This window comes from Malonomonas rubra DSM 5091, from assembly GCF_900142125.1.
Taxonomy (GTDB): domain Bacteria; phylum Desulfobacterota; class Desulfuromonadia; order Desulfuromonadales; family Geopsychrobacteraceae; genus Malonomonas; species Malonomonas rubra.
In genome coordinates this window covers 1-57,671 of record NZ_FQZT01000012.1, presented here as the reverse complement: position 1 = coordinate 57,671, position 57,671 = coordinate 1, and the positions used below count along the sequence as shown (strand labels likewise).

At 51.4% G+C, this 57,671-nt stretch carries 50 protein-coding genes, 1 tRNA gene and 1 riboswitch (1 of these 52 running past the window's edge); of the genes, 32 read left to right on the top strand and 19 right to left on the bottom strand.

All coding sequences use genetic code 11. The annotated features are described in order from the left end of the window. The 6 genes from aroF to BUB13_RS14335 form a co-directional block, all read left to right on the top strand. Positions 1-365 carry the 3' portion of a 3-deoxy-7-phosphoheptulonate synthase gene (aroF, locus tag BUB13_RS14360; protein ID WP_072909467.1) on the top strand. Its footprint begins 661 nt before the window's first position, so the window shows 365 of its 1,026 coding nt (coding positions 662-1,026); its start codon lies off the left edge, out of view; it ends in the stop codon at positions 363-365. A gap of 26 nt (positions 366-391) precedes the next feature. Continuing rightward, positions 392-691, top strand: a complete 300-nt coding sequence (locus BUB13_RS14355) for a hypothetical protein (RefSeq protein ID WP_072909466.1) — start codon at positions 392-394, stop codon at positions 689-691. Positions 692-799: 108 nt separating this feature from the next. Beyond that, positions 800-1,969, top strand: coding sequence for a phosphoglycerate dehydrogenase (locus BUB13_RS14350; RefSeq protein ID WP_072909465.1), 1,170 nt, complete (start codon positions 800-802; stop codon positions 1,967-1,969). Positions 1,970-1,999: 30 nt separating this feature from the next. Then, a complete protein-coding gene (gene serC / locus BUB13_RS14345; protein ID WP_072909464.1) occupies positions 2,000-3,088 on the top strand; it encodes a 3-phosphoserine/phosphohydroxythreonine transaminase in 1,089 nt (362 codons plus the stop codon). A gap of 75 nt (positions 3,089-3,163) precedes the next feature. Beyond that, positions 3,164-3,616 carry a PaaI family thioesterase gene (locus BUB13_RS14340; protein ID WP_072909463.1) on the top strand — a complete coding sequence of 151 codons (453 nt, stop codon included), beginning with the start codon at positions 3,164-3,166 and terminating at the stop codon, positions 3,614-3,616. Positions 3,617-3,895: 279 nt separating this feature from the next. Further along, entirely contained in the window at positions 3,896-4,651 is a 756-nt protein-coding gene (locus BUB13_RS14335; protein WP_072909462.1) for a PEP-CTERM sorting domain-containing protein, read from the top strand. A gap of 58 nt (positions 4,652-4,709) precedes the next feature. On the opposite strand, the gene BUB13_RS14330 is transcribed toward BUB13_RS14335, so the two are convergent. The 3 genes from BUB13_RS14330 to BUB13_RS14320 form a co-directional block, all read right to left on the bottom strand. Next, positions 4,710-6,953 carry an ATP-binding protein gene (locus BUB13_RS14330; protein WP_072909461.1) on the bottom strand — a complete coding sequence of 748 codons (2,244 nt, stop codon included), beginning with the start codon at positions 6,951-6,953 and terminating at the stop codon, positions 4,710-4,712. Between the two features lie 29 nt (positions 6,954-6,982). Further along, on the bottom strand, positions 6,983-9,262 hold the full coding sequence (locus BUB13_RS14325) for a GspE/PulE family protein (protein ID WP_072909460.1): 2,280 nt from the start codon (positions 9,260-9,262) through the stop codon (positions 6,983-6,985). Positions 9,263-9,460: 198 nt separating this feature from the next. After that, positions 9,461-9,838: a PilZ domain-containing protein gene (locus BUB13_RS14320; protein ID WP_072909459.1), complete on the bottom strand. Its 378-nt coding sequence runs from the start codon at positions 9,836-9,838 to the stop codon at positions 9,461-9,463. Between the two features lie 364 nt (positions 9,839-10,202). On the opposite strand from BUB13_RS14320, the gene BUB13_RS14315 reads away from it, so the two are divergent. Together BUB13_RS14315 and serA are read left to right on the top strand one after the other, a co-directional pair. Next, the gene (locus BUB13_RS14315) at positions 10,203-11,102 is read left to right on the top strand and encodes a hypothetical protein (RefSeq protein WP_139249394.1); all 900 of its coding nucleotides are present in this window, start codon (positions 10,203-10,205) and stop codon (positions 11,100-11,102) included. A gap of 125 nt (positions 11,103-11,227) precedes the next feature. Continuing rightward, entirely contained in the window at positions 11,228-12,820 is a 1,593-nt protein-coding gene (gene serA, locus BUB13_RS14310) for a phosphoglycerate dehydrogenase (RefSeq protein ID WP_072909457.1), read from the top strand. A gap of 77 nt (positions 12,821-12,897) precedes the next feature. On the opposite strand, the gene BUB13_RS14305 is transcribed toward serA, so the two are convergent. From BUB13_RS14305 to BUB13_RS14295, 3 genes are read right to left on the bottom strand one after another with little or no spacing between them, the layout of a single operon-like run. Beyond that, complete coding sequence (locus BUB13_RS14305) at positions 12,898-13,731, bottom strand: menaquinone biosynthesis family protein (RefSeq protein WP_072909456.1); 834 nt, start codon at positions 13,729-13,731, stop codon at positions 12,898-12,900. Then, complete coding sequence (mqnB, locus tag BUB13_RS14300) at positions 13,719-14,450, bottom strand: futalosine hydrolase (RefSeq protein WP_072909455.1); 732 nt, start codon at positions 14,448-14,450, stop codon at positions 13,719-13,721. The genes BUB13_RS14305 and mqnB overlap by 13 nt, the downstream gene beginning before the upstream one ends. Positions 14,451-14,457: 7 nt before the next feature. Beyond that, positions 14,458-15,546 carry a hypothetical protein gene (locus BUB13_RS14295; protein WP_072909454.1) on the bottom strand — a complete coding sequence of 363 codons (1,089 nt, stop codon included), beginning with the start codon at positions 15,544-15,546 and terminating at the stop codon, positions 14,458-14,460. 217 nt (positions 15,547-15,763) lie between these two features. Here BUB13_RS14295 and BUB13_RS14290 point away from each other — a divergent pair, with 217 nt between their 5' ends. The 3 genes from BUB13_RS14290 (at position 15,764) to BUB13_RS14280 (ending at position 16,999) form a co-directional block, all read left to right on the top strand. After that, on the top strand, positions 15,764-16,267 hold the full coding sequence (locus BUB13_RS14290) for a roadblock/LC7 domain-containing protein (RefSeq protein WP_072909453.1): 504 nt from the start codon (positions 15,764-15,766) through the stop codon (positions 16,265-16,267). Positions 16,268-16,280: 13 nt separating this feature from the next. Further along, complete coding sequence (locus tag BUB13_RS14285; protein WP_072909452.1) at positions 16,281-16,868, top strand: GTP-binding protein; 588 nt, start codon at positions 16,281-16,283, stop codon at positions 16,866-16,868. Between the two features lie 55 nt (positions 16,869-16,923). Continuing rightward, positions 16,924-16,999 (top strand) — tRNA-Asn (locus BUB13_RS14280). On the opposite strand, the gene BUB13_RS19540 is transcribed toward BUB13_RS14280, so the two are convergent. The 4 genes from BUB13_RS19540 to BUB13_RS14255 all read right to left on the bottom strand — a co-directional run bounded on the left by BUB13_RS19540 (position 16,958) and on the right by BUB13_RS14255 (position 20,862). Next, on the bottom strand, positions 16,958-18,574 hold the full coding sequence (locus tag BUB13_RS19540; protein ID WP_072909503.1) for a recombinase family protein: 1,617 nt from the start codon (positions 18,572-18,574) through the stop codon (positions 16,958-16,960). The two genes, BUB13_RS14280 and BUB13_RS19540, sit on opposite strands and share 42 nt — an antisense overlap. Further along, a complete protein-coding gene (locus BUB13_RS14270) occupies positions 18,571-19,110 on the bottom strand; it encodes a recombinase family protein (RefSeq protein ID WP_084092165.1) in 540 nt (179 codons plus the stop codon). The genes BUB13_RS19540 and BUB13_RS14270 overlap by 4 nt, the downstream gene beginning before the upstream one ends. Positions 19,111-19,188: 78 nt before the next feature. Further along, on the bottom strand, positions 19,189-19,371 hold the full coding sequence (locus tag BUB13_RS14265; RefSeq protein ID WP_072909450.1) for a hypothetical protein: 183 nt from the start codon (positions 19,369-19,371) through the stop codon (positions 19,189-19,191). Positions 19,372-19,920: 549 nt separating this feature from the next. Next, positions 19,921-20,862 carry an integrase domain-containing protein gene (locus tag BUB13_RS14255; protein WP_072909448.1) on the bottom strand — a complete coding sequence of 314 codons (942 nt, stop codon included), beginning with the start codon at positions 20,860-20,862 and terminating at the stop codon, positions 19,921-19,923. Positions 20,863-22,212: 1,350 nt separating this feature from the next. On the opposite strand from BUB13_RS14255, the gene hsdR reads away from it, so the two are divergent. The 8 genes from hsdR (at position 22,213) to BUB13_RS14215 (ending at position 35,016) form a co-directional block, all read left to right on the top strand. Continuing rightward, positions 22,213-24,561, top strand: coding sequence for an EcoAI/FtnUII family type I restriction enzme subunit R (hsdR, locus tag BUB13_RS14250; protein WP_072909447.1), 2,349 nt, complete (start codon positions 22,213-22,215; stop codon positions 24,559-24,561). A 16-nt stretch (positions 24,562-24,577) separates the two neighbouring features. After that, positions 24,578-26,047, top strand: coding sequence for a type I restriction-modification system subunit M (locus BUB13_RS14245; protein WP_072909446.1), 1,470 nt, complete (start codon positions 24,578-24,580; stop codon positions 26,045-26,047). Then, complete coding sequence (locus BUB13_RS14240; RefSeq protein WP_072909445.1) at positions 26,044-27,759, top strand: restriction endonuclease subunit S; 1,716 nt, start codon at positions 26,044-26,046, stop codon at positions 27,757-27,759. Before BUB13_RS14245 ends, BUB13_RS14240 begins: the two co-directional genes overlap by 4 nt. Then, the gene (locus BUB13_RS14235; RefSeq protein ID WP_072909444.1) at positions 27,759-28,736 is read left to right on the top strand and encodes a hypothetical protein; all 978 of its coding nucleotides are present in this window, start codon (positions 27,759-27,761) and stop codon (positions 28,734-28,736) included. Before BUB13_RS14240 ends, BUB13_RS14235 begins: the two co-directional genes overlap by 1 nt. Before the next feature lie 68 nt (positions 28,737-28,804). Then, positions 28,805-30,010, top strand: coding sequence for an SIR2 family protein (locus tag BUB13_RS14230; protein ID WP_072909443.1), 1,206 nt, complete (start codon positions 28,805-28,807; stop codon positions 30,008-30,010). Next, positions 30,007-32,727 carry a hypothetical protein gene (locus BUB13_RS14225; protein WP_072909442.1) on the top strand — a complete coding sequence of 907 codons (2,721 nt, stop codon included), beginning with the start codon at positions 30,007-30,009 and terminating at the stop codon, positions 32,725-32,727. The genes BUB13_RS14230 and BUB13_RS14225 overlap by 4 nt, the downstream gene beginning before the upstream one ends. 62 nt (positions 32,728-32,789) lie before the next feature. Beyond that, positions 32,790-33,869 carry an endonuclease NucS domain-containing protein gene (locus BUB13_RS14220; protein ID WP_072909441.1) on the top strand — a complete coding sequence of 360 codons (1,080 nt, stop codon included), beginning with the start codon at positions 32,790-32,792 and terminating at the stop codon, positions 33,867-33,869. 227 nt (positions 33,870-34,096) lie between these two features. Then, positions 34,097-34,171, top strand: a riboswitch (cyclic di-GMP riboswitch). 317 nt (positions 34,172-34,488) lie between these two features. Beyond that, on the top strand, positions 34,489-35,016 hold the full coding sequence (locus tag BUB13_RS14215) for a hypothetical protein (RefSeq protein ID WP_072909440.1): 528 nt from the start codon (positions 34,489-34,491) through the stop codon (positions 35,014-35,016). A gap of 50 nt (positions 35,017-35,066) precedes the next feature. On the opposite strand, the gene BUB13_RS14210 is transcribed toward BUB13_RS14215, so the two are convergent. From BUB13_RS14210 to BUB13_RS19160, 3 genes are all read right to left on the bottom strand, one after another. Next, complete coding sequence (locus BUB13_RS14210) at positions 35,067-35,633, bottom strand: recombinase family protein (RefSeq protein WP_072909439.1); 567 nt, start codon at positions 35,631-35,633, stop codon at positions 35,067-35,069. 114 nt (positions 35,634-35,747) lie between these two features. Continuing rightward, a complete protein-coding gene (locus tag BUB13_RS14205) occupies positions 35,748-36,599 on the bottom strand; it encodes a DNA-binding protein (protein ID WP_072909438.1) in 852 nt (283 codons plus the stop codon). 184 nt (positions 36,600-36,783) lie between these two features. Continuing rightward, on the bottom strand, positions 36,784-38,397 hold the full coding sequence (locus BUB13_RS19160) for a hypothetical protein (protein ID WP_072909437.1): 1,614 nt from the start codon (positions 38,395-38,397) through the stop codon (positions 36,784-36,786). Between the two features lie 168 nt (positions 38,398-38,565). Between BUB13_RS19160 and BUB13_RS14195 the strand changes: the two genes are divergently transcribed. The 3 genes from BUB13_RS14195 (at position 38,566) to BUB13_RS14185 (ending at position 39,875) form a co-directional block, all read left to right on the top strand. Further along, positions 38,566-39,171, top strand: coding sequence for a helix-turn-helix domain-containing protein (locus tag BUB13_RS14195; RefSeq protein ID WP_072909436.1), 606 nt, complete (start codon positions 38,566-38,568; stop codon positions 39,169-39,171). A 102-nt stretch (positions 39,172-39,273) separates the two neighbouring features. After that, positions 39,274-39,552: a type II toxin-antitoxin system Phd/YefM family antitoxin gene (locus tag BUB13_RS14190; RefSeq protein WP_072909435.1), complete on the top strand. Its 279-nt coding sequence runs from the start codon at positions 39,274-39,276 to the stop codon at positions 39,550-39,552. Next, on the top strand, positions 39,549-39,875 hold the full coding sequence (locus BUB13_RS14185) for a type II toxin-antitoxin system RelE/ParE family toxin (RefSeq protein WP_072909434.1): 327 nt from the start codon (positions 39,549-39,551) through the stop codon (positions 39,873-39,875). Before BUB13_RS14190 ends, BUB13_RS14185 begins: the two co-directional genes overlap by 4 nt. A 389-nt stretch (positions 39,876-40,264) precedes the next feature. On the opposite strand, the gene BUB13_RS14180 is transcribed toward BUB13_RS14185, so the two are convergent. The 5 genes from BUB13_RS14180 to BUB13_RS14160 all read right to left on the bottom strand — a co-directional run bounded on the left by BUB13_RS14180 (position 40,265) and on the right by BUB13_RS14160 (position 45,070). Then, positions 40,265-41,581 (bottom strand): hypothetical protein, encoded by a 1,317-nt coding sequence (locus BUB13_RS14180; RefSeq protein ID WP_072909433.1) that lies wholly within the window; start codon positions 41,579-41,581, stop codon positions 40,265-40,267. A gap of 20 nt (positions 41,582-41,601) precedes the next feature. Then, positions 41,602-42,366 (bottom strand): outer membrane lipoprotein-sorting protein, encoded by a 765-nt coding sequence (locus BUB13_RS14175; protein ID WP_072909432.1) that lies wholly within the window; start codon positions 42,364-42,366, stop codon positions 41,602-41,604. A 16-nt stretch (positions 42,367-42,382) separates the two neighbouring features. Next, a complete protein-coding gene (locus BUB13_RS14170; RefSeq protein ID WP_072909431.1) occupies positions 42,383-43,627 on the bottom strand; it encodes an ABC transporter permease in 1,245 nt (414 codons plus the stop codon). Then, positions 43,620-44,324 (bottom strand): ABC transporter ATP-binding protein, encoded by a 705-nt coding sequence (locus tag BUB13_RS14165; protein ID WP_072909430.1) that lies wholly within the window; start codon positions 44,322-44,324, stop codon positions 43,620-43,622. Before BUB13_RS14165 ends, BUB13_RS14170 begins: the two co-directional genes overlap by 8 nt. A 227-nt stretch (positions 44,325-44,551) precedes the next feature. Beyond that, positions 44,552-45,070 (bottom strand): Spy/CpxP family protein refolding chaperone, encoded by a 519-nt coding sequence (locus tag BUB13_RS14160; RefSeq protein WP_072909429.1) that lies wholly within the window; start codon positions 45,068-45,070, stop codon positions 44,552-44,554. Positions 45,071-45,536: 466 nt separating this feature from the next. On the opposite strand from BUB13_RS14160, the gene BUB13_RS14155 reads away from it, so the two are divergent. The 3 genes from BUB13_RS14155 (at position 45,537) to BUB13_RS14145 (ending at position 46,974) form a co-directional block, all read left to right on the top strand. Next, positions 45,537-45,806 carry a type II toxin-antitoxin system Phd/YefM family antitoxin gene (locus BUB13_RS14155; protein WP_072909428.1) on the top strand — a complete coding sequence of 90 codons (270 nt, stop codon included), beginning with the start codon at positions 45,537-45,539 and terminating at the stop codon, positions 45,804-45,806. A gap of 3 nt (positions 45,807-45,809) precedes the next feature. Then, the gene (locus tag BUB13_RS14150) at positions 45,810-46,109 is read left to right on the top strand and encodes a type II toxin-antitoxin system RelE/ParE family toxin (protein WP_072909427.1); all 300 of its coding nucleotides are present in this window, start codon (positions 45,810-45,812) and stop codon (positions 46,107-46,109) included. Positions 46,110-46,563: 454 nt separating this feature from the next. Continuing rightward, positions 46,564-46,974, top strand: coding sequence for an META domain-containing protein (locus tag BUB13_RS14145; RefSeq protein WP_072909426.1), 411 nt, complete (start codon positions 46,564-46,566; stop codon positions 46,972-46,974). Between the two features lie 77 nt (positions 46,975-47,051). On the opposite strand, the gene BUB13_RS14140 is transcribed toward BUB13_RS14145, so the two are convergent. Continuing rightward, positions 47,052-48,863 carry a mechanosensitive ion channel family protein gene (locus BUB13_RS14140; protein WP_072909425.1) on the bottom strand — a complete coding sequence of 604 codons (1,812 nt, stop codon included), beginning with the start codon at positions 48,861-48,863 and terminating at the stop codon, positions 47,052-47,054. Between the two features lie 306 nt (positions 48,864-49,169). Here BUB13_RS14140 and BUB13_RS14135 point away from each other — a divergent pair, with 306 nt between their 5' ends. The 7 genes from BUB13_RS14135 to BUB13_RS14105 all read left to right on the top strand — a co-directional run. Next, a complete protein-coding gene (locus BUB13_RS14135) occupies positions 49,170-50,729 on the top strand; it encodes a phospholipase D family protein (protein WP_072909424.1) in 1,560 nt (519 codons plus the stop codon). A gap of 297 nt (positions 50,730-51,026) precedes the next feature. Then, entirely contained in the window at positions 51,027-51,710 is a 684-nt protein-coding gene (locus BUB13_RS14130) for a 4Fe-4S dicluster domain-containing protein (protein WP_072909423.1), read from the top strand. Positions 51,711-51,720: 10 nt separating this feature from the next. Beyond that, positions 51,721-53,865 (top strand): aldehyde ferredoxin oxidoreductase N-terminal domain-containing protein, encoded by a 2,145-nt coding sequence (locus tag BUB13_RS14125; protein WP_072909422.1) that lies wholly within the window; start codon positions 51,721-51,723, stop codon positions 53,863-53,865. Next, positions 53,862-54,227, top strand: a complete 366-nt coding sequence (locus tag BUB13_RS14120) for a hypothetical protein (RefSeq protein ID WP_072909421.1) — start codon at positions 53,862-53,864, stop codon at positions 54,225-54,227. The genes BUB13_RS14125 and BUB13_RS14120 overlap by 4 nt, the downstream gene beginning before the upstream one ends. After that, positions 54,224-55,225, top strand: coding sequence for a cytochrome c3 family protein (locus tag BUB13_RS14115; RefSeq protein WP_072909420.1), 1,002 nt, complete (start codon positions 54,224-54,226; stop codon positions 55,223-55,225). The genes BUB13_RS14120 and BUB13_RS14115 overlap by 4 nt, the downstream gene beginning before the upstream one ends. Before the next feature lie 69 nt (positions 55,226-55,294). Beyond that, entirely contained in the window at positions 55,295-57,085 is a 1,791-nt protein-coding gene (locus BUB13_RS14110; protein ID WP_084092159.1) for an alginate export family protein, read from the top strand. Between the two features lie 344 nt (positions 57,086-57,429). Then, on the top strand, positions 57,430-57,671 hold a 242-nt coding region (locus BUB13_RS14105; RefSeq protein ID WP_482796769.1), incomplete at its 3' end, for a transposase.

Genomic DNA, 57,671 nt, shown 5'->3' with positions numbered 1-57,671 from the left:
TGAGTGCCGAGTACATCCTCTCCGAAGGCAACCGCCGTGTTATCCTCTGTGAGCGTGGTATCCGTACTTTCGAAACGGCGACCCGCAACACTCTCGATATCTCTGCCGTGCCGGTGCTGAAGCAGCAGACTCATCTGCCGGTGATGATCGATCCTTCCCACGCCACTGGTCATTCGCATCTGGTTCCCTCGATGTGCTATGCTGCGGCAGCAGCGGGCGCTGATGGCTTGCTGGTCGAAGTTCATCCCTGCCCGGAAGAAGCATCGAGTGATGGCCCGCAGTCACTGCGACCGGCCGAGTTTGATGCGATGATGAAAAAATTGCGGGCCTTTGTAGAAGTGACTGGCCGCAAGATGGCCGGTTGAGGTCGGTTATTTACCCGAGGAGCCTTATGTATTTTGTCCCATTGTCGCAACTCGACAGTGTCGAACTGTTGGTGCACAGCCTCAAAGCCGCCGGTGGCGAGGCTGATTGCACCATGTGCCCGGCACATAAAGTCTGTATGAAACAATGTCTGACTATCGCCAAGGCGGTCGAGCAGATGCTGGTGGATGGCAGCCTGCCACAGATCGGCGGGGACCCGCCACCGGAACCGCTGAAAAGTGTGGAGCCGAAAACAGAGCCCGATCCGGATAAGCCGAACGGCGGAGGTTCCGGTGGTAAATCGAATCATCTGAAAATCGTGAAATAGTGTTGGTGTTGTAGCAACGTACGCGATGATTGACACTGAGAACGCGTCAGTGTAGAAATCCAGAAGCTTGTTTTTTCTTGCTTTTTGCCGTTTACAGGAGGAGTCCGAATGTACAAAATCCTGACGCACAACAAGATTTCAGTGAAAGGTCTGGACAAGTTTTCCCGCGACAAGTATGAAGTGGCCTCGGAGATCGGTCATCCCGATGCTATCATGCTGCGCAGCCACAAGTTGACTCCGGAAGCCATCGCCGATTCCGTGACTGCTATCGGTCGTGCCGGGGCCGGAGTCAACAATATTCCAGTGGATGACTGTACTGAGCGCGGAGTGGTGGTTTTCAACGCCCCGGGCGCTAACGCCAATGCAGTCAAGGAACTGGTTATTGCCGGGCTGCTGCTTTCTGGCCGCGATATTCTCGGTGGTATCAAGTATGTCAAAGAAGAAGGCCCGGGCTTGACCGAGGATGAACTGCATAAACTGGTCGAGAACGGTAAGAAGCAATATGGTGGAGCAGAGCTGGCTGGGAAGACTCTTGGCGTTGTGGGTCTTGGTGCTATCGGATCATTGGTTGCCGAGACCGGTTTGATGCTGGGGATGAAAGTTCTTGGGCTCGATCCTGCACTGTCGGTCGAGGCGGCTTGGCGACTGTCGCGCGATGTTGAACGGGTCGAGAACATGCAGACCCTGCTCTCAAAATCGGATTACGTTTCGCTGCATTTGCCGGTGCTGGAAGCGACCCGCAACCTGATCAACAAGGAACTGACCGAGAGCTTTAAGCCCGGTTCTGTCCTTCTGAATTTCTCGCGTGAGAAGCTGGTTGATACTCAAGCACTTGTCGCCGCGCTCGACAGCGGGAAGCTGCGCAGCTATATCAGCGACTTCCCGATGCCGGAATTTCTTGGACGCAAAGATGTCATCCAGATGCCACACCTAGGGGCCAGTACGGCGGAAGCGGAAGAAAACTGCGCCATCATGATCGCTGATCAGCTGATCGATTTTCTCGAAAACGGCAACATCAAAAATTCAGTGAATTTTCCCAATACTTCGCTTGAGCGGAGCGGCCTTTGCCGTTTAGCGATCATCAATAAAAACGTCCCCAAGATGTTGGGGCAGATTCTTTCCGTGCTGGCCGACCGTGATCAGAACGTCGCCGACATGATCAACAAAAGCCGTGGCGAGATTGCCTACAACCTGATCGATATTGAGCGTGAACCGACAAATGGACTGATCGATGAAATCAAGGCAATTGATGGCGTCATCAGTGCCCGGGTGGTGTAAATACAATCTGCAACTAAGGAGATAAAAGCAATGGCGAAGGTATTCAATTTTGGCGCTGGCCCGGCAATGCTGCCGGAGTCGGTAATGCAGCAGATTCGCGAAGAGTGGCTCGATTTCAGCGGCATGGGCGTGTCGATTATCGAAATCAGCCACCGCGCCAAGGAGTTTGAACAGGTTCTGCTCAAAGCGCAGGATGATTTCCGCAAGCTGACCAACCTGCCGGAAAATTACAAAATTCTCTTCATCCACGGTGGTGCGCGGATGCAGTTCTCGGCACTGCCGCTGAACCTTGCCAGACGTTCCGAAAGCAAGAAGTGTCTTTATGTTGAAACCGGTAACTTCGCCAAACTGGCCAACAAGGATGCTGCAGCTTTCTGCGATGTGAAAGTGATCGCCAGTAGCGCCGACACCAACTACGACCGGATTCCGGAAATCACCCCGGAGATGGTGGATCAGGATGCGGCTTACCTGCACATCACGACCAACAACACCATCTACGGTTCCCGTTATAACAGCTTCCCCGAGACCGGCGCTGTGCCGCTGATCGCCGACCAAACCTCGGAGATCCTGTCGCGCGTGGTCGACTACAGCAAGTTCGGCTGTATTTATGCCGGACTACAAAAAAATCTTGGCCCTTCCGGTACTGCGATTGTTGTCATCCGCGAAGATCTGCTTGGCCAGGCGGCTGAAAAAACACCGACCCTGCTGAATTACACCCAGGCTGACAAAGATAACTCGCTGACCAATACCGCTAACACCTTCGCTATCTACACGACCGGGCTGGTGCTGCAGTGGTTGCTTGATCAGGGCGGCGTTGCCGCGATCGAAAAACAGAATGAAGCCAAGGCCAAGGTTCTTTATGACCTGATCGACAGCAGTGATTACTTCCGTGGCGTTATTTTGCCTGAATTCCGCGGTACCATGAACGTCAGCTTCAACCTGCCGACGGCTGAACTTGAGGCCCAGTTCCTCAAAGAGGCAGGCGCTGCCAATCTCTACGCGCTCAAAGGGCATCGCAGTGTTGGCGGTATCCGCGCGTCGATCTACAACGCCATGCCGATGGCCGGGGTTGAGGCGCTGGCCAACTTCATGCAGGATTTTGCTAAAAAGAACAGCTAATTCATCGTTTCAAAAACATAGAATCAAACCTAAAAAGGCCGGGCTGCGATCCGGCCTTTTGCTGTGAGGAGTGTTATGTCTGAAGTTGATTTGAGTGGGGAAAAAGGGTGGCAGCCGTTTGATGCTCCGGCGCTGGTCGGCAGTTCACTGCGTTTTGTTTCCGGTGATCCGGAAGGGGACCGGTTTCGCGTCAGTTACTATCGCAAGCCGGATAGCGCACTGGTGGCTCGCATCTGGTTCGGTCCCGAGACCGAAGGGCCGCCCGAGCATGCCCATGGTGGTAGCATGGCTGCCGTGCTGGATGAAGTTCTCGGTCTCGCCGCCTGGAGCGCCGGTTACGCTATTGTTGTCGCCAACCTGAATATCAATTTTCGCTGCCTGCTGCCAATTATGCAGGTGGTACAGGTGGATACCGAAATCGTCTCGGTCGATGGCCGCAAGGTGCTGGTGCGCGGGAAGATCTGGGATGGACAGGAAAAGGTTTACACCGAGGCTGACTGCCTGTGTATCGAAATACAGGCCGTGTAGCCTCTGTGAATGCGTGTAAAGAAACTCGACAAAGGAAAACTCTAATTTATTATAGGTGGTTAGCTGTGTAACTAGTTTTCCCGTGAATAGATTTTTTCAGTCGCGTAGGTGGTCTAATGGTTGTGTCGCAACTCCCTGAAAAGACAATGCTAGTACTTTTGTATTAGAAGTGCCGATGAGTTTCTATTGAGAGTGTTAGCCTTGCTTGCCTGCAGCTTCAAAATTTAAGGCATAGGATTTGCTCTATATATCGTCAGACTTTAACGGAGGTTTGTCGATATGAGATCTTTTCTACTTGTTTTGATTTTTGTTTTAAGTTTTGCCACGGTCAGTTTTGCCGGCTCTCTGGGTGTTTTTGATTCCAGCTGGACGCTGATGACAGCTGAAGATACTGTTGGTTCCGACGGCTTTGTCGATCCCGGCTGGGGTGGGCAAGATTTTGATGCTGAATATCTGTATTACAAGTACAGCTATGAAGCTGATGGTACGTACCTGTGGTTAGGACTGCAAACTGGTTTTGACCTTGATGATGGGCGGGTTTATTCGAGCGGGAAGAATTATTTTTCCGGCGACCTTGCCATTTCGTTCGACGGTGACTCTGGTCAATATGAATACGCTTTTGATTTCGGCCTGAAGACCATGGATGCAAGTTTGAAACTGGTAGAGGCGGATGATAACGGTGATGGCTTTGATGTTGCCGGTCTTTATGGGAATGTTGCCTGGAATTCGAATATTGATTTCACGGCATCGAGTCCTTTTGCCATGGATGCTGGTGATCTCTTACTTTCTGTTGCTTCCGCTGAGGCAACAAACCAGCTATTCAGTGATAGTGATTCGTATGCGCGGATCGTAAGTTTTAACCTGGCAGATATTGCCGGGCTCAACTTTACCGGCCTTGATGTGCATTGGACCATGTCTTGTGGAAATGATGTGATTGAGGGTGATGCGCCAGTTCCCACTCCCGAGCCTTCAACGTTCATCCTCTTTGCTGCCGGCGGTGGCCTGGCTCTGTGGGCGCGGCGGAAGAAAAAATAATTTCCGGTTTTCGATCAATTAAAAACGGCCGCTGCGGTTCCCTGCAGCGGCCGTTTTTTTATGCGTTGTGGATTGGCAACACGAAATGAACCTGGGTTCCTTGTCCCAGTTCGCTGTCGATCCAGATCTGGCCGTCGTGACTTTCGATGATGTATTTGACGATGGTCAGGCCCAGTCCGGTGCCGCCGACCGATGTGTCGGTCTGGTTGCACCGGTAGAACTTTTCAAAAACCTTGACCGTCTGGTCTTTTGTCAGGCCGATCCCCTGGTCACTAACGGTGACACGGTAACTGTTCTCCATCGCCTGTCCGGTAATTTTTACGTCACCAGCGGAAGGGGAGTACTTGACCGCGTTGCTGCAGAGGTTTTCCATCACTTGCCAGATTTTTTCTTTATCGACCAATAGTTTTGTTTCTTCCGCGGCCAGTTCAATAATGAAGTTGTGATCGGTCGATAAAAGCTTCAGGTGCTGAATCGGCCGTTCGAACAGATCTTTTACTGAATAGACATCTTTCTGCAGACTGAGTGGTTTGCCCGATTCGATACGGCTGATGTCGAGCAGCTCGCCGACCAGTCCGGAGAGGAAATCTGCTTTTTCGTTTATGATCGTCAGGAATTCCTGCTTTTCTGCCTCGGTCACATCCGGGTTTTCCAGCAGGAACTCGGAGTAACCGAGCACTGCTGTCAACGGGGTGCTTAGCTCATGGACGGCAGTGGTGATGAACTCGCTCTTCATCCGCTCGATCTCACGTTCCTGGCTGATATCGTGGATCAGGTAGATCATACCGATTGTTTTTCCCTGCCTGTCGGTCAGAATCGAGGTACGAATCTGTAACGAAATCGGGTTGTGCAGATCTGAGCTGATTTGCATGACGTCGAAACGCAGGTCGTTCAACTGTTGCTGCAGAGCTTCTACCATCTTCTTCAGGATCGAAGGGTCGCGGATAATGCTGCTCAGCGGTTGGTTGGTGCAATCATCGAGAGAGCACTGAAACAGCTCCTCGGCGCGCTGGTTAACCAGCAGGATATTCTGATCGATGTCGACAACGATCAGCCCATCTGGGACTGATGTGACGATATCGGTGAGCTGCTTGCGAATCTGCTGGGTCTGTTCGAGTGAGAGCCAGAGCTGCTCGGTGCGTTCGTTGACTCGTTCTTCAAGCTCACTATGGATTTTGTTCAGTGCGGCTTCGGCCGCTTTGCGCTCCTCCACTTCTTTTTCCAGCAGCTGGTTGGTCCTGTTCACCTTGATCATGCCGTCGACCAGCTGCTGGTCGGAAGTCTGCTGCTGTTTTTCCACCTTGTTCAACACCCCGGTGGAGAACATCAGAAGGACACCGGCGGCGGCAACACAGACTGCACTGAATCCGAGAACAGTTTTCCAGAATTCAGTGATGGTGACGGTGACATCCTGCAGAATAAAAAAATCGCCGACTCGCTGACCGGATGCATCGAGCAGTGGCCTGGCTTTACCGAGATAGGTACTGGTTGCAGTTTTCAGTTTGATATTGCCGTCGATATCCTGATTGTAGAGAAGGGCAAGGATGACATCCGGCAGCAGCTCCGGTTTTGAGGTCTGGGTGACAACTTTTCCTGGCAGCAAGTCCCAAGTGACCGGGTCTTTGCCGAGCATGGTGACACCTTCTTCCCACAGTTTGCGGTCGAGGTGGCGCTTGTTGATGGTGATGGTGGTCAGGGAGCCTTCGTGCTGGAAGTAGTTGTTCAGCAGCAGCTCAACCTCTTCGCCCAATTCCAGGTACCCGAGCAGTTTTTCTCCCTGGTACCAGGGGAGGACGGTACGCAGCGTAAATGTGCCAAGCGGTCCGAGCTCGATACCGGAAAACGGTTTGCCTGTGGCCGCAGCACGCTGCAGGGTGTAACGGGTGATCAGGTCACCGTGGCGTTGCGGATTGTGGACGCGCAGAAAGACTTTCTGCTCAGGAGTGTGAAAATAGTAGTGAGAAATCCGCAACCGTTCGAGCAGTCGCTGAAATTCACGCTCAGTTGCGTTGAACAGTCCAGCACGGTCTTGTTGCTGCATCAGCTGCTGCAGCTCTTTTGATTCGGCAATCTGCTCCAGCTGTGCCAGCATGACGTCTGTTTGCTGATGCAGCAGCGTCTTCAGGTCGAACTCGATTTTGCTGACTTCCTGCTCAAGCCCGCGCTCTATTTCTCGGTCAAGATACCAAGAGGTGGATATGATATACAGCCCGAGGAAGATAAACAGGCCCAACGCCATCGGCAGCAGTATCTGCAGTTTCAGGCGTTTTCTGATTGGTGGCTGTAGTTTGTCTTCGGGCATCGCTGCTTCTCGTTTGTCTTTCCGTCGCTCTACATACAGACGCGTAGAATTTGCTCAAGGTCGGTGTGGCCACCGAGCACTTTCTTTATGCCGTCCATCATCAGGGTGTGCATGCCATCATCGATCGCCTGGGTACGGAGGTCTTCGAGCAGGACATTTTCTTTGATCGCCCGCCGCAGACTGTCCGATGTGGTCAGCAGCTCATGGATGGCGACGCGGCCGCGATAACCGGTCTTGTTGCAATCGTCGCAACCTTTGGCGCGATAGAGGGTCAGCTCTTGCGGGTCGGTCGGCAGACCATGCTGCAGGTAATATTCTTTGCCATAGTAGTGTTGTAACTTCTCCAGTTCGTCCGAACTCGGTTGGTAAGCCTCTCGGCACTGTTTGCACAGGTGACGAGCCAGTCGCTGCGCCAGTACACCGAGCAGGGCGTTGGCAAAGTTGTACGGGTCCATGCCCATCTCGATCAGGCGAACAACAGTTTCAGGTGCCGTGTTGGTGTGCAGGGTGCTGAACACCAGGTGGCCGGTGAGGGAGGCCTCGATCGCAGTTTTTGCAGTTTCCGGGTCGCGCATCTCGCCGATCATAATGATGTCGGGGTCAGCACGTAAAAAGGAGCGCAGTGCCTGGTCGAAGGTAAAGCCGATTTTGGCGTTGACCTGAACCTGCCGCAGTCCCGGCTGGGTGATTTCGATCGGGTCCTCGGCCGTCCAGATTTTACGCTCCGCGGTATTCAGCTCGCTCAACGCGGAGTGCAGGGTCGTGGTTTTGCCTGAGCCGGTTGGCCCCACGCAAAGAATGATGCCGTAAGGCTTGCTGAGGATTTCGGCAAAATTCCTGTAGTTGTTGTCGCTGAAGCCGAGTTGGCGAATGTTGAGCGGCTGCGATGAAGAGAGAATCCGCAGTACGGCATCTTCCTGGCCGCCTGCTGTCGGGGTGGTTTCGACGCGATACTCGATTTTGCGACGATCGGAACGGATGACGATTTTGCCACTCTGTGGTTTGCGGCGTTCAGCGATATCGAGTTTCGCGATAATTTTGATACGGGAAATCATCGCCCGCTTGTGGCTGCTGGCGATCTGGTGGGCCACATTGCAAATCCCGTCGATACGGTACCGGACCTGCAGTGGCAGGTTACCCAGCCCCGGCTCGAAATGGATGTCGGAGGCGCCTTTGCGGAAGCCGTCGAGCAGGATGTGGTTGACCAGGGTGATGATCTGCGAATCGGTTTCGCTGACCGAGGAATCGATCCCATCGTCTCCGTCCTCTTCGACATCGACTTGCTCGTTTGATAGCTCGCCCAGCAGGTCTGCGATCTGGCCGTCATTTTCTTCACCGGTTTCGCCATAATATTTTTCTGTGGCTTCTCGGATCTCTGTTGCTGGGGCAACGACAAACTCGATACTCAGGTTGGTGAAGAATCGCAGGTTGTCACCGATGGATGCGTCGGTTGGATCGGAGGTGGCGACCGTGAGGCAACGGTTTTCCAGGCTGATCGGAAAGACCTTCAGCTGGGTGACGATATTTTTACTCAGCTTGTCGAGAGCATTGGATGAGGGAGTGATGGTTCCCAGGTCGACAACCGGCATGCGGAATTTTGCTGACAGGGCGACCAGCAACTGCTCTTCCGAAATCAGCCCTTTTTCGATCAGCAGTTCGCCGACCCGTTTGCGTTTGCCGCTCGACTGCTTTTCAATCGCTTCTTCGACCTCATTACGTGAGATCAGCCCGGCTTGAATCAGCAAGTCGCCGATCCTGATATTGTGAGTTTCGCGGGCATCCGAGACCTGAACCGCAAGCTCTTCAATCTTGTCGGCTGGAAGATTGGCTTTTTCCGCGAGAATTTCCCCAACTTTTTGATGCCGCAGCTTTTCCTGTTCATCCAGAACTTCGTGAATCACGTTTTCCTGCAGCCAGCCCCGCTCTTCGAGAATATCGCTTAGAGGGCGCTCTTCACGGCGTTGACGGATCCCGCTGAAAGTGAAAAAAATGTTGCGATAGGAAGCATTCTGATCGACCGGAAAGGCGTAAAAGCCGCTTTTGTGGTTCTGTGCGGGGACTCGTAAATTAAAGCTGTCTCCGGTTGTGGTTTCGATGTGTTCGACCAGCTCCCCTTCTTTTGCCGGCAGCTGCCAACCGCTGTTGTCGAGAACCATGATGTAGCAGAGGTCTGCCAGGGCAATTTCAATTTCACCGGGACTGCGGATCAGCTCAACGTGGAGCAGGCTGTCACGTGGATGGAAGGGGCGGAGAAGGTTGACCTGTTCTTCGCGACCAGTCAGGAATTTGATGATCAGCGGGTGCTTCATTCTTTCTCTCGGCAAAACTCTTTGATAGGCAAGTGGGTCACATTACAGCGCTTTTAGATTCAATACCCATCTCTACACCAGCGCTAGCAGGCTGTCAAATATAAGCTGGTGATTTTTCATTTAATTTATATAAAAAACGGCCGCTCAGTAAAATAGATTGCCGGCGGCCGTGGGGATAGATTCGATCTTGGTTGGACTTCAGTTAACCGGAAGAGGTGCCTCGGTGTAGTTCCGGATAAATTGTTCCAGTTGTGAGCGTTGTTCATTGCTTAAGTCTTTGAATTGAACGCTGCTACGCCGAATCGGGACAAGGTTGTCCTGCAGGCGCTGGTCAGACACCGTCTGTACCGGAATTTTATCAACGATCAGTTCAAAATCATGATAAAGGCTGATTTCTTTGACTTCGGAGCGTTTCAGCTTTTGTCCAAGGTAGCGGAATGAGAGACCGCTTTCGCTGATGTCCATGATGTGGTAGGGCAATGAGTCCGGCCCTTTGTCGACCAGGACAAGGGCTCGGTGCACTGCTTTGAAGCGCTGATGTTCTCTTGCAGGTTGGTACATGATACGACTTTCCATTTTTTTACTCCTTTAGATCGGAATAAAATAGCTGTCCCCCCCTTTTTTTATCCTGTTAGGATAATATAATGTGACTATTTTATGCAAGAGTAATTACAATATTTACAGGTTTCAAATTTTATTAGCATAAAATGTACCATTTCAGGGTTGTAAAGAATTCTGGAGCTCCAGTTTCTGTCCTGCTATAGTCGCGAACTTCAGAGAAAAAAAGCATTTTTCCCTGAAAATGAAGGTTGTTGATCGGTCGTCAGAGAAACTGATGCCGGGTGGAAATTCCATGCCTGCTCGGTTGTTTGTCGTGAATGTCGGGATTCTTGACAGAGTCATGATGAAAATGCATTTTTTTACAGTCAAGAAAACGCTTTTGTCTGCGTTGTCTCTGCTCTGCCTGCTGTTGCTGTTTGTCGGCGGACCGGGGCCCTATTCATTACGCACGTTTACGTTCGCCTGGGGACTAGGCCATCTGCTTTCCTTTGCGCTTTGGGGCTACCTCTACCTGCTTTGGCGCGGAGCCGGAAGTTTCCGGCGACTGGCTGGCGAAGTTCTGCTGCTGTCATTGTTGCTGGGAGGGCTGACCGAATTACTGCAGGCCGGCTTCGGTCGTGAAGCGAGCTGGGTTGATCTGGGCAACGATCTGCTTGGCGCGGGGACCGCACTGGTGTTTTCCCGGCAACGGTTCGACTGGCAGCCTCTGTCGAGGCTGCTGCTGCAAACTGCGGTAGTGCTGCTGATCGGCTGGCAGTTGATCCCATTTGCTAAAGTTGTTGCTGATGACGTGCTGGCACAACAGCAGTTTCCCCTTCTCTCTGGCTTCGAGACCCGGTTGGAAGTCAGTCGCTGGGGCGGTGCCTGCCGCCGGCAGATAGACGTAAGTCAGGCTTACAGTGGCGCCCGTTCTTTGCGGGTTGATCTGGGCACGCAGCGCTATGCCGGCTTGGCGCTGAAGCATTTTCCTGCCGACTGGAGCGGCTACAGCAGGCTCCGCTTTCATCTCTATAACCCCGCGAACGAGCCGTTTCAGTTCTATTTCCGTATTCACGACCAGCAGCACAAGGCATCGGACAACCGCTACAGTGACCGTTTCAACACCGAATTTACTGTTCCGCAGGGCTGGAACAGCTTGGAAATTGATCTGCAGGAGGTTGCAGCGGCGCCGAAAGATCGTCAGCTTGACCTGGCCAAAGTGGCCGGCATGAATATTTTTGTCGGCAAGCTGGCGGAACCTTTCAGCTTTTATTTAGACGAAGTCATTCTTTTGCCCTGATACGGAGAATGCAGGTTGGCCGGGCTGTATACTCGATTGACATCGGCCGAAGATGGGCCTAAAATCGCCTCTTTTTTATGACAATCCAACGGCCAGAACGACGGCAATAGAAAGGTTGGTTGATAATGAAAGTTTTGGTAACGGACGAAATTTCCAAGAACGGTTTGCTGCCGATTCTCGACGACCCGCGAATCACTGTTGATTTCAAAGTCGGTCTGCCGAAAGAAGAACTGCACCAGGTGATCGGCGACTACCAGGCGATCATTACCCGCAGCATGACCCAGGTCGACGAAGCGTTGCTCGAGCATGCGACGAATCTTAAAATGATCGCCCGCGCCGGTGTCGGTATCGATAACGTCGATGTCGATGCTGCCAGCAGCCGCGGCATTATCGTTGTCAACGCGCCTTACGGTAACGTCAACTCGGCGGCCGAGCACACCATGGCGATCCTGCTCTCCTATTGCCGTAACGTTACCTTGGCCAATGCCAGCCTCAAAAGTGGCCAGTGGCAGCGCGCTCCTTTTACCGGCCACGAACTGAAAGAGAAGACCATCGGTGTTATCGGTCTCGGTAAGGTTGGTGGCCGGGTTGCTCTGCGTTGCCGCGCCTTCGAGGCCAACGTGATCACTTATGATCCGTACATTTCGGAAAAGCGTGCGGAAGATTTCGGCGTCAAGCTGGTGTCGCTGGAAGATGTTATTCGCTTCTCCGATATTATCACCGTGCATACCCCATTGAACGATGAAACCCGTGACCTGATTACTGCCGAGCACTTCGAAGGAATGCAGGACGGCGTTTTCATTGTCAACTGTGCCCGCGGCGGCATCATCAACGAAGAAGCGATGCTGGCAGCGCTGGAGAGTGGCAAGTGTGGTGGCGCGGCGTTTGATGTTTGGAGCCAGGAGCCGCCCAAAAGCGATACACTGAAAAAACTGATCGCTCATCCGAAAATGCTGGTCACCCCGCACTTGGGTGCCAACACCTACGAGGCGCAGAAGAACGTCGCTGTCGATGTCAGCAAAGAGATCGTCAACTATGTTGACGGGCGGCCGATTTCGAATGCGGTCAATGTCCCGCGTTTCGATCCAGACCTGATGGAGCAGATGAAGCCGTACATGAAGCTGGTTTCGATCATCGGCGATTTCATCTCCCAACTGGCACCGCCCAACCCGAACAAAATCACCTTTACCTACAACGGTAAGCTGGCCCGCTTCGACTGTGCTCCGCTTTCTGTCTGTGGCTTGGCGGCATTGCTCAACCATGTCACCGATCAGGAGATCAACATGGTCAACGCCGGGATGGTTGCCCGTGAAATGGGGGTTGCCGTGGAAGAGGTTCGTTCGACGGAGACCGATTCTTTCTCCAACCTGATCACCCTGACGCTGGAAGGTCCACAGGGCAAACGCACCATCGCCGGAACCCTGTTCGAAGGAATTCCGAAGATCGTCAAGATGCGCAACTTCGATATCGACTTCAAGCCGGAAGAGCACATGTTGGTGATGACCTACGCTGACGTGCCGGGCGCCCTCGGTAAAATCGGCACCATCCTCGGCAATGCCGAGGTCAATATCGGTAGCATGAGTCTTGGTCGGACCGAGAAAGCAGGTAAGGCGATTGTCGTTTTCTCCATCGACTCGCCGGTCGAAGAAGAGACGATTGAGCAACTTAAGGCTGCCATTGGTGCCGACTTTATCCGACCGGTGCATATCAAGCAGTAAGCGAAAAACAAAGATAAAAGAAAAGCGCAGCTGGTTTGATTTCAGCTGCGCTTTTTTATTTCTGGATTGTTGAATTTTTATTCAGCGAAAAGAGATTTTTCGCTTTTTGGAATGATACCGCGCTCTTCTGCCCGCTGGAAAAGGGTTTCGATGGCCTTGATACCTTCGGCTCCGAGGTCGATGGAAAAATCGTTGACGTAAAGTTCGATGTGGCTGCGGATGACATCGTCTGCCAGCTCCTGGGCATGTTGCTTTATGTAGGCCTCAGGCTCGTGTGGGGTGGCAAAGGCGTATTTGACGCTGGCTCGCAGGGCGGTGTCGATCTGTTTGATTTTTTCCGCTCCGAGGGAACGTTTTGCCAGAATTCCGCCGAGAGGAATCGGGCAGCCGCTGTCCTCTTCCCACCATTGTCCCAGGTCGAGCACCTGCTTCAGCCCATGCAGCTGGTAAGTGAAGCGCGATTCGTGGATGATCACCCCGGCATCGGCCTTTCCGGCCAGCAGCGCCGGCATGATTTCATGAAACGGCAGAACCAGCAGGTCCTCATAACCGGTACCGTAAAGCTGCAGCAGCAGGTTGGCGGTTGTCAGCGTACCAGGGATGGCTATCTTTTTACCGCGCAATTGCGCCATGTTGGTTTCCCGCGGCGCAATGACCAGTGGCCCGCAACCTCGCCCCAACGCTCCACCACTGCGCAGCAGGGAGTATTCATCGCGCAGGTGACCGAGGGCGTGATAGGAAATTTTCGTCAGATCGAGTTCACCCTGCAGCGCCAGTTTGTTGAGGGTTTCAACATCTTCCAGCCGCTCTTCAAAAGTGGTGTCCGGGCAGGCGACCTTGCCGTGAATCAAACCGTAAAAGATGAAAGTGTCGTTCGGGCAGGGGGAGTAGCCGAGGCTTAACTGTTGCATGATTCTTCCTGTTTTTCTGGCCAGTGCCGCAAGATTTCCAACAGGCCCTGCTGGGCCGCTTCGGCTCCCAGCGGGATGTTCCATTGCTGGGGATCGCGAGAGCCCGTCGGGTTGGAAATGCCGCGCAATTCAAGCAGGGGGAGGTTGTATTCGGCGCAGACCTGCGCCGCCGCTGCCCCCTCCATGTTTTCACAGATGCCGCCGGAGCGTTGCTGTAATTCGTTGCTCAGTGCCGCGCAGCCACTGCAGCTGTTGACAGTGACGAAGGTGCCGCAGAGAGCTTGCGGCAGGGTTTTTCTCGCATGCTCCACGAGCGGGGAGGGCAGCAGATAGCTTCTCTGTACGATCAGTTCCAGCTCCGGGTTTTGGGGGATCTCGAGTTCGCTCAGATGAATAAAATCCTCCTCGCAGGAGACGCCGAGATCACCGAAAAATTCGGCTGTTGCAATGGCGAGTTCGCCGTTCCGCAAGGTGCTGTCGGGATAGCTGCCGCCACAGCCACAAAGAAGGACAGCTTTTGCGGGGTAGCGTTCGAGGAGTCGGGTCAACTGCAGACTCATGGCCGTTTGACCGACACCGCTGTGGGCGATCAAGACGTCCTGGTCGTAGATTGTACCGATTTCAATGCAACAGGACCCGAGTTGCTCGGTGCGTGAATCTTTCAATTCCTGGCGCAACAGGTTGGTTTCCAGGGGGACGGCGGCGATGATGATCAGCATGACAGTATCAGCGCTGGAACCAGCCCTGGCGGATCAGGTCGCGGCGCAGGTCGATTCCCTGTTTCCGCACCATTCCCTGATACCAGAAGCGTTCCTGCTGCAGTTGTGGTTCGCTCGGCGGGTCGAGCCGTTTGCGAAGATCTGTCAAAGTGTTCAGGAACATCTGATCCGGTTCCTTGACGATCGAATTGATTTTATCCGCCAGTGTTGACGGTGCAACTTCAATCACCAGTTGGATGATATCGCGAATTTTCAGCCCCTGCCGATATTCCCAGAGGTCGCCTTCAAAGCCGGTTTCGCACTCATTGACGAAGTCGCTCCAGTCGAGCAGCAGGCTGCCGAAATCGATCTCGGCCAGGGCTTCGTCTTTGACCTCGGCCTCCATCAGTTCAGCGATCTGTTCCTGCTCTTTACGGGTCAGGAAAAAAGAGAGGCCCTCTTCAACCTGATACATATCCAGCTGGTCGATCAGCTCTTCGCAGAAGATGTTAGAATCAAGTTCACTGTCACTGAAACCGTGTAGTTCTGCCGGCAGGCTCTCACGCGGGAAACCGAGCAGCGAGAGATGGTCGTGGCCGAAATCGGCTGGCAAAGTCAGCTTCTGACAGTGTGGAACCTGGTGGCGCTGGAGAAAATCGGATAGTCGCAGGTGGTTGTCGGTAAAGAAGGTCATCACCTTCTCTTCTGAAAAGAAGAGCTCCAGCCCTTTGCGGTTATTGGCCAGGCCGAAACCGACAAAACCATCGTGGATCATCCGCTGCATGTAGGGTTCTATCGTTTGCAGGATTTCGTCGGTCGGCAGGTAAGGCGAGTAGTGCACAAGTGGAATTGGGCGCTCAAGGGTGCTGCTGGGGCGTGATGGTAAAGCCACTTCGGGGTAATGCTCGAGAATAAAGAAAGCTTCTTCATCGAAAAAACGGCTGAAGTTGCGGAAGATGGTCGCAACTTTATCGGCGTTAATCGTGGCAGTAAAGCGGTAGGCGTTGTCGCAGCCTTCCAGCAGGGAGATTTCAAATCCCTCTTTTTGCCGCGTGGCGGCGAATCGTTCGCTCGGCCAGCGCCTGAGGCCGACCGGGAGTTCCAGCATCTGTGACAAGAGCGTTCCTTTTCATGCTGCAAAACAGGTGAAAATTATACTTGGAAATTAGAGGATTTCTGCTGCCAAGTCAACCTGCAGATTGCCGTTATGAGCGGGCTGGAAGCGATCCTATTGTGATTAATATTTTTTTAAAAAACTGCGCAAACAGGTTGAAATGAGACTTTTTAAATGATATACAGGACAGTGCTAATCAACTACAGCAAGGAGCCTTTTCATGCTTGGACCTCAGTCCTCTCTGGTGATGTACGACGAGGAATACCAGCGAATTCTCGTGCTATTGGAAAAACTGCTGCGCGAATCCAATTCCAAGGTTATTTTCCTGGTCGATAAAAATGGGCAGATGATCGCAGCGACCGGCGAAACCGAAAACCTTGACACCACCAGTTTGGCGTCTCTGACGGCAGGCAATATTGCCGCGACCGGAGGCTTGGCCAAGCTGATCGGCGAAAAGGAATTTTCCATCCTGTTCCACGAGGGGGAAAAGGATAACATCCACATTTCAATAGTCGGTGGTCGTGTCATTCTTGTGGTGATTTTCGATCAGCGCAGTTCTCTTGGTTTGGTTCGCTTGCGGGTGAAGAAAGCCAGCAGCGATCTGGCGGTTGTCTTCGATGACCTGTCGAAGAGGGCGGAAGTGGAAACAGCGTCGGCCGGAGCTGGTGGTGATAGCCCATTCGCCGAAATTACCGACGACGATATCGACAATCTTTTTAACTGATTAAGGCTGCAGGATGTCATTTATCAATTACGCATCACGCGAAATCAACTGTAAGATTGTCTATTACGGTCCTGGCCTCTGCGGCAAGACTACCAATCTGCAGTATATCTATAACAAGACTGCCAACGACGCCAAAGGCAAGATGATCTCGCTGGCAACGGAAACCGAGCGAACCCTGTTCTTCGACTTCCTGCCCCTGGCCCTTGGCGAAATTCGTGGTTTCAAAACCCGTTTCCATCTCTACACGGTACCGGGACAGGTGTTTTACGATGCCTCCCGGAAATTGATCCTGAAAGGAGTCGACGGCGTCGTTTTCGTTGCCGATTCACAGGATGCCCGTCTCGACGCCAACATAGAAAGCCTGGAGAACCTCAAGGATAACCTTGAGGAGCAAGGCTTCGATATCGAGAAAATTCCTTTCGTCATTCAGTACAACAAGCGCGACCTGCCGGATGTGACATCGGTCGAAGAACTGAGTAACCTTCTCAATGAGCGCAAGGTTCCAGAACTGGAAGCCTGCGCGACCACCGGAGAGGGGGTTTTCGAGACCCTGAAAGCCGTCGCCAAGCTGGTTTTGAACGACCTGAAAAAAGGCGGTTAAAAAAACTTGACAGCGGAGAGTCAATCTCCTATATTCCATCTCCGCAACACGCTATTCCCTTTTAGCTCAGTTGGTAGAGCATCTGACTGTTAATCAGATTGTCGCTGGTTCGAGCCCAGCAAAGGGAGCCATACCACACCAAAGGTGGGCACTCGTGACGAGTCGCCCGCCTTTGTTTTTTCCAGTGCGCCCGCCAGAGCAGCATAGCTCCCTGTGATACGAACTTCTTTTCCGTCTACAGTGATATCTTCGATCAGCAATTTAAGATAATTTTTGCCGAAATTTGACGAGCTGTCATGTAGCTTCGCCTTCAGTGCATTGCAGAAGAGCAAAACATTTTCTGGTCCGAGTTGATCGAAATCTGATTCGCTTTCCTTTTTTACTCGGGCTATTTCGGTCAGAATCTCTTGACGTTTGTACTGGTTGTTCTGTGTACGTTGTTTTAGTGTCTCATCGAGAGCGACAAGGCCATTTTCGATCGCTTCGTAGAGTCGGCTGAGAGATTGCTCTACTTGGGCAAGTTCCTTTTTGAGGGAGAGTAGTTCGCCATCATGCTTTGAGCGCGAATTCTTGACCTGCTCTTGAAGCATTCTCAGCATTGCAGCGACCCTTTGAGGAGTGAAAACTTTATCAGAGATTGCATCAAGGATGAGCCTGTCCAAAGTCTCGACCGGTATGCTTGAGCTGTCGCAGGCTTGCTTGTTTCGATTGATCCGCGTTGTGCATTTGTAGTAGCGGTATTTGCCGCCTTTCCCAGTTGCCAGTGTCATTCTCGCACCACAAGAGCACTTGAGAAGACCGGTTAACAGGGTTGGCGAATTGGTGACGCGTGCAGGAGTTTTCTGTGGATCCCTTTCCTTGATAAGGTTTTGCACGCGTTCAAAATCTTCTTTATCGATAAGCAAGGGAACAGGAATCAAAATCCACTGCTCTTTCGGTTTGGGTTTTCTGTTTTTGGAGTCAAATTTATTGAAATAGTACTCGCCTATGTAGGCAGTGTTTTTAAGTATATAGAGGATGGTCGCACTACTCCATTCTTTGCTTCGATGGGTTTCTCCCAGCGTGTTCAGATGACAGGAGATTCCGTAGGCGCCCAGAGTTTTCCCTCTGTGGCCGTTCAAATAAAGGTCGAAGATTTTTTTGACAGTTGGCCCTTCTCTTTCGTCAATCTTCAGCTTTTTCTTTTTACCGTTTTTACCAGGAAGCTCAGTTTCGACTGCACGATAGCCATAAGGTGGTCTCGCTCCATTGAAAAAGCCTTGGCGAGCATTCTCTTGCATACCTCTCAGAGTGTGTTTTCCGTTCTCTTTGCTTTGATATTCGTCAAAGACATTAATAACCCTTCGGATCAGGTCTCCAGTGATGTCATCGTTGGTCGGTTGAGTGATTGAGACAATACTGATTCCTTGTTTGGCCAACTTCTTTTCATAGATACCGAATTCGATGGCTTCACGAAAAAAGCGTGACAGGCTATGGACAATAATTGCGCTAAAGGGTGCTGGATTTACACAAGCATCGGCTATCATCTGTTGAAATACTGGCCGACGGTCATCAGTTGCAGAAGCTCCGGGTTCATTGTACTCAGCAGCGATGGAATGGCCCTGCCACTTGCACCAATCCCTCATCTGGCCCAGTTGATCAGGGATCGAAAGATCCTTTTCGGCCTGCTTTGTAGTTGATACGCGAGCGTATAGTGCAACTATCATTTGTCTAGCACCCAATCTCTAAGAATGTGGTCGTTTTTAAGGGGGGCCTCATAAGAAGAAAGGACGAGACGCAATATCTTCACGGAAAAGGTTTCATCAAGGCTCCGCTGGTCTACATCGATAAGATCGACACCATGTTTGCCCAAATGATGCTTGTAGATGGCATATGTGACTTCATGCTGAAACGGTCCTGAACAGCTGCTTACTATTATGGCGTCATAAGGAACCGTTTCTTCAGTGGCCTCAGAAATCATTTTCTTAAACATTGGGGTGTGATGTTCTGTGTCAGTGTCTTCAGTCTCAATATATTCAGTAGCGACAGAAAAACCCTGTGCCTCGCAAAGGGCCCTCATTCGAGATATTTGGTTAGATGCAAAGGGTTCATTTTCCCTTTGCCTGTCGGGTGATGCATGAGCGTAAAGGGCTACAATCATTTTCTTCTCCATCAGTTTGATTCTTGAAACATATCTTCCAATATGTCTGCTAAGTGTGTCTGAATAAGTCGTATTTCTTCCGGTAGTGGTTTGTCTTGCCATTCGGAATATTCGTTTGCCAATTGGTCACTGTTGCGGCTTGCGCTATCCACTCATGGCGCACCTCCTTCTTCGCATAATCTATTCCTGCCCGTTCCGTCCCATTTTGTTTAAGTCTTTAGCCATTCCGTTGTCGCCGAATTCATCGAGTACTAACTTCCGAAATGCTCGGAATTGACTTTGTGGTAATGATGCTTCAGCGTATTGAAGTACCCGGTTGACTCTTTTATTTATGAGGGTCGCTATCTTGTCTCGATCAAACATGTCTGCTCCTTGGCCCACTTCGAAGTCTTGTCGGGAACCCGTAGTTTTAATTTTTAATTACAGTGTCAGTTTGACAGCTTGATTTTAAAAATGAGTTCCGAAAAAACGTCATTTAGCGCCTTTTTCGATTTTTGTGAGTGGCTGTTGGTGTAGTTTGCCTCCTACCTCGGAAGGATGGCGTGGCCTTTTTGCTCGGACGCCGTATTTCGATTGGCTTAGAGTAATCACCGTTCTTTCGAACCCAGGGGCCACTGGAAAGTCTTGGCTTCCAATCAGCCTCTTTGCCCAAGGCTTCGATAATTCTTAATACGGCGTACCAGTGGTTATTTCGCGTCTTGGGGCTATGGTCCTTGTCGTACACGGACAAATACCAGTGCAGATGGCTGCATTTCAGGTTATAGATGCCGACACCGAATTTCCCATTGATAACCGAGATCACACGCAGACACTCTTTGAGCTGTCGGCCAATGCCTTTCTTACTGCCTTGTAGCCGACTTTTGATAAAGTCTGTGGCTTCACGCTGTGCCCTAGTTGGGCCTATCTCCCACCTCATCGCGCACCTCGCCCGACATAAGGTGCCATGCGCCCACGGCTTCCATGCCCAATCTCCTTAACGATGACATCGCGAGCTTTTCGGTCTTGCTCTTTCGTCGCGGAGAGATTCCCGCGATGGCATGCCGGGGCATCATGGCCAGTCAGTTGTTTATATCGATCGCAGGCGAACGCTGAACGCAGATCGTGGATTTTGCTGAGACCAAATTCCTTCCTAACTTTTCGCCATACCCTTTTCGCCAGCCGCATAAACTCAACCGAACTCATATCAGACGGAATAAGGCTTCCTGTTTCTTTTGAGCTAAAGGCTTGAGCCTGAACCAGCACCTCAATTGCTTGTTCCGTGGCAGGCACCCACCTTTCGATTGTTCGGCCTCTACCGCCTTTTGTCCCTCGACGCACATCGATCTTCCCGTGCTTTTTAGCTTGTCGTAACGCGACACGGAGATCAATAAGGCAGCCCTCCTTGAGCCGCATTCCGAAATGTCTGATCAGCAGAATGAGGACGGCGATTCTCGGGTAGCCGTTCTCGGTGAGGCTCTCTGCTGCCCGATTGACATCATCAAGATTTAGCCCTGCTGGTGCATCCTTGCGGGCAGATTGTCGACGTGCCAGAACCTCCGATGGGTCGAGCCGGACCTTGCGATCGCCGCGGACAGACTCAACGATGATGTTCGCACTGCTAATCAGGTTCCTTGCATAGTTATTGCTGTGTTTTTCCTGCACGCATGTTGCGTAGGCAAGCAACACCTCCACAGACACCCGCATGATATCGTTGATGTTGTGGGCCTTCAGGTACTTCGCAAAATGAGTTAAATGAGCTTTGTGGGTCGCTAAAGTCGCGTAGCACCCTTTGCCGTATCTGTGTTTGAGGGCTTGGAGGCATGCCCATATCAGAGGCGTTCCCCAGCCGTTGTTTTTCTCGCTGCCGCATTTCATTTCCGTTCTCCTTTGTTCAAATTCGTTTTTTCGACGCCTGTTTCCTTTTCTTTCAAGGTCAACTTAATGTTGAGATGGCTACGGCCGATCACGTTGGAGACAGGAGTCTCCCAGGCAGGTCCCCTACGAAGCCTTAACGCCATTGCTCCTATCTAAATAAATAGATAGGCAAGGGAGGCGCGGGCGTCAGTTGTTACAACCAATGCCGAAGCTTCATAATGCGATGACGCATCGCATTGCCAAAGTGTCCGAACCTAACGGTTCCGGGACATAAAGGCAGGATTTTCAAGACGGTGACGCTGCGCCTAATGGGAACGGCAAATGCCGAGAATGTCGCAGCGTCGGATGGGAAGGCAGGAGGGTGGTGACCGAAGGCAACTTATCGCCACCAGTGCGGTCTGTTTATAGTGGCTTGATTCGGACTGTGTCATCTTCCCTGAATCGACCACGTAACTTTCTGTAGCGAGGGGCTCGCAGCAGAAATCTTTTCGGGCGAGAGCTCAGCGTTGATTACTGATGGGGATTCTCGCCGTAGTGCCCAGACGATATAGGTGGGCTATGTAAACCAGAAGTGCGTCGGCTTCTGGTTGTTGGATGCACTTGCATCCATGTTTTAGTGCTGCAGCCCGAACCCATGTGTAGGTCCGGACTGCAGCGTGTTTGGTCGAGTGGTCCTGCCACTCTGAGTTTGAGGCGGTCTAATTCGCCATGAGTTCAGGCTGTTTATTCGGCCAGCTACCTAATCGTTTACTGCGTGAGATGAAACCGTAGGGTCGATGCCCTTGGTCTATGCGGACGATACCGTATCCCCGGCAGCTATGATGGGGACATAATAGCATCCCACTTTTAAGCTCTGCAGATTGAAAAAGCGGCTTTAGGCGCCTTTTTTAAATTTGGTTCACGGGTCGATTTTTGCTAATTTCCATTCCGGGAAAGACGACTTAACCTTCTGAATTATAGTAATTATTTTCTTGCGTACCTATTTTTTTGAGCGGCAAGGGTACGGTTTGGGGGGCTCCCGTAGGCGCTGCCCCACGCCGGCGCGAAAATGGTCAACGCTGAGCTGTGGTTATTGCCGGAATCGATAGTTGTGGAATCGCAGAATGGAATCCATTTGGATTGCAATTGGATTCCACTTTGCCGAGCTGTACTGCGCACAATTGGAAAATGTCCGGAAGTGGAGTCCAGATGGATTCCATTTGAACTCCGGTAGATGCCATTGATGTTATTTGCGAGTTTCAAAGAGGGGCGCCGATGAAATCTGTAGAGAGGAACACAGCCAATATAGAGATGGTAAAACCAATGTGATTTCGCTATGATCGGTAGATTGCTTATCAGTGGGGGGTTGCAATGTCGAAGAAAGACCTGTCTGAGCGCGATATCTGCACCAAGTTCATTCTCCCGGCAGTCCTCTCTTCCGGCTGGGATACCCACACGCAGGTTCGCGAAGAGGTCACATTTACGGCTGGGCGCATCATTGTCCGCGGCAAGCTGCATTCCCGTGGCAAGGCCAAGCGCGCCGATTACGTCCTTTACCACAAACCGAACCAACCTATCGCCATTATCGAGGCGAAAGATAATACTCACAGTATCGGACACGGCATGCAGCAGGCACTCGACTATGCCGAGATCCTCGATGTGCCTTTCGCGTTCAGCTCCAACGGAGATGGATTTCTTTTTCATGATCGTACAGGGCTGTCTGACTCAGTAGAGCAGCAACTCTCTCTCGAACAGTTCCCGTCACCAGCAGACCTTTGGCAACGTTATAAGCAGTGGAAGAAAATAGGGCCTTCGGTTGAAGATGTCGTCGAGCAGCCCTATTATGCCGACGGCAGTGGAAAAGAACCACGTTACTACCAGCGGGTCGCCATTAATCGCACGGTTGAGGCCATAGCCAAGGGGCAAAACCGGCTGCTTTTGGTCATGGCTACCGGAACCGGAAAAACCTATACTGCATTCCAGATCATCTGGCGTCTGTGGAAGTCTCGCACCAAGAAACGCATCCTCTTCCTTGCTGACCGCAATATCCTTGTCGACCAGACCAAGACTAACGACTTCAAACCGTTTGGTCCGGCAATGACCAAGATCGAAAAGCGTCAGGCCGACAAGTCATACGAGATCTACCTGTCTCTCTATCAGGCGGTGACCGGCAACGAGGAAGAAAAAAATATCTACAAGCAGTTCTCCCCAGATTTCTTCGACTTGGTGGTGATCGACGAATGTCATCGTGGCAGCGCCGCCGAAGATTCTGCATGGCGGGAGATTCTCGATTATTTCTCCACTGCCACGCATGTCGGTTTGACTGCAACCCCGAAGGAAACAAAGGACGTTAGCAATATTCACTACTTCGGCGAACCGGTCTACACATATTCCCTTCGGCAGGGAATCGATGATGGCTTCCTCGCTCCCTACAAGGTGGTGCGGATCGATCTCGATAAAGACCTTCAGGGTTGGCGACCTGAATCTGGCCAGGTTGACAGGAGTGGCAACCTAATCCCTGACCGGATCTACAACCTCAAAGATATGGACAGGGAGCTGGTGATGGAGCTGCGCACCCGACTGGTGGCGCAGAAGATCACAGCATTCCTCAAGGCCAGTAACCGTTTCGATAAGACTATCGTCTTTTGTGAAGATATAGATCACGCCGAGCGGATGCGGCAGGAACTGGTCAACGCGAACAAGGATCTCGCCGCAGAAAACAGCAAGTACGTGATGAAAATCACCGGAGATGACAATCTCGGCAAGATGGAGCTCGACAATTTTATCGACCCAGAAAGTCGCTACCCGGTGATTGCAACGACTTCCCGACTGATGAACACGGGGGTTGATGCCCAGACCTGCAAACTGATTGTCCTCGACCAGACCATCAACTCGATGACAACCTTTAAACAGATCATCGGTCGTGGTACCCGTATCAACGAGGATTACGACAAGTATTACTTCACCATCATCGACTTCAAAAAGGCGACAGAGTTATTTGCCGATCCCGATTTTGATGGTGACCCGGTGCAAATCTACGAGCCTGGTCCAGATGACCCTCCTGTTCCACCAGAACCACCAGAAGATGGTGAGCCCCCTGATCATCCTGAACCTCCGCCTATTCCCCCTGGCGACGGGCCAGAGCCTGAGCCGCGCAAGAAATATGTCGTTGGCGATGTTCCTTTTTATGTGGTTGCTGAGCGGGTCCAATACTACGGCCCAGATGGCAAGTTGATTACCGAATCGCTCAAGGACTACACCAAAAAGACTGTAGCAAAGGAATTTAAGACTCTGCGTGACTTTATCCGTCACTGGAGTGAGGCAGATAAGAAACAGGCAGTTATTGATGAACTCGCAGAAGAGGGAATCCTCTGGGATGCCCTGGCAGATGAGGTCGGAAAGGACTTCGGACCTTTCGATTTGATTTGCCATGTTGCTTTCGACCAGCCGCCACTGACAAGGCGCGAACGTGCGGAGAATGTCCGCAAACGAAATTACTTTGCAAAGTACGGCGAGCAGGCCAAAGCGGTATTAGACGCGTTGCTCGATAAGTATGCCGATGAGGGCGTGGAAAGCATCGAAGATCTCAAGGTGCTACGTGTTCAGCCGCTCGACAGATTCGGTACGCCGATTGAGATCGTTCGGCAATTTGGCGGCCGTAAACAGTTTGAACTTGCTCTACGTGAGCTCGAACAACAACTCTATGGAACCGCAGGATAAGGAGTAACTTTCCAATATGTCAGTATCCACCACCATCAAATCCATCCAGGACATTATGCGCAAGGACGCCGGGGTTGACGGCGATGCGCAGCGGATTGGCCAGCTTGTCTGGATGTTCTTTCTGAAAATTTTCGATGATCAGGAGCAGGAGCTGGAACTCCTCTCCGACGAATACAGCTCTCCCATCCCCGAGCAACTGCGCTGGCGCAATTGGGCTGCCGATAGCGAAGGAATTACCGGCGACGAACTGCTCGACTTTATCAACAACGACCTGTTCAAGAGCCTCAAGGAGCTGGAGCTGAACGCCGGAACCAACGGGCGCGGCCTGGTGGTGCGCTCGGTATTCGAGGATGCCTACAACTACATGAAGAACGGCACCCTCATCCGTCAGGTGGTCAACAAGATCAACGAGATCGACTTCAACCGCTCCACCGACCGCCATACTTTCGGCGACATCTACGAGCAGATCCTCAAGGACTTGCAGAGCGCGGGCAACGCCGGGGAGTTCTACACTCCGCGTGCCGTCACCCAGTTCATGGTCGACATGGTCGATCCGAAACTCGGTGAGAAGCTCCTCGATCCGGCCTGCGGCACCGGCGGCTTCCTCTCCTGTTCCATCGAACATGTACGCGGCAATTACGTGAAGACCGCTGAGGATGAGCAGCTTTTGCAGAAATCGGTCTTCGGCGTTGAGAAAAAAGCTCTGCCGCATCTGCTCTGCACCACCAACATGCTGCTGCACGGTGTCGAAGTGCCGTCCAACATCCGTCACGACAACACCCTGTCGCGCCCCCTACGTGATTATGGCCCCAAGGATCGAGTTGATGTGGTGGTCACCAACCCTCCGTTCGGTGGCACCGAAGAGGACGGCATCGAGGCCAATTTCCCGGCCAGCTTCCGTACCCGTGAAACCGCCGACCTGTTCCTGGTGCTGATCATGCACCTGCTCAAAACTGGTGGTCGTGCCGCCATCGTTCTGCCCGACGGCACCCTGTTCGGTGAAGGCGTCAAGACCCGTATCAAAGAAAAGCTGCTCGAAGATTGCAACCTGCACACCGTGGTACGTCTGCCCAACGGTGTATTCAACCCCTACACCGGCATCAAGACCAACCTGCTGTTCTTCACCAAGGGGGAGCCGACCAAGGAGGTCTGGTACTACGAGCACCCCTATCCCGAAGGGTACAAGAGCTACTCCAAGACCAAGCCGATGCGCATCGAAGAGTTCGCGCCCGAGAAGGCATGGTGGCAGAACCGGGTGGAGAGCGAGCAGGCGTGGAAGGTTTCGGTCGAACAGATCAAGGTCAACGGCTACAACCTCGATATCAAGAACCCCAACACCGTCGAGGCTGACCACGGCGATCCCGAAGAGCTGCTGGCCGAGTATAAAACACTGCTCGCCAGTGTTTCCGAGACTCGTGAAAAGCTGAAGCAGGAGTTGATGGATGCGTTGGAGCGGGCTACCGATGCGGCGGGGGAGTCGGCATGACCGCCGAGACGTTCTTTGCCAATTTTGGACATCTGGTCGATGCGCCCAACGGGGTGCAAAAGCTGCGGGAGTTGATTCTTCAGCTTGCGGTGCAGGGGAAGCTAGTGCCGCAAGATCCGAGCGATGAGCCTGCTTCTGTTTTGCTGGAGAAAATTAAGATTGCAAAAGAAAGACTTGTAACTGAGGGAAGAATAAAGCCACCCAAGACTCTACCTCCTATCTCCGAGGATGGTATCCCTTTCGAGCTTCCAAGGGCATGGGAGTGGTGCAGATTTGGTGCGCTGGGGTTGATTGGCTCAAGCAGTCGAGTTCATAAAAAAGATTGGAAAAGCAAGGGGGTCCCTTTTCTTAGGGCGAGAGAGATAGTCAAACTCTCACAGTTCGGAACTGTGAATAATGAGCTTTTTATTTCTGAGGAATTGTTTCAGGAGTTGTCAAATGGTGGATTAGTGCCAGAAGAAAACGACCTGATGATCACTGGGGTTGGAACGATTGGCATCCCGTATATAGTCAAAAACTCAGACAGATTTTACTTCAAGGACGCGAGCGTTCTGATTTTTAAAAACCACTATGGTTTATATTCTCGGTTCCTAAGTTGTCTTCTGAGGACTCCATATTGGATTGATACGATTCATAAAGAAAGCATGGGGACCACGGTTCATACGCTGACAATTTCGAGGGCAAATGAAGTTCCGATCCCTCTCCCACCCCTCGAAGAACAAAAACGCATAGTCGCCAAGGTCGACCAACTCATGGCCCTGTGCGACGAACTCGAAGATCGCCAGCAAATGCAGCAGCAGGGGCGGGTGCGCCTCAACAACGCCGCCCTCGACGCACTGCTCACCGCCCGCGAACCCGACGAATTCGCCGACCACTGGCAGCGCATCAGCACCAACTTCGACCTGCTCTACGACCACCCCGAAACCATCGCCAAACTCCGCGCAGCCATCCTCCAGCTCGCAGTTCAGGGCAAGCTCGTCCCCCAAGATCCCAACGATGAGCCTGCTTCGGTTTTGCTGAAAAGGATTAAGGCTGAAAAGGAGAGGCTGGTTAAGGAGAAGGCTATTAAGAAGGACAAAACGCTTCCTGAGGTTGAGGGTCTTCTGCATCCAGTTCCAGATGGTTGGGTATGGTCACGTTTTCAGGATGTGACGTTGCTAGTTACAGATGGGGAGCATTCGACGCCTCCGAGAGTTGCTTCAGGAGTGCCTTTGGCAACAGCAAAAAATATAAGGGATGGGTATGTTGATCTGCGAGTCACGGATTTTGTATCCGAAGAAACAGCAGAAAAATGTTGGAGAAGGTGCTACCCGAGACATGATGATATTTTGATGGTGTGTGTCGGAGCGACCACTGGTCGTTTGACTGTAATCAAAGACCCTGAAGACTTCGTTTTAGTCAGGAGTGTTGCTTTAATCCGCCCGTTTACTCCAGGGATTTTGCCTGAGTACCTATCGGTTTTGCTTCGTAGCCCTGTTGGGCAAAATCAAATTTGGGGCAATGTTAAACAGTCTGCACAGCCATGCTTATATATTGGCAAAATTAAAGCGATAGAGGTGCCAGTCCCCTCTACCTCGGAGCAAAAACGCATCGTTGCCAAGGTTGATCAACTTATGTCCCTTTGCGACGAACTCGAAGTTAAGCTCAACCAAACCGAGCAGCACAGCGAAAAACTTTTGGAAGCTACCGTTCGGCAGCTTTTGGTGGCGTGATGCTTGAAACAATCGCTTCTTTATTTGCTGTGATTGGGGGCATATACGCTTTTTGGCGATGGGTAACTAGAAAATCAGCCGAATCATTAGTCGGGCAAAATCAACAAGAAGAACAGCCCAAAACTAGTGAAGTGTTTTCTCTGGTTGAACGATTTGTGCAGATATACAAGTCACATGGCATAGAGCGAACCCAGATTCCAAGGTTTCTCGGAGAGGAGGGCGGGCTTTCGCTTGTCGACGTTAGTACCGACGAAAAGTTGCTCCAAGCTCTCAACGAAAAATTGCTGCAAACAACTTGTGACAGTTTTGGTGTTCAGCGGGACTGGTTGGATGGTAAGGATGTGCCAATATACCCCTATCTCGGTCACAACGACGACTTGTCAAGCTATATAGATTTTTTGCTTGAGCTGAAAAAGTCAGGTGTTGCTATTCAAGGATTCGCGATTAAACGACCAGAAGACAAATTGCAGAAAAGTATCGAGTCACACGGCCCTTGTGATTGTTTTTTTATCGCTCTTTTGTTCAGGGTGGAACTCGATCATTGGGGCGACTGCTGCCAAGATTCTATCTGGCGCTACTACCCACTAGGAGACCAGATTTACTGGGGCTACGAACGCACGCGAATGCAGCTTAAGGCCAAAACGCTAATCGCGCACATGCTCGGCATCTACTTCAAAGGCTGTGTCATGGAGGCCGATGAGATTGAGGCAATTATGGAAGGGCAGATTTTTCCTGGGCCCCTGATGGAACATCGCTCTCATGTCGGCTGGTATCCAGAAGATTACATTTTTACTGCAGCAGAAAGCCGCTCGGTTGCTGATTCTGAAGAAGCATTGAAGGTGCGTAACTGGTATTCGCGCAAGGGGTGGCGTGAAAAGCTTGAAGCGATTATCGGCCCAATAGAGGACAACACACCGCTCAAAGACGGAAAGATAAATCCACATTGGCATGATTCAAGGGATGAGATGGTTTATTGACGCAACAGATGTAGGCATGGCGGATATCTGTCGTCTCTGTTGTCTGTATGTTAAGTCGGTGAAATGTAATGAATAAAAGCCTAGCAAGCGATCGAATTATTCCTTTAGGACCTGGCCTCCCAGCGATCCCAGAGAGGCTATTGCTGGCTCACGCTAGAGGTGAGGTCCTTTTTATTGCGGGTGCCGGTATCTCGCGGCCAACGTTACCTGATTTTAGAGATTTAGTGCTTCAGGTGTATAGTATTCTAGATCAAGCAGTTCACGCAGTTATCTCCATCATCCCTTCCAATGCTCCCGATTGTTATCAGCCAGATCTTTCGACTTTAAATGAAGGCCAATCAGCAGAGGTGAGGAGGTTTGTTCAAAAAGATTATGATGTCGTTTTGGGTTTACTTGAACGTCGGATTGATAATGACCCGCACGCAAAAAGCAAGGTCAGGCAAGCGGTAAGAACTCTACTCCTTACTAAAGGCTCGAAGCCAAGTCCGGTTCATCGATCGCTTATGCGCTTGTCTGATCGTGGTGGGGCTGTGGCAATCGCAACGACCAACTTCGATCTTCTGTTGGAAAAAGCCTCGCGTAATCAAGGTCAGAAAGTTGAAACATATACCCTCGGAGGAATCCCAAGGCCTGGGCGTAGAGAGGACTTCTCCGGAGTTTTACATATCCACGGTGCATTGGATTCTGATCCATCCCGAAATGTGGACTTGATACTTACTGATCAGGATTTTGGCGAGTTCTATTTGAGAAGACGGGTCGTGCCAGATTTTATTTATGATGTCGCACGCCTCTACCATATCGTTTTGGTCGGGTACAGTGCCAACGACCCTCCCATGCGCTATCTTCTCAATGCTGTAGCCGCTGACGGAAAGAGATTTGATGACTTGAAAGAGCGCTTCACTTTCATTGGGGGAAGTGTTCCACCCGATAGTGTTGAAATGGCTGACTGGAAAGGGAGAGGCATTACGCCTATTCCGTATGACGATTCTAACGGGCACAAGGCTCTGGCAGACGCCCTGGAAGTCTGGGCAAAATTCTCAGCAATCAATGGCAAACAAGTCAACATTGCAGCCGCAATCAAGAGAATAATCAGGAAAAAACCGAGTGCGGTGCCTGACAATGAGCGAGATTTGGTGGAGCATTTTATTCGTAGAGGAAGTCAGGCAGAGCGAGAGCGAATTACGAATTTAATTTCTGATCAAAAGCCTCATGTCGATTGGTTAACTGTCATAGAGGCTGTTTTGAAAGAAAAGCGTAAGGGTGCGAGAAAATGAGACATGAGTGGTGGTCATTAAGTGCTTCCGAGCGGGAGGTCTACCATGCTTCATTTCGTTTTCTTGGGGAACGCCTTGAGGAAGCGGAGACGATTCAGTGGGCGCTGAGTCTTGGGCCCAACGAAAAGGCAAAGAGACTCGCCATCATTGATCTGATTAGAAAAAGGCGAACGAATAAGCTGTCTAGGCCTTGGCTGGAAACATGGCATTTGATAATTGAAAATTGGAGCCGGCCGGCGGTTGAGAGAAATGGCCACACTGAAGTTTATCAAGTCAGTGAGAGATTAAAGTCTGAGGAGTATACAAAGGGGGTTGTGTCAGCAATCGTCGAGCTGGTTACACCGAGTTTGAGAATCAGGATGCTTACTGAGGTTCGCGGCGGGCGGCGTAAAGGACTAAGAAAGGTAAGAAGTATAGAAGACTTGATCTCCTGCACGTTGACGAGTGGGCGCCTCATTGAGGTTGATGAACTAAAGCTTGGAGAGATAGGTGACAAGGGGTTTTTGCTCTCATTGGCATCTGGGCTTGATGACCTAATCATTTCCAGTTTGGATCTTGCGCGACGCGTCGGCTGGGACGGTGAGCACAATTACTGGATTATTGGCCAGATGCACCGGGCCTATTATGTTTATGAGAAGAATGAGAATGGGCGAGAGCACGAGCCGGATGAGTTTGCTGACGGGATTGTGCCCGCAGTGAAACTGCTTTATGAAGTTTTGGCTCGACTTGCGGATGTCGATTTGGCTAGCGCAATTTGTTTTGTTGCCCGATGGAAGGCTGGGGGTTCACAGATTCATTTACGTCTACTGGCTGCGTTATATCGAGATAGCAGGCTGGCTTCCGAAGATAGGTTAAATACATTCTTGATGCAGTTGGACGATCTTCAATTTTGGAACCTAGAGAATTATCCAGAGGTGGCAGAACTTAGGGCAAAGCGTTTCAATGATCTCGGCGATGAAACGAAGGTCACTATTCTTAAGAGGATAAAAAAGGGGCCACCTAGATCAAACTACCATCGATCGATGGATAAAAATCAGTTTCAGAAAGCTCGTAAATACTGCGCTGCAAGAGAAATGAAGCGCATACAACTCGCGGGGGGGGGGCTTCCTGAGAAAGTAACAAGCTGGCTATCATCACGCCTAACCGAACACCCAGAGCTTAAGGAAATGAATACGATCGATGCAGATTTTCCTGAAGGTGTCAAAACACAATGGGTTGCCCCTCGGCCAGATCCACGTTTCGATTCAATCGCAGGCGAAGAGCGATTGAGCTTGCTAGAAGCTGGGATGAATAAAAGAAGAAGTTGGTTTGAGGATGAAGGAAATGCGAGCGACTGGATTCAAGCTCCTGAGAATAGTTTTAAACTCATTTCTGACTTTGAATCGCTAGATGATGCTGGGTCGAAATATCCAAAAATATGGGAAAAATTTGGGTGGGCTCACGCTCCGGCAGAAAGTAGTGGTAACAATGATGATCGAGACAACCTTTCTGAAGTATCGCGAGTCATTGGCCTCCTCAAAAAGTTAGAGAACGACGCTGTGGTTGAGGCAATAGGTGGTATCTCCAGTTGGCTGAATCGGTGGAGTAAGCTGCTCGGACCTGCTACAGACTGGATTGCAGTTTGGCGTAAAATTTGGCCTTATGCAGTTGCAGCAACAAATGCTGTAGAGGGAAAGGATGAAGTAGATCTAGAAACTACTGGTGGAGTGGTTGAAAACAAGGAACCTCTTAGATTGGACACGCTAAACACTCCCGCTGGTAAGCTGATCTGGGTTTTTCTTATGGCTCTAAATGAGGAGGAGGCACCCTTTGCCGCCGAACAACCATTGAGACAAATAAGAAATGACATTTTTTCATCCAGTGAACGATCTTTATTGATTGCTCAACACTGTTGCGTGGAATTCTTGGATTATTTTTTAACCTCTGATCGAGAATGGGCTGAGGAACACTTGGTCAAACCTATAAAAGCCCAAGACTCTAAATCGGTAGTGCTTTGGGGAGCAATCTCCCGCAGAATGCGCCGAAAAGAAGCTCTGTCAATCATTGGTGATGAAATGATTTCAAGAACACTGGATATGAGGTTGGGACGTGAGGTCCGCAGCAGGTTTCTTGATAACATGGTGGTAAGTTGCCTCCATGCTTATTGGCGAGAGGAAGAGGCTCCTGTTCATCGATCCAAGGTCCAACAGATGATCAGATCGGTTGAAGACGAAGTTAGAGTAAGTGGAGCAGAGATCTTGCAAAGATTTTTACGAGACTCAGCTAACCCTACCAAGAATACCGAAATGCCAACGCCCAGCCTAGAAGAACTTTATTCTAGAGCGGTAAGACCTTTTTTGATGGAAGTGTGGCCACAGGAAAGATCCTTGGCTACTCCTGGTGTCAGTCAAGCTTTTGCTGACTTGCCAATTTCAACGGGAAATCAGTTTGCTGATGCCGTAGGAGTGATCGAGAGATTTCTTGTTCCTTTTGATTGTTGGTCTCTTGGGGACTACGGTTTTTATCGCGCGGGTCGAGATGAGCTCGCCCTAGAGTTAATTGATTCAGCAGATAAGGCCGAGGCTTTCTTAAGGCTTCTCGATCGAACGATAGGTGCTCATGAGGGGGCAATCGTTCCCCATGAGCTAACGTATGCTATTGAGAAAATACGGCAAATAAGTCCTCGGCTTTCAGGGCAACAAGCTTTCAGGAGGCTGGAGGCCGCTACGAGAAGATAGCTTAGGTTTTTTAGGCCCGTTGTCACCTAGTTTTTTGGACTTTACTCGTCAGGAAGGGAATCATGCCAATCAATCACGCCGTCTGGAAAATCGGAGCAAGTCCCCAACCGTTAGCGGAGGTTTCTCTGGAGAGTGAAGCATTACTGGAGAAGATGATTGTCGCCGATCCCAGCATTCTCTCTCCTCATTGGCTGCTGATTGGTCGACAGGTCAGAACAGAATATGGTGGAATCGTCGACCTTCTCGCAGTCAACCAGGATGGCCAACTCATCGTCATCGAGTTGAAACGTAATCAGACCCCGCGTGAGGTGGTTGCGCAGGCCCTTGATTATGCGTCTTGGGTGAGGGATTTAACCTCGGATGAGATCGCTCATGTCTACGACCGCTTTTCCGGTGGCGGAGCGCTGGACGCAGCATTCCAGCAAATGTTCAACCAAGTACTCGATGAGGAGCAGCTGAACGGTTCTCACCAGATTGTCGTTGTTGCATCTTCTCTCGATCCCAGCACGGAACGGATCGTCAATTACCTCAACGAAATGGATGTCGCCATCAACGTTATTTTCTTCCAGGTCTTTCAAGATGAGGATAGACAGTATCTCAGTCGCGCCTGGTTGATTGATCCCTTTGAAACGGAAATCCGAGCTACCTCAGTGCAGGTTGGTAAGCGTGGAGAGTGGAACGGTGAATTCTATGTCTCCTTCGGACACAGTTCGGAGCGTGATTGGTCCGAAGCTATGAAGTACGGTTTCATCTGTGCCGGAGGTGGGCTCTGGTTCTCTCGAACATTGTCACAGTTGTCTCCGGGCGACCGAGTCTGGGTTAATGTTCCAGGGACGGGGTATGTTGGTGTCGGTAAGGTCACAGGTCAATCGGTCAGAGCTACTGAGTTTCAGGTCGAAATCAATGGAGAGAGAAAACCTTTTCTCGAAATTGCTCAGGCAGGTTACCACCGACAATTTGCAGATGATGAAGAGAAAAGCGAATATTTCGTGCCAGTAGAATGGTTGACAACTAGGCCACTCAACCAAGCGATCTCCGAAGTCGGTTTTTTCGGCAATCAGAACTCAGCCTGCAAGCCACGCACGACGAAATGGAACCACACTGTTGAGAGGCTAAAGAAAGTATTGTCGATTGATGTTTGATTGTGGGGAGTTCCAAGAATGAACATCCTTCATCCGTATAACCTTCTCGGAATAATCTATAGTCCGAGTACGACATTGAGTACTTTGTCTTACCCGGACCACAAACATTTACAGATCTTGTCGTCTCAGTACGACAAGGTTAACTGACTGAAATAAAAGACTTTTTCGTAGTTTTCTGCTTGACATTTCTTTTCGCTTTCGATATTATCCCGACCATGCAAAACAGATTTTGAAAAAGGCAAACCTAGGGCAACCTAGGGACGCAAAGCCACGGGTCCTTCATGGACAGCCGGGTTGCCAGGTGGTGAATACAAAAGCGCCCACTTCGGCATGGAGTGGGCGCTTTTGTATTTTCTAGATGCAGTGTCAGAAAAGGAATAAATAACAGATTTTTCGCGCATAAAAAGCAAGCGGCCCGAAACTGCGCCAACAGTAAACGAGCCGATTTGCCGATTGGAACGTACCAGAGCCTGCATCATAACGATAATGCTATCGTGCTGCAAGGAGTTTCCGATCAATGCGCCTCTCGAAAGGAGGCAGATCATGGTTAAGACTTAGAAAAATTCTTATTGGCTATGTTTTTTGTTCTGAAAACTCAATAAAAACAGGAAGTTAAGATATGAAAGCTTGCAAGGTTCTGGATGGGCCAGATGTAGATTTTGATGATTTACTAGACCGTTTACCTGAAATAAAGGAAAAAGCCGAAGAAATTATCGCAACAAGGCTGGTAAATCCCTCTTTCGCGAAAGAAATTCAGTTATATGCAGAAAAGTTTTATGATGCGATTTTTCTCGCTCCCGGAGAACTGATGAGCACCCTTGGTCATCAGGCAATTATGGATTTATTAAATGTCTTCGCAAAATTGAAGTGTGTGACTTTCCCCTTTTGCGCGTACGATTATCTGGATCAGCTTGAAGACGAATTGACCGTTTACCGTCCTCACTCTGATAGTGCAAATTCTGAGCAGGATAGCCTTTATTGGTATCTTCAGCCTGATTTTGCAGTGCAGAAATGTAGTCCAGACAACGGAAGCTTATTGTTGGTGGGAACCATTTGTAAGGATGACGTTTTAGCGGTTTCTCCAATGTTGCAGGAGGTCGTTCTGGCCCCCGGAGTGGTTTCAGGTATAAAGACGATTAACGGTTAAATGTATTTATGTGAGTTTCTGCTGTGGACTGAAGTGAAATACAGGTCAGTTCACAGCAGAATTTTTTTCTGCATTTCATCCAGAACTCGATAGACACTGCTCAAACCTATTCCAAGCTCTTTTGCTATTTGCGCTTTTTGCATTCCCTGGTTCAATAATCTAATGATATCTTGGCTTTTTTCCCGCGCAGTTGGCTTGCGTCCTTTGTACTTGCCGGCGGCTTTTGCTTTTTCAATCCCTTCGCGCTGCCTTTCTAGCATCAGTTCACGTTCAAATTCAGCAATAGCTCCGAGCATGGTCAGCATCAGCTTTCCGGTCGGCGTAGCCGTATCGAGGTTGATGTTCAGAACTTTGAACGCGATGTTCTGCTGTTTTAGCTCATCGACGATATCCAGCAAGTGTTTGGTGGAGCGGGCGATGCGGTCCATCTTTGTGCAAATGACTGTGTCTCCCTCACGGACATAGCCGAGCAGGGCGTTGAGCTGTGCCCGGTCCAACTTTGACCCAGAAACTTTTTCCGAAAATATCTTCTCGCACCCAGCCGCATTTAATTGTCCGACTTGGACATCGAGAGATTGGTCTGCGGTACTCACCCGCGCATATCCGACAATCGCCATTGTTGAACTTTCTCCTTGTGGTCTAGATTCTGTGGCAATTTCTTCTCAAAAACGAGATTCAAACTCTAGAGAGAAGAAGAGTAGGGGGATTATCATTTCTTGCTAGCCCTCGGCCTATTGGAAACCCCCGTCACCATTGTCTTCCTCATGCTTGAGCTTTTGCACGAGAGTACTTATTTGATCGGCACCCATGGCCTCAAACCGCGTGAGTTTGTTTTCGGCCGTAATCCGGCGTTCTCTTTCGTCATCAAGTCTTTGTTTGATCATATCCAGTTCGCTTGTTAATTCCTGTTGTCGAGCTTGTGCGTACTCCCAGCGTGCCTTGGCTGTTTCATGCTGTTTTTCAAGTTCGTGGAGCAACGCCTGTGTTGTTTCTGCTTTCTCCTGGAGAGATCTGTTCTGTTCGTTGAGGGACTGCACGGTTTGATCACTTTGCCCGGCTAAAAGATGCGCTTTAGCGAGCTCCGACTGACAGGCCGATAACTTGTTCTGCAGATCCTGTTTTTCCTGATTTGCACAGTTCAGTTGACCAGAGATAACCTCAATCTTCTGTTCTGCAGCGACCAGATTTTTTTCCATGACCCGCGACAGCTCTTCGGCCTTAAGTTCCGCATTCGCAATATCACGCTCAAGAACATCTATTTTGTCTTCTGCAACGGTCAAGTCTTCAAAGATCTCCAGATTGTCCGACTGCGAATTTCTTAACGCTCTTTCCAGATCGCCTGTCGCCCCAGTAACAACCCGGTGCAATTCATCAATCAAGGTGTTACGCAGTTCGTCACTAATCGTGTAATTAAGCGTTCTTTCTTTGAGCTGGTGTTCCATAAATTGTCGGATTAACGGCCCGACAGTCGATGAGCTTCCACCGACCCGAGCCACAACTTTTCTTGTCGTTATCTCTTCACCGTCTTTTGCCAGTTCACGACAAGCTGTCCAGACTGACTCTTTTGTTGCAACCTGCTTCATGTTTTTCCTCCAAGAGACTGTAACGCGCTGTAGCGTTACAGTGCGTTACAGTCCCCGCTATTGATTTCTGCCATGGAGGATATCAGAGGAAATCCTTGAAACGAGATGCGAAAAAACGTCATTTTCCCCACTTTTCGCCATTTAGAGTCAATTGCCCCCGACCAGAAGGCCGGGGGCTCGCAATTTAGGCTGGACTTTCTTCTGCCGCTTTTGCATGACACGCATGGTAGGGAGGCATGGCCCGATGACAGCAAGGAGTCAGAGAGCGATTTTTCCATTGCTCTACCGGCAAACTAGTCTCCATGCCGCACTGTTTGCAGTACCCCTTCACGTCCTGTCCCTCGCCAACATAAGTGCCCATGTCGATATCGACGTCAATGTTCCGTGCCTTCATCTTTTCTACAAACGCCACGGCCCGGGCTTCGCGGGCACACTGCTGGCAACTTGGTTCACCAGATGCTGCCTGCTGTTGCCATTTGTTCCAGGAGCGCACAACAGGATGATCATTCGGGCAGCGCAGAGAGAGGGGCTGGCTGGCATTTTTATACGTTTTATTGCCCGCATCCAAACACCAATTTTTTTCTTTGAGCTGCTTGTCGATTGAATCCAGATCGAGAGAACGATTCCCTGCGCAATCAGGGCACCAGTGACCAGCGGTGACCAGATACGGTAGGGCATTCCAGCTGTGCCCTTCGTCACAGGTGACGGTTAACGGGATAGTCCTGCCAAAATAATCGGCTGTCTTGAAATGCCCACCATTCTTTCTGACGAAGCCTTCAAACTTCAAATAATCGGGATCTGATTTTACGTTGTAGATCTTTTCAGAATCGACTTCGACAGCGTGGATATCCCTTACTGATTTAAGACCACGCCCGATCAATGTCTTGGTCAGGTGGTTCTTGATACTCAAAACTCCTTCGTTGATAACCCAATAGGGGACAGTGATGAGATTGACACCGTTTTCTTCGCAGAGCTCGGCCTTAATTGCATCGCGCTGTTTCTGTAAGCGCACATCCTCCTCGCTTTCATGAAACCGTGGCGTGAACTGGTAGTGCTGGATACCGTTGACTTCGAAGGCCACTGCAAGGTCAGCATTGTAACCGTCCAGATGGAGCTTCGATTCTTTCAAAAAAGCAGGCCGGCTTTGCGGAAAGGGCACCTTAAATGATCCCTCAAACAATGCGCGGACGATGAGTTCGCCACGACTGGTCGAGCAATTCGGGCACCAGCAACCCGCGGCAACGGAAGTCAACTGCGCTTGCCAACGATGCCCCAGACTGCATTCCCAGTGCAGTTTGTCATCGGCCCGTACATGTTGCTCCGTAGACAAACACTTGCCTCCACGCTCTTCTGCAATACGCTGGGCACGAGAGAGGTTGTCGTTTTTCTCCAAAGTGGTTTGGGCTCCAATTTCACGACGGCAGTGATGGCAGCTCATTGGTCGGCGCCGAATATCATGTGCACGTTTTTCAACTTCGCGCTGACAGCCAGGACAGTTCAACCGAACAACTGATTCCTTGTTGGTGACCTCACCACCCAGATAAATGCCACCTTTCTCGTGAATCAACAGGCGAGTGCTCTCAGTCGTGTAGTCTTCACGACCGTTGCAGGCAACGCAGGCTTGTTTGCGGCGAATGAAGTTGCTGCCACGGATATCCACTTCAGTTTCCCCACATTTGTTGCAGCGAAGAGAGAGCCTTGTAGAGTTCATGCCTTTACCGGGAGTAAAGTCCAACAACTGTGCATCATCCTTTGCCAGACGCTCTTGCCATTCATGTTCTGTTTTTGGGTGTTCCATAATAGTCCTTTCGTTTTTAGAGTGATTGTTAACAATTTTGAAAATAAATTACTTAATCGTTAATGTCAAGCGTAAAAATATGCCTTTTGTTAATCCCGTTAACGTGTTAGAAATTATTTCGTTGTCCTGATCGGACAGTGTCCTCTTACGACAAGCAAGGAAATGAAAATGCAACGGACCATTGGACAAAAATTGAGAAAAATTAGAGAAGAGGCTGGCCTGACGCAGAAGGCGTTTGCAGAAAAGCTTGGCACCAATCCTGTCCAGATGAATCGCCTGGAGAATCAGGATGGTTCGCATAAAACCATGCGGTTGCCGGATGCGAAAATCCTGGTGAGGTTGAGGGAGCTTTTTGGTGTTGATCTGAACTGGTTGATCTGTGACGACGAATCGGTCCCGTTAAGAGACGTTGGGACTCTGCCTTTGCTGGATGAAGCTCAGCTGATCCTTCCCAGTGAAGATCGAAAAACAACTGTGCAGTTAAACTTGCCTGGCGGAGAAGGGGGAGATTTTTTTTACCGTGTGCGTGATGAGGGCATGGTCCCCTTGGTGCGCACTGGCGATCATGTTGTTGTCCAGTGTGTTGAGCCAAAAAGTGGTGACTTGGCCCTTATTCTGACCCAGCGGGGAATTGTCCAGGTACGACGGTTGTCCCAGACGGACAACGGGATGATGCTTTGTCCTGAAAACTCAGATTACGGTCAGGCCTTTTCTGCAAGCGAGGCCAAATTACTGGGGCGGGTTATCCGCGTGCTGCGGAGCTTTTCTGTGTGAAGATTTTTAGGGTATTTGGAATATCGCGTAGAAAGAACCCCTCTTGGCCTTGACGGTTGACCTGTTTGTGGACTATATTTAGTCTCATAGGGGAGGGTAGATATGAAGCTATCGAGTCAAATTAAACCAATCAGTTATCTGAAGGCGCATGCCTCAGAAATTTTACGTACCCTGTCTGAGCAAGATGAACCCTTGGTCATCACTCAGAATGGCGAAGCCAAGGTCGTGATGCAGAGCATCGAAAGCTATGAGCAAACCCAGGAGACCATGGCCCTTTTAAAGATTCTCGCGCTCGGTTCGCGTCAGATTGAGGAAGGTAAAGTCCAGCCCGCCGGCAATGTCATTCAGCGGATTCGAGGTAGGAACAAGAGTCACGTATGATTTTCCAGATATTTCTGACCGACGATGCTTCAGGGGATTTGGAGGAGTTGTACGACTACATTGCATCACACGACGCACCGGGAAAAGCGGATTACGTTCTCGATCAAATAGAGAAGACCTTTTCGAGCCTCTGCGAGAACCCCGAACGAGGAGTTTATCCAAAAGAACTACTTGCCATCGGGCTTCGCGAGTACCGTGAGATATTTTTCAAGCCCTACCGTATCATCTATCGAATCATCGCTGAAAATGTTTATGTCATGGTGATTGCCGACGGCCGCCGCGACATGCAGACGTTATTGCAACGACGTTTATTACAGGCATAATCTGGCGAAGTGAAAGACTACAGAAACAACCGCAGCTGTGTCTCATATATCTTCTGAGTTAACCACAAAGGAAAGGACTATTTCCTTTTCTACGCGATATTCCAAATACCCGATTTTTAAAAGCGCGACAGTATGCCCGGTCAGGGAGCCAAAAAATTTAAGATTGTCATCCTAATAAAAGTTCTAAGGATTTATGCAAACCAGTTTCGGTAGGAATTTTGGCGACAGTGGTGAACAAGCCGGGTTTAGTGACTGAATATATTTTCAGATTTGCTAAGTTTTGCAAAAAGAAAATGCCTATGGGATTTCTAGAGATATTCTAAACTGACCCCACAGATTTGGCCCAGCCCTATGTTAAGTTTAAGATTCTGGGCTGAAAAGGGAGAAAGTCAGAAATAATACCTGATACGTAGCTCCAGCTTATCTTCATTCACTTTCTCACCATACTCCGTGAAGCGTCCACCATCGAGCCGTGAATAGCGCAAGCGCATCTCCCAATTGGTGAAACCGGTGTAGACCGCTTCGGGGCTGAGTGAATAACTGGAGTCGTCCAGGTTGAGGATTGCAGTGACGCCTGGGGTGAAATAAAGCAGATCGAAAGGTTCTTTCTGTGTCACCCGCAGATAGAGGTAGTTGCGCCCCGCCTGCGGTCGTGCGTAGCCACTTTTACTGACTCTCGCCGCTTGGCGCAGCAGGCTGTCGTCGCCAGTGCCACTGAAGCTGCTGTGGGCATCGCTGACCAGTTGGTAAAACTGATCCATCTGGTTTTCGCTGTACCCGGCATCGTTATGGTAGTACTCAAGGATCGTTGTGATGTCGTTTTCTGTCAGGTAACGCAACCCGAGCAGGTAGCTGGTGACCGATTCTTCATAGGTTGACAGGCTCCCAAGATTGTTCAAACGCTTGATCTTCTGCCCCGGGATATGGGCCAACTCGGCGTGGATTTCGAAATTGGTCGCCAGGTTCTTGGAAATGTCGACCCCGAAACGTGTCGAGCGGCTGTCGCCAGTAAAGAAGATAAAGTCGATATCGGTGTCCCGGTAAAGCAGGTAGAGCTTTGCCGCAAAATTGATATTGTTTTTCTCGCCGAAGTCGTCGTTGACATCTTCCCAGACCGGCAGCAGCACCCCGGTAAATGCCAGGGTCTGCAAGGTTCCGGGATAACTTTTGATCAGGTCGACCCCCGCCCCGATATAGCCTTCCAGCGCCTCTTCCGGGTTGTTCGGATCTTTTGGCCGGTCGATGAAACCGACCGGGCTCCAGGCATAACCCTTGCCCCACTTGAAGGTTTTCTTGCCCACCTCAATGGTAACGGAAGGGGACGGCTTGATACTGGCGTAGGCGGAAAAAACGTTGAGCTCTTTATCCGATTCGAGTTGATCCTGCTGCGTAAATGCTTGCAGCTGCCAGTTGAAATCAACCATCGCCTTGTTGAGGTTGCCATTGAGCTGAATAGTGGAGGTAAGGCGATCGAGATCGGAGCGTGGGGTGTCATAAAGACCGAGCAACCCGAACGCCCCATGCCGATTAAGCCCGTTGTGCTCTCCCTTAAGTTCGGCGTAGCCGCCCCAGGTGAAGCTCTTCTTTTCGAATTCGTCGAGGTCGAAGCTGTAATCTTCCGCTAGGCCGGGGGCCGACTGAAGCAGACTGCAACACACAAGCAGCAAACCAGCGAAAAACCGGGCAGATTCCCTTTTTAAGAACATGCGTTTACCCACAGCAGTAACTAGCGTAACTCATCGATCCGCGACAAGTAGTTGAGTGAAAAGACCTCGTCGGCCAGTTCCTTTTTGTTGATTTTGGCGTAGACCATCGCCGACCTGTAGCCCTTGTAGAGCGGACTGTCGGTTTCCAGCACCGACGGCCGCACAATACCGTCACCGAAATCTTTCGGCTGCTTGTAGTAGAGGGTCTTGATCAGCATGCCGCTGGAGGCATAACACTCGATGGTGGTTGGCACCAGCGCCTTTTTAGCGACCCACATCTTCAAGCTGTCGTAGGCGATGCTGTTCGTTTTGGCCTTCAGTTCGAGCAGGTAGAGATCATCTTCTTCTGTGATATTGGCGACATCATATTCGGCCCCGTAGTCGAGGCGCAGGATATCAGAGTTGTTAAACACCCCACCGACTACCGATTGCAGACTGGTGATGCGGATCGGCTTGCCGACATTCGGGATGTAAAGCCACATGTTGTCGTTCAGACGCAGCGTTGAGCGCCCCTTTTCGCTGGCCGGGGAGAGGAACAGCGCGACCATCTTGTCCTGCCCCTTTTTCACCGAGTAGAGGACAAACTCCTTCTTGCTGCCATCCGGCTCGATGTTGATCAGCTTGCGGTACATCTCATAAGTTTCCGGATTGAGGTTCTTATCCACCTGCTGCAGAATTTGCGTCCCGTCAAGCTCCGCGGCCCGTACCGGGATCGCCAGACAGGCGATGCTGAACAGCAGGAGGGTCAGCACTGTTTTTACCGGGTAACTGTATGTTTTCACCATGAGGGTGTTCCTTTCGCTAAACATGCTTAAGGGCGGTAATCGGGTCCATTTTTGACGCCTTCCAGGCCGGCTGCAAGCTGGCAATCACAGCGATGGCGATAACGATCACAACGACCAGAATCACATCGTTTGCGCCAATCGTTGGCGAAAGCAGCAGGCCAGTTTGACGACCGAAATCAAAACTGATCTGGGTGGCGTTCATGACCGCGATACTAACCAGACTGATGATCGTACCGACCGCGGTTCCCAGAACCCCCATCAGAAAACCTTCGACGACAAACAGGCCGAGAATTTTGCTCGGCAGAGTGCCGATCGCCGAGATCGTGCCGATCTCGTTGATCCGTTCGTAAACCGCCATGATCATCACGTTCATGATGCTGACCAGAACGATGGCGACCAGCATGATTTTGATGAAGAAGGTCATCAGGTCGATCATCTTGGCGATGTTGAAAAATGGCGAAATGGCCTCCCAGGTGTGCACTTCAAACACCGGCTGACCCTGCTGGTTTTGCATTCCGCCCAGATTTTGCTGCAGACTTGCGTACACTCCCTGCAGCTGGTCGATGTCCTTCAAGCGGATGGCGATCTCGCTCACCTCGGCCGCGCCGATCCGCAGCAAGGCCTTGGCATCGTCGATATGCACCATGCCGTCGCGGCCGCCCGGCCCGGAAATCCCTTCCAGAATGCCGCGGACCATGAAGTTCTGACCGTTGACCGAGCCGTCCTTGTTGTTGGCGACCAGCACGATGCCGTCACCAACCTTGACCTTCATCCCTTTAGCGATCAGCTCCGGGATCAGCAGTTCTCCCGGTTTCAACAGGCCATCCTGCTCCCCTTCGAGAATCCGTTCGGTCAGCAAAGGCGCGGTTTTCATTTCGTCAGTCGGGGTGACGGCGTTCAGCCGTATATTGGTGGTTTCGGTGAAGTTACTGAACATCGCCCCAAGACGGATCCGCATCGAATAGGCTTCAACTGCATTCTCTTCGCCGAGCACCTGAACGACCTTGTCGATCTGTTTACCGGTCAGGTTGCGATTGAGCGGCAGGCTGTCGACCGAAGCCAGATAGCCTTTCTTGTGGATCTGAATATGACCGAGCATCGAGTCGGTGATCTGACCGATCATCAGCGACTTGAAAGAGCCGGAGATGGAGATGAACAACAGCACCGCCACAACGCCCAGGGTGATCAGCATCGAGGTGAGCATGGTCCGGCGCTTGTAGCGGAACAGGTTTCTGGCTGCGAGTTTGAATATGTTACCCATGGCCACCTCCCGCCGACGTTTCGTGCCGGTGCAATGTGCCGTCCTCAAGTTCAAAAGTGATTTCAACATTGTCGACAATGCGCGGATCGTGGGTGGAAAAGACAAAGGTTGTCTGGTACTCGTCACGCATCTTCTTCATCAGGTCGATCACCATGGTTGCAGTTTCGCGGTCGAGGTTGGCGGTCGGCTCATCGGCTAGCACCAGTTTTGCATTGGTCACCAGCGCCCGGGCGACTGCCACCCGCTGCTTCTGCCCGCCGGAGATCTGGCTGGGGTATTTGTTGCCCTGATCGCCCATGCCGACCGCTTCGAGCATTTCCTGCACCCGCTCCCGGCGCTTCTCCTTCGGCCAGCTTTGCACCATCTGCAGCGGGTATTCGACATTTTCAAAGACGGTCAGTACCGGAATCAGGTTGAAATCCTGAAAAACAAAGCCGATATGCTCGCCCCGGAAACGGGCGGCATCCTGCCGGTTTAGATTGGTGATTTCCTGCCCAACCACTTCCAGTAGCCCGGCGGTTGGCGGATCAAGGCAGCCGATCATATTCAGCAGCGTCGACTTGCCGCTGCCGGAGGGGCCGATGAAAGAAACGAAAGAAGCCGGCTCAATAGAAAAGTCGACTCCGCGGATCGCCTCGACCTTGATGTCGCCGGTGACATAGGTTTTGGTGAGTTGCTTAGCTACAATAACGGACATGTTTTGCCCTCACTTTCTCATCATTCTCTAAAACTCGGTTCAGACAATTAATCGTAAATATCTGGAGATGAGTTTAAAATCTACTGAGGAAGAACTATACCACATCTCCTTTCTATGATTAGCTATATATTCATATTTTCATATTTATTATAGGGATTGGTAAATACACACAGGCAGGTTCCATTTCTAGAACCTGCCTGTGCCGCGAATATATCCCCCTAGAAGGCTTAAATGCCGAACCTTTTCGCGTACCGCCCGTTTTGACCTTTGCCGCGTGTCTCCCAGATTGTCTCGGCTTTTTCCTGTTGCTCGGGAGAAAGGATTGCATAAACTTCTTTTTTCAATTGTTCCCGCTCAACGATCCGGTCAGCCTTAAATTCAGCACGTTCGGCCAGATTACTGCGGAGGGTGGTTTCGTCGAGATCGCCGCTGCGCATTGCGGGACGACGACCTTCACGCCCTACGCGCATCTCATCACGAACAGCCTGTCTGTCCTGCCAATGCTTATTAAACAAAGCTTCAATCTGCTCTTCCTGGTTGTCGCTCAGATCGAGAATGACAGACATCCGCTCCAGGCGATTTTGCATCTGCTGCTGGTGCTTTCCCTTGGTCATCATTTCCTGGTTATTGCTATAGCCATTGCCGTTACCATTGCCAGGCCAAGAACCATAAGATTTCGCCATAGCGATACCGCCGGTCATCAAGGCACCAATCAAAACTGTCGAAATAATAATCCGCTTTTTCATATCTTTTCTCCTTTGCATGGAAGTCGAGTGCTTCCGTTTGTTTTGAATTTCGATAGCTGGACTATAGTGAAAAGATTCTAAAGAGGGGGTTAAGAGCTGTCAGGCTTGTGTAAAGTTATGTAATGAAATATCAGACTCAGCTGTCGCTATAAAAACGCTGAGGCAAAACAACAATACTGTGCACCTTTAAATCAATCATCGTCCGGAGTCTTAAATGTTGCCCCTTTCGATTAGTTGCTTCAAAAAGGTTCTCACTACACAAAGGACAATCATGACTGCCGCAAAGATGGTGATTCCAAAATCGGCAAATCACTTTTGTAAGAGAATCTGTAGCTAGGTCAGCCGTTTTGCACAAATAGGAAATTTCGTTTTGAAAAATTCCTAATAGGCCAACTTCTTAGACCATTAAGGTGCCCTTGACTGGTCTTTTTAAGGGTGCTATTAATAGGGCTAAAGGAGGCGCATCATGAATGTTAAATTTTCAGAAGACATTGTCCCCCTATCAGATATTAAGATCAATCCAGGAAAAATAGTACGACGCACCAGCGAATCTCACCGCCCGATTCTCCTGACTAACCGTGGCCGCGGTGTTGCTGTTGTGCAATCTATAGAAGATTACGAACAGGCTGAAGAAGAAAAAGCTTTTATGCGTGCCGTGGTAGAGGGTTTGTCCGACCTTGACAATCAGCGCGAACTGAATCTTGATGATGTTAAAAATCGCCTTGGACTTAAATAGCAAATGTCGAAAAAGCTAGTTGTTACATTTGCTGAGTCTGCTGTTTTGGATCTTGAGGATATTCGAGACTATTATCAGGAACAGCACGTCCCAGAGATTGGCGAGCGCTTCTTGCGGGAAATAGTTGCGCTGGTAGAGGAGTTGCCCACCCATCCAGATCGAGGGCGGATGGTTCCAGAATTCAACCAACCATCACTCAGGGAGTTAATCCATCCACCCTTTCGTATAGTTTATCGTCGTGGAGAACAGCGGATTGCTATCGTTCGTGTCTGGAGAAGTGAAAGGTTGATGAAACTGCCTTAGTGCCCCATCAGCGGATTGCGTTTTCAAAAATCGCCGACTTTTGACTAGAAATTTCCTCCACCGCTAAGTGGCTGAAAAGAGCGAAACCAGCAAGCTCCGGTCATTACGGTAGGACCTTTGGGGAAATACTGGCTACATCCGCTGTAATTCCAGGCAGTTGTTTGGGTCGACTGCCTATTGCAAATGTCCTGTCACTGAAATCGACCCTCAAAACGGGCTATTTCGACCTACCGACAAAGCTAAGATATGCGAAAAAGTCTTTTCAATTAAAGCCATTCACGATTCGCAAATGACGAAGGACTGCAACCCCCTTGTTCTTCAAAGTGTAAGAGCGTATGGGTAACCTGCGAGTTTATTGCTCACTAATACCCGGCAGTTCTATTCTTATAGGTGGTTTTAGGTGAGCTGCTGTATATTTGACTGTAAATAATCGCTGGACGGAGTGGATGAATAAATGAAAAATTTTCTTTGGATAGTTTGTATTCTGCTTCTTGCAGGTTGCACATCGCTTCCCGCGAATGAGCCTCTAAATATTCTCGGTGAATGGCGTATCGAATACATTGGCGAGCGACCGGTCATCGATCACAGTCCGACGACCATTACTTTTGAGGAAGGTGGCAAGTTCGGGGGGAATGCTGGTTGTAACCGCTACTTCGGCAGTTTCACCCTCGCTGGCGCAGAGTTGCAGATCGACAAAGGTATTGGCTCTACGAGAATGATGTGCTCAGTAGAGTCACTGATGGAACAGGAAAACCGTTTGTTCCAAGCTCTGCCAATGGCGGCGACAGTTTCCCTTGATAATGGCTTGCTGCTGATTACCGACAAAGCCGGGCAACAGTTATTGAAAGCAGTTCCTATCAAATAGGCCCATAACTCCGACCTGTCTGAAGCGCGGATGGCTGAGGTCGGTATTTTTTGCGCTGCCTTTCCTCCAAGTGAACTTCAGCCCGTTGTTTCCTCATCTTCAGAGTCGGAGACCTCGGACGCCTGCGCGCCACGCCAGCCAAAAGCGTCCTGTTCTATGCTGCCCGGCGGCCTGGTGGTGGGCGGGAGCGTGGTGAGAGGTTCCTGTTCACCACTGTAGACGTGGATGTCCCGTTGCGGGAAGGGGATCGAAATGTCTTCCTCGTCGAACCGTATCTTAACCGCCCGGGTGACGTCCCAGTACACATCCCAGTAATCTTCTTTTTTGACCCAGGGTCGCACAACGAAGTCCACAGACGACTCATTCAAGGTGTGAAGTCGAACGACCGGCGCGGGGTCTGCGAGCACCTTATCGTGGCTTGTCAAAATCTCGGTGAGGACCTTCTCGGCCTTGGGGATGTCGTCGCCATAGCCGATGCCGAATGTCATGTCGACCCGACGCTTCTCTTGGGCGGTCACGTTTTTGATGACATCGCCCCAGATCTTACTGTTGGGCATGACCAGCGTCTGGTTATCGAAGGTGAGAATCGTCGTGTTCACCAGGCTCATATGACTCACCTTGCCAAAGATACCACCCGCCTCGACAATATCACCAACGTCGTAGGGTCGATACAAGAGTATCATCATACCAGCAGCGAAGTTGCCGAGCGTGTCCTGCAATGCGAAGCCGACGATGAAGCCGGCGATCCCCAAGCCAGCGAGCAGCGGTCCGACCGAGATACCCAACTGGGCGAGACCGAAAAGGAGCCCGAGAAGCAGCACAAGGCTACCAGCTGTCGAGACAATCATGTTCTTCAGTAACTGTGAAATATTCAGGTTCGACGATTTGAGGCCCTCGGCGACCAGCCTGCGAACCAGCCGCGAAACCGCTTGGGCAATCCAGAGCACCAGCAGGAAGAGGAGAACTTTGAAGATCAACTGGGGCAGGTTATCAACCAACCAGTTGCCGAAATTCTCAAGCCACCTGGACACCAGCCCTTTAAAAACTTCCCAGTCGAAGATGTCCGTCGTGACCTTGCCTGTGACCTCGATGAGCTGTTGCCTGTAGCGAGCATCGTCAAGACCCATTCTGTCCAGCATGGCGCTCGCGAGGGAGAGGTTGCTAGCGAGACGCCTGACCTTTAGGTCCGCGAGTCGCTGCTTTGCCATGACCTCAGCATCATCGGGCAACACAGCGAGCTGCTTTTCAATGCGATCTTTCTGCTCCAGAGTTCCTTCCAGAGAGAGGGACAGGAACTGTACCGCGTCGGTCAGCGACTTCTGGATGAAGGTTTGCTGCGCACCGACATCAAGCCCGAAGTCCCGTGCCAGGCTCATCGTCGTGATTGACGTTTCGAGAAGCCTCAGGATGCGTCCCCAAAGTTCTGTCTGTCGATCCTCGTACGCCGCCAGTGCTGCCGGAACGGGCTCATCCGGTGTTGCGTCCTGTCCCTTCCGGGAAAGGACTTTTTTCAAATAGTCCTGTATACCGGTCTGCATTCCTACGAGCAGCTCGGCTGCGCGCCCTCGCCAGGAACCCGGATCCTGCCCTTCTTTTTCACGGGCGATAACCAGCCGGGTGAGGTCGTGCACCTTCTCGATGGCGTCTAGCCCGGCCTCCTCCGCTCGCCGGTTGAGGATGCGGGCGAAGTTGTCCTCGGCACCCTCTGCGCGGTCTCTGAATTCCTGAGCATCTTCGATCAAAGCCCGGATTTCGGTATCGAGAACCGCAGCCTGCTCTTCGAAGCGGGGCCCCTCTTTGCTTTGCTGCGCCACGACCTGCGTCGCGGAGATGGCACAAACGCCCAACAGGAACCAGACCAGGAGGGTGAACTTCGCTCGTATTCGCATCAATATTCCCTATGTTGGCGGCGCCCACGGCACCGAATATTTAACTGAGCAAGCCGCAGTCAATTAAAAGCGCTAACAAAAAGAAATATACCTCACTCTGATGACAGGGAACTGCTCAAAGTTCATTTATCGGCTATTCTTTGGCTTTAAGTGCGGTGTTTTCGTCTTGTTCCTATTATAGTCGCATCGGCCAAATTTTGCCGGATTTGATCCTGTTACGGAGACTTCTGGACGATACCGGGCACATCGCAGCACCAAAAGGAACCAAGCAAAATTCAATTGGGATGACGGAAAGGAAACAATATCATGATCAAGGCCATCAGATATCTCCCGCTGTGCCTGATGCTGCTTTTGCTGTTCGGCTGTGCCACCTTACCTGAGAATATTGATCGCCCGCCATCCAAAGCCTTCATCAATACAGAGGATACAGCAATCGGTACCGCCATAGCCAAGCAGACCGTAAAACATCCCGAAAAATCCGGCTTTTTACTCTTAGAAGATGGCCTGGACGCCTTTGTCGGCCGGGCAGTCCTGGCCCGTTTTGCACAACGCAGCATCGATGTGCAGTACTACCTGTACCATGACGATCTGGTCGGCCGGTTGTTCACCAACCTGTTGGTCAAAGCGGCCGATCGGGGAGTTCGCGTGCGGCTGCTGGTAGACGATATGGATTTGGACGGCCGCGATCTGAGCTTAGCTGTGCTGGATGCCCATGCCAATATCGAAGTGCGCATTTTCAACCCTTTCAGCCGGAACCTGAATCGCGTCACCCAGTTCATCACCCGCTTCGGCTCGGTGACCCGCCGCATGCACAACAAGAGTTTTACCGTGGACAACCAGGCAACAATTTTGGGTGGGCGTAACATCGGCAATGAATATTTCGAGGCTGATCCGGATCTGGCCTTCGGCGACCTGGACGTCATGGGAATCGGCCCTGTGCCGCAAAAGGTATCAGACTCTTTCGATCTTTATTGGAATAACGAGTTAACCTATCCGGCCGGCGTTCTGCGGGGGGAAGCACCAAAACCCGAGGAAATTGAACAGCATCACATCCAACTGCAGAATTTCATCGCCGAACAGGCGGATTCGATATACGTCAAAGCTCTGGAAAAATCGACCCTGGCACAAAAGATTAAAAACAATCAGACCGTCTTTCGCTGGGGACAAGCCCACGTCGTCTACGACTTACCAGAAAAAGTCCAGGAAGATTTCGACCAGACGCAGTTACACCTCTCTTCTCAGCTGAATACTTATCTGAATAACCTCGAACGGGAACTGACCATCTTTTCTCCCTATTTCGTGCCCGGCAAGGCAGGCACGCAACTCCTGACCGGCCTGGCCCAAAAAGGTGCGCGGGTGCGCATATTGACAAATTCCCTGTCCTCCAATGACGTCGGCATCGTACATGCCGGATACGCCAAGTACCGGAAAGCTTTACTGCGTGGCGGAGTCGAGCTTTATGAAATGAACAAACAGCTGTCCTCCCAACAGCGGAAAGATAAACGGGGCGTCGGGGGCTCATCCAAGGCCAGCCTGCATGCCAAATCGTTCGTGCTCGATCGCCAGCAGCTGTTCATCGGCTCACTCAACCTCGATCCGCGCTCGCTGCTCCAGAATACCGAAATCGGTGTGATTATTGATCAACCCGAGATTGCGGGAAAAATGGCGGACTGGTTCGATCAGGGCATCGAAAGCGTCGCTTTCCGCCTGGAGTTGATCGAAAACAGCAACGGATCGGAATCGATTCGCTGGCATGGGATGGTCGACGAAACCCCGACGACCTTTGACGTCGATCCGTATACCGGTTTCTGGCAGCGTTTGGGAATCGGCTGTATGAGTCTCTTGCCGATCGAATCGCAGCTTTAATCAGCCATAAAGGACACGTTGCGCTGTCGGAATGACTCCGAGATCGGCAAACTCATTTGTTTTAAATGGCAGCAACTTACAGTGGTTTAATTTGTATCTCGACCATCATCTGGTATAACTGAGGACAAAGAATTTATCTCGCGCTTTTTCCGTTCGCAGCCTGCTTAGGGTTCATCATGAGCCGGTCGCGTACCCGTCGCCAATGATGTCGATATTTAAATTTGTGGCCATGCTACTGGAAACAAGCCAGCAGCTTCGGAATCTTCTCACCCCTGAACAGAACTCAGGATTTGGCATATGAATGAAGACAAAACAGAACCGGCGAGCAGCATCAACCGGCGCCAGTTCATTATCGCTTCGGGGGCGCTCGGTGCTGCTGTTTTATTGCCGGGTGGCCTGCTTGCGATCCCCAATTCGATCCCGGATTCAAAGGGTTTTCTGCTCATCGACCTGAAGAAATGCCAGGGTTGCGGAACCTGCATGATGTCCTGCGCGCTGGCCCATTCCGGTGAGGCCTCCTACAGCCTGGCGCGGATTCAGATCCAGCAGGATTCCTTCACCAACTGGCCGGACGACGTGTCGATGGCGGTCTGCCATCAGTGTCAGGATGCGCCCTGCGTCGCCGTTTGCCCGGTCAGACCGGTCAAAGCGAACAAACCGAATCCGAGTGAAGGCAATGTGCGCATGATCGACCCGGCGCTTTGCATCGGCTGTAAACTGTGTCTGGTTCGTTGCCCCTTCACTCCAGGCCGGATCCAGTGGAATGTTGAAGAACAGCACTCGCAGAAATGTGACCTTTGTATCGATACGCCCTACCTGGCAGAGAAAGGCGGTCCCGGCGGCATGCAGACCTGCGTCAGGGTCTGTCCGGTCGAAGCGATCAGCTTCACCACGGAAATGCCTGATCAGAGCGATGAGGACTCCTATACTGTCAACCTCCGAGGCCGTGCCTGGGCGAAACTCGGAATGACCACCAAGTGAGGACGATGTTATGACGCTCTACGGCTACGCCGGAAAAATACTCCGGCTGGATATGACCAACCGAAAAGCCATTGCCATCGATACCGAACCCTACCGTCGCTGGGGTGGCGGCCATGGTATGGGTTCGGCGCTGTTCTGGGATTTTTGCAAAAACAAAACCATCACCGACGGCCGGGATCCGGCCAATGTCTGCTGCGTTGTGACTTCTCCACTGAACGGGACAATCGTCCCCTCCGCCGGTGGCCGCTGCGAGGTGGTTGGTGTCGGCGTTGGTCAGTATCCGATCTCCTGGTACACGCGAACAAACTTTGGCGGGCGCTTTTCAACCATGCTCAAGTATGCCGGCTGGGACGCGATTGTCATTGAAGGCAAGGCGGACCGCCCGGTCTGGGTCGATATCCGCAATGACCAGGTCTATTTCCATAACGCTCAGGATATCTGGGGCAAAGACACCTGGACGGCCCAGCACGATATCAGGAAACTGACCGGGACCAAAAAGGGCACAAAAACCAAATGGCAGGATCTGGACGCATTGCCGCAACCGGAAAATGTGCAGCGGTCAGAAGAGGAGCTTGGCCGAACCACTCAGAAGCCGGCGATCCTTTGCATCGGCACCGCCGGGGAAACCCAGGCCTGTCATGCCTGCCTGATCCACGACGCCGGCAACGGTGCTGGCCAGGGCGGATTCGGCGCAGTCTGGGGTTCGAAAAACCTTAAGGCGATCTCAGTGCTCGGTACCGGCGCTATCGAAGTGCATGACCCTAAAACTCTGATTCAGGCCCGCGTGGTGACCAAGGAAAAATACGTCAGCAGCTGGCAGGAACCTGATTTCCAAGCCTGGACCCGCATCGGTCGCCTGCCGAATCCGATCATCCAGGTCGCCCCGCCAACCAGCGAACGCCGCCCCCAGTCCTGCCAGGGGTGTATCAACGGCTGTCGATCCCGCTACAAGGTCGGTTACGGCAATGAGTCGGCCTGTCAGGAAACCTCCTGGTACGGTCCTTATGTCCGCCGGGTGGCCAAAAGTCGTCAGGAGGACACCGAAATCAACCTCAAGGCGGCCGATCTGGTCCAGCAATACGGGCTCAATTCTTTCGTCTTTCAGACCGGCCTGCATTGGCTCGAACATCTGCACGAAGAAGGCGTTCTCGGGCCGGGCCGCAAGATCCCCTCCGATCTGCCATGGGAAAAACTTGGCACGCTCGATTTTGCCGAAAAGATCATCCACGCCCTGTCCACCCGCACCGACATCGGTGCCGATCTGGCCGATGGTTGGATACAGGCGGCCTTGAAGTGGGGCCGGGAAGAAGATCTGCACACCGGCGCGCTGCAATTCTCCTACTGGGGTGTCCCGGAGCACGGCTACGATCCGCGGGCCGAACTTGAGTGGGGCTACGGCAGCATCATGGGGGATCGGGATATGAACCTCCACTGCTTCAACTACATCTTCACCAACGTCAGTGCGGCCTTCGCCTTCGGCAAACCACTGCGGATCAGTGCTGAAGAACTGGTCAACCTGCACGCCAGGAAGATGGCCCCCTATGCCAAGGATCGCCCCGAAGTGCTCGACTTCAGTGATGCCAACATGTACTCGGAGGCGGTTGCGCAGCTGGTGCGCTGGCAACAACACTACTGCCGATTCTACAAGAATTCGGCCTTGTTCTGCGATTTGAAGTGGCCTGATTTTTTCAATACCAACGTACCCGACCTGGACGGGGCGACCGCCTCGGCGGACGCCGGGGAACAGGTGTTCTGGAATGCGGTCACCGGGGACAATCTCAGCTTTGAGGACGGAATTGAAATCGGCCGGCAGATCTGGAACCTGGATAACGCCATCTGGACCCTCCAGGGCAGACACCGTGACATCGTGCATTTTTCCCCCTACATCTATAAAACCAAATTCAATAAAGGTGAACTCTTCCCCTTCTATATGTGGACCACCCGCGATGAACAGGGGGAGTGGCATTACACCGACCTGATGGGCCGTTCTCTGGAAAAAGACAAGTTTGATGAATGGAAGACCATCTTCTATCAGCTGGAGGGCTGGGATACCAAGACCGGTTGGCCGACGCGCAGCACCCTGGAAAAGATGGACATGGCGTTCGTCGCAGATGAGCTACAGGGCGCCGGTCGGTTGGGGGAGGAAAAATCATGAAGCATTCCTTGTCGCAACCCAGCGCAGCCCTCTCCGCCCGCCTTGTGAGCCAGGTGTCCTTCAAAGAACGGTTTCCCGCCGGCCGGCTCAAACCACCGGTCGGACTGATGCCGGGCAATGTGCGCAGCTTGTCAGACCTGCACCTGCTGCTGGCGCCGGACGATGCCTCTCTGCCCGGCATCAACCTGACCGCGCTGCCCGCGTGGATCGAGTCCAGTTTTGGTGATAACGAGCTGGCCGAAGCGATCCGGGCGGCGGCTGATGCGGCCCCCAATTATGCCGAGAGCTGCCTGGCTGTCTATGACGTCGTCGGCTGGCGACTGGAGCAGGCCCGCATGTTTCAAAAGGAGGCCGAGGTATGAAGATCTTACTCGCGGCTCTTTTTGCGACTCTTGTCCTGTTCAGCCCCTTGCATGCGGCTCAGTCTTCTGGAATCAGCGGCGCCGTGGCCTATACCGAGCCGATTCAGTTTGATTACATGAAGAACGGGACTCGGGCTCCGGTCCAGTTCTGGCTTGAATTCAAGGGAACCCCGGCTTCGGGTACAGCTGGTGACGAAGATTACACGCCTGAATCGGGCGCCATTTATTACTATCTGGTCGACATGGAAAAGAAACAAAAGGTCGATAACTGGCTGATGGGCTTCAGCATGATGGAAGGGCCCCCGCCCAGCGGTCCCTATCCGATGACAAACATCAGGATCATCGGTGGCAAGGCGACCTTTACCGCGTTCGACATGAGCTGGACGGTGATTGACGGTGGTGAGGAGTTTGCCAAGGATACGGTGACAGTGAATGACGGCTTCAGCACCAGAGAGACCAGACTCTATGCTGGCAACCTGACGATTGTCGATGCCGACCTGGATGCCGATGCCGATGCCGATGCCGGCGCCCGGGAGTGTCTAGGGTGTCATGAAGGAGCGATCCTTGCCCTGCGGGCCACAGGGGGCATGCACAGATCTGTCGCCTGTGGCGATTGCCATGCCGGTCATCCTCCCGAGGTTGCACGTCCTTACGCGGCCTGCACCGACTGCCATGAACCACATGCGGACAGCATGGATGAAGCAGCCTGCGCTCAGTGCCATCGTGCCCACGCGGCCACGGAAGTCAGCTACATGTATAATGTGCCGTCGCAGTACTGCGCTATCTGCCATGAGGATGCCGCTGACGAGCTGGTCGCAAGTCAAAGCAAACACAGCGACATCGCCTGTGCGCTCTGCCATCAGGAAGAACATAAGGCTTCATCGAGCTGCGTGTACTGTCATGGCGCACCCCACCCGGAAAAGATGATGAAAAAAACCAGAACCTGCGTGCCGTGTCACAAAACGGCCCATAATCTGAAAAAAGCCTGGCGGAAATAACAAAAAGAGTGTTGACGGCCTATGACGGAACCCTCAAGCAGCCGCAACCGATGAAACAGTGTGACTCTTATGATTAAAATTGTTCTTGCCCAGGGCCTTCGCTATGCCAAGCAGATCCTCCCGGTCCTGTTTTTGATGCTGGCCCTCGCCGGACTCCAGAGCGGGAGGATCTGCTTGGCCAGCGCCATCGACGCAAAACAGGGGATTGAGATTCCGGCTGAACAGGCAGAGGGGCTGCCGATCGGTCTCGTCTATATTCATCTGGAAAAATCTACGGGCGCTTCGGACCAGGATGCAGAATTAACTGAGCAGGTTGCCAGCACCTTTTCCGTCAGTAAAGGAGAGCCCTTTCGGCAGCTTGTCGCTGGTTTCGCACTGAAAAAAGTCCGGCAGCTCGCAGCCGTCCAGTCGGCGGAATTGCGCCTCTATAGTTCGGTTCCCGCGGGCCAGTTGGTCGTCGCCATCCTGGTTTCACCTCAAGAGGAAACGGCCACTGTTCCCCAGCCGCCCAAAGGCATGGTCGCGACCGGAACCGTCCATGATTTTCCAACGATCTACGAGGATGACCGTTCCAAATTCGTCTTTATTCTGAACGGTGGCGTAGGGATTTTCAGCGATTCAGATCCCTGGTTCGGCGGCTACGGCCAGGCTTTCAACGGCAGAAACCCGACGGCTGAAGACCCGTCCGGGGAGGGAACCACAACATGGTTGGAGGGCTACATCGAGCCAGGCATAGGCGGGATCTCTCAACTTTTCGACTCGCCGCTCTATGCATACGGCGCAGTGTCCTACCTGCTGTCCGGTTCCAACGGACAGGACATCTATAACTCCGGAACCAGGGGATACGGCGATTTCGAAAAATTGTATGCGGGGCTGCTCTGGGATCTTCCGGGTAAAAATTCTTTGCTAGATGCCTCCTTCGGCAAGCAGACCTATCAAGTGCGGGACGGCTTTCTCCTGTCAAAAATTCCGCTTTCCACCTCAATCGGCGAGCGGGCCGCGCTTTATCTGGGACCACGCCTGACATCCGAGTACACAGCCCTGTTACGCGCCAAGGTTTCTAGTTTTGGTCTGGATGCGTTCCTGATCGAACCGAGCGAGATCGATAAAATTGCCTCAGACACCCAACTCGCGGGGGTTAATCTGCAATATAATCTCGCTAATACGAATATCGCTTTTAGCTATTTCTACATACCGGAATCGAAGTCCAGCTATGTCGCGCCGGGCAGTCTTCGCTTACCCCGGGAAGGCTTGAGAACCTTCAATCCGAGCCTATCGATAAAGAAGTTGCTTGGCCGTGATGGCGCATGGCTCAAGGCTGAGTATGCCTATCAGAATCACGAGGGCTTTGACATGTCGGCTCAGGCGGGATACGCGTGGATCGGCTACCAAGCCGGGCAACTGCCGTGGAAACCACAACTTAGTTACCGCTGGTCACTTTTTTCCGGAGACGATCCGAACACCCGGAAATTTGAACGCTTTGATCCGCTGTTCTCCGGAGGGCTGGGCAACTTCCTGCCGGGGATTGTGTTCAGCAAGGTCTACAAAAATGCCAACCTGGTCACCAACCGGGCCACCTTTAGCGTCAAGCCCACAGATCAGTTGGAGTTGATCCTCGATTACCTCCATCATCGAGCCGACGATCGGAACAATCTCGGCGGGATCGGACCGCTGCAGACGCTCGCCTCCAAGGATGTCGGGCAGGAAGTCACCCTGACCGCCTACAACTACATCGGCAGGCACCTTTTCCTGCAGGGAATCGCTTCGGTCGGGATTCCGGGAGAAGCGATCAATCAGGCGCTGGGGGGCGATGCTGAAAACTGGTACACGCTTCAGGCGGCGCTGTACTTCTTCTTCTGAGCATATACCTTTTCACTTACTTAAAGTAAAAGGCAACAGTTGAGAGAGTTGCTATTAAAAGAGTAATGTTTTCAATCATAAACAAATTTTCTTTTCAAAAATCCGGATATCACTTTTGTGAAGGACATTTCAGTCTGACAGTGGGATTTGCAGATGTAGGCATTTTCGTTTTGACAGGCTCGACACCACCAAAGTAGACGATTGTCAAAAGTAGTCGGCTTTGAAATTATCATCATTTTGATAATCGTCGATTTTCACACCAGCAGCCCTAAACCCCCCGTGTCAGGATAGTTGTCGCCTCTAACTGAACTCCAAAACAAATCATTGGGGCAGTTCGGAGGAACATGTATTCTAAAGCGTATCGGGCCATGATCATTCAGAAGGCGATTGGCCCCAATGCTCTTCCCATTGCAGAATTGGCAGAAGAGTTCGACGCCTCTCTTACTTCTATCTACAGATGGATGAAAGCCGCTGCTGCAGAAGAAAACGAGTGTGTCGAACCGGAGAACGAACCTATTTGCTTGCCAGTGCCGACCACGATGAAACGACCACAAGACTGGAGTCCCGAAGAGAAACTAGCTGCTGT

What these genes read in the sequence shown, in the direction of transcription:
- BUB13_RS14355 (WP_072909466.1), top strand. Translation starts at nt 392, where the DNA reads ATGTATTTTGTCCCATTGTCGCAACTCGACAGTGTCGAACTGTTGGTG.
- BUB13_RS14350 (WP_072909465.1), top strand. Translation starts at nt 800, where the DNA reads ATGTACAAAATCCTGACGCACAACAAGATTTCAGTGAAAGGTCTGGAC.
- serC (WP_072909464.1), top strand. Translation starts at nt 2,000, where the DNA reads ATGGCGAAGGTATTCAATTTTGGCGCTGGCCCGGCAATGCTGCCGGAG.
- BUB13_RS14340 (WP_072909463.1), top strand. Translation starts at nt 3,164, where the DNA reads ATGTCTGAAGTTGATTTGAGTGGGGAAAAAGGGTGGCAGCCGTTTGAT.
- BUB13_RS14335 (WP_072909462.1), top strand. Translation starts at nt 3,896, where the DNA reads ATGAGATCTTTTCTACTTGTTTTGATTTTTGTTTTAAGTTTTGCCACG.
- BUB13_RS14330 (WP_072909461.1), bottom strand. Translation starts at nt 6,953, where the DNA reads ATGCCCGAAGACAAACTACAGCCACCAATCAGAAAACGCCTGAAACTG.
- BUB13_RS14325 (WP_072909460.1), bottom strand. Translation starts at nt 9,262, where the DNA reads ATGAAGCACCCGCTGATCATCAAATTCCTGACTGGTCGCGAAGAACAG.
- BUB13_RS14320 (WP_072909459.1), bottom strand. Translation starts at nt 9,838, where the DNA reads ATGGAAAGTCGTATCATGTACCAACCTGCAAGAGAACATCAGCGCTTC.
- serA (WP_072909457.1), top strand. Translation starts at nt 11,228, where the DNA reads ATGAAAGTTTTGGTAACGGACGAAATTTCCAAGAACGGTTTGCTGCCG.
- BUB13_RS14305 (WP_072909456.1), bottom strand. Translation starts at nt 13,731, where the DNA reads ATGCAACAGTTAAGCCTCGGCTACTCCCCCTGCCCGAACGACACTTTC.
- mqnB (WP_072909455.1), bottom strand. Translation starts at nt 14,450, where the DNA reads ATGCTGATCATCATCGCCGCCGTCCCCCTGGAAACCAACCTGTTGCGC.
- BUB13_RS14290 (WP_072909453.1), top strand. Translation starts at nt 15,764, where the DNA reads ATGCTTGGACCTCAGTCCTCTCTGGTGATGTACGACGAGGAATACCAG.
- BUB13_RS14285 (WP_072909452.1), top strand. Translation starts at nt 16,281, where the DNA reads ATGTCATTTATCAATTACGCATCACGCGAAATCAACTGTAAGATTGTC.
- BUB13_RS19540 (WP_072909503.1), bottom strand. Translation starts at nt 18,574, where the DNA reads ATGATAGTTGCACTATACGCTCGCGTATCAACTACAAAGCAGGCCGAA.
- BUB13_RS14270 (WP_084092165.1), bottom strand. Translation starts at nt 19,110, where the DNA reads ATGGCAAGACAAACCACTACCGGAAGAAATACGACTTATTCAGACACA.
- BUB13_RS14265 (WP_072909450.1), bottom strand. Translation starts at nt 19,371, where the DNA reads ATGTTTGATCGAGACAAGATAGCGACCCTCATAAATAAAAGAGTCAAC.
- BUB13_RS14255 (WP_072909448.1), bottom strand. Translation starts at nt 20,862, where the DNA reads ATGAAATGCGGCAGCGAGAAAAACAACGGCTGGGGAACGCCTCTGATA.
- hsdR (WP_072909447.1), top strand. Translation starts at nt 22,213, where the DNA reads ATGTCGAAGAAAGACCTGTCTGAGCGCGATATCTGCACCAAGTTCATT.
- BUB13_RS14245 (WP_072909446.1), top strand. Translation starts at nt 24,578, where the DNA reads ATGTCAGTATCCACCACCATCAAATCCATCCAGGACATTATGCGCAAG.
- BUB13_RS14240 (WP_072909445.1), top strand. Translation starts at nt 26,044, where the DNA reads ATGACCGCCGAGACGTTCTTTGCCAATTTTGGACATCTGGTCGATGCG.
- BUB13_RS14235 (WP_072909444.1), top strand. Translation starts at nt 27,759, where the DNA reads ATGCTTGAAACAATCGCTTCTTTATTTGCTGTGATTGGGGGCATATAC.
- BUB13_RS14230 (WP_072909443.1), top strand. Translation starts at nt 28,805, where the DNA reads ATGAATAAAAGCCTAGCAAGCGATCGAATTATTCCTTTAGGACCTGGC.
- BUB13_RS14225 (WP_072909442.1), top strand. Translation starts at nt 30,007, where the DNA reads ATGAGACATGAGTGGTGGTCATTAAGTGCTTCCGAGCGGGAGGTCTAC.
- BUB13_RS14220 (WP_072909441.1), top strand. Translation starts at nt 32,790, where the DNA reads ATGCCAATCAATCACGCCGTCTGGAAAATCGGAGCAAGTCCCCAACCG.
- BUB13_RS14215 (WP_072909440.1), top strand. Translation starts at nt 34,489, where the DNA reads ATGAAAGCTTGCAAGGTTCTGGATGGGCCAGATGTAGATTTTGATGAT.
- BUB13_RS14210 (WP_072909439.1), bottom strand. Translation starts at nt 35,633, where the DNA reads ATGGCGATTGTCGGATATGCGCGGGTGAGTACCGCAGACCAATCTCTC.
- BUB13_RS14205 (WP_072909438.1), bottom strand. Translation starts at nt 36,599, where the DNA reads ATGAAGCAGGTTGCAACAAAAGAGTCAGTCTGGACAGCTTGTCGTGAA.
- BUB13_RS19160 (WP_072909437.1), bottom strand. Translation starts at nt 38,397, where the DNA reads ATGGAACACCCAAAAACAGAACATGAATGGCAAGAGCGTCTGGCAAAG.
- BUB13_RS14195 (WP_072909436.1), top strand. Translation starts at nt 38,566, where the DNA reads ATGCAACGGACCATTGGACAAAAATTGAGAAAAATTAGAGAAGAGGCT.
- BUB13_RS14190 (WP_072909435.1), top strand. Translation starts at nt 39,274, where the DNA reads ATGAAGCTATCGAGTCAAATTAAACCAATCAGTTATCTGAAGGCGCAT.
- BUB13_RS14185 (WP_072909434.1), top strand. Translation starts at nt 39,549, where the DNA reads ATGATTTTCCAGATATTTCTGACCGACGATGCTTCAGGGGATTTGGAG.
- BUB13_RS14180 (WP_072909433.1), bottom strand. Translation starts at nt 41,581, where the DNA reads ATGTTCTTAAAAAGGGAATCTGCCCGGTTTTTCGCTGGTTTGCTGCTT.
- BUB13_RS14175 (WP_072909432.1), bottom strand. Translation starts at nt 42,366, where the DNA reads ATGGTGAAAACATACAGTTACCCGGTAAAAACAGTGCTGACCCTCCTG.
- BUB13_RS14170 (WP_072909431.1), bottom strand. Translation starts at nt 43,627, where the DNA reads ATGGGTAACATATTCAAACTCGCAGCCAGAAACCTGTTCCGCTACAAG.
- BUB13_RS14165 (WP_072909430.1), bottom strand. Translation starts at nt 44,324, where the DNA reads ATGTCCGTTATTGTAGCTAAGCAACTCACCAAAACCTATGTCACCGGC.
- BUB13_RS14160 (WP_072909429.1), bottom strand. Translation starts at nt 45,070, where the DNA reads ATGAAAAAGCGGATTATTATTTCGACAGTTTTGATTGGTGCCTTGATG.
- BUB13_RS14155 (WP_072909428.1), top strand. Translation starts at nt 45,537, where the DNA reads ATGAATGTTAAATTTTCAGAAGACATTGTCCCCCTATCAGATATTAAG.
- BUB13_RS14150 (WP_072909427.1), top strand. Translation starts at nt 45,810, where the DNA reads ATGTCGAAAAAGCTAGTTGTTACATTTGCTGAGTCTGCTGTTTTGGAT.
- BUB13_RS14145 (WP_072909426.1), top strand. Translation starts at nt 46,564, where the DNA reads ATGAAAAATTTTCTTTGGATAGTTTGTATTCTGCTTCTTGCAGGTTGC.
- BUB13_RS14140 (WP_072909425.1), bottom strand. Translation starts at nt 48,863, where the DNA reads ATGCGAATACGAGCGAAGTTCACCCTCCTGGTCTGGTTCCTGTTGGGC.
- BUB13_RS14135 (WP_072909424.1), top strand. Translation starts at nt 49,170, where the DNA reads ATGATCAAGGCCATCAGATATCTCCCGCTGTGCCTGATGCTGCTTTTG.
- BUB13_RS14130 (WP_072909423.1), top strand. Translation starts at nt 51,027, where the DNA reads ATGAATGAAGACAAAACAGAACCGGCGAGCAGCATCAACCGGCGCCAG.
- BUB13_RS14125 (WP_072909422.1), top strand. Translation starts at nt 51,721, where the DNA reads ATGACGCTCTACGGCTACGCCGGAAAAATACTCCGGCTGGATATGACC.
- BUB13_RS14120 (WP_072909421.1), top strand. Translation starts at nt 53,862, where the DNA reads ATGAAGCATTCCTTGTCGCAACCCAGCGCAGCCCTCTCCGCCCGCCTT.
- BUB13_RS14115 (WP_072909420.1), top strand. Translation starts at nt 54,224, where the DNA reads ATGAAGATCTTACTCGCGGCTCTTTTTGCGACTCTTGTCCTGTTCAGC.
- BUB13_RS14110 (WP_084092159.1), top strand. Translation starts at nt 55,295, where the DNA reads ATGATTAAAATTGTTCTTGCCCAGGGCCTTCGCTATGCCAAGCAGATC.